Here is a 57538-nt window from a genome sequence, read left to right on the forward strand (position 1 = left end):
ATCGTTTAGCGGGTTTGAAAGTGCCAAGTGCTATGCCTTCGCAAAGAGCTCCAATATCTTTTGGACAGAGGCCTGAAAGCGCACGCAGATCAACCGCGATTGTTGGCACATCGGTATTCAGTCGGCCGAGACGCATACCGCAGTCGCGATAATTGCTTTGGGAACCGGATGTATCAAGTCCCAGCGCAAACGCCCGATGCGCTCGACCATCCAGATTTATGATCCAGGCAGTTTCGACGCCTCCGCTTTCAGGCGCTTTTTCCCATAAATGTGCAGTGGCGGTTCCATATGGAACCGCCTGTGATCTATCGGAAATAACGAGACTATCGTCAGTTGCTTCTAAAATAAGATGCACAGCGAACCTACTTTTTGTGGACGTTTAACAATGTTTCGACTGAAAGATTATTGACGGAACCAACAAGCGGCGACGACACAAAGCCGGTCCAATCGGGGCTGTGGGCTTCAAGTGTCTGCGGATAGACAAGAGCGATGTAAGGGCGCTCGCGATAAGCTAGCTCCTGCATCTGATTGACTATCTCTGCCCGCTTTTCCCGGTCGGCGATCTGTGCTTGTTGCATATAGAGCTTATCATATTCCGGGTTACAATAGCCGCTATCGTTATTGTTGCCACGCTGGGCGCAGGTCAGCACGCTGAGGATGAAATCCGGGTCCAGTGGCGGCACCCAAAGCCACATAGCGATATCGTAATCACGATAATCCCTGTTTTCCCCCATGATCGCATGATTGGCCGCATCGGCATCCAATTTACGCTGGGCGAGGCGAATGCCAATCTGCTCATAGCCTGCCTGAATAATCTTGAAGGTCCTGTCGCCCGCGCCTGCCACTTCTGTTGGGAATATCACTTCATATTCCATACGTGTGCCATCAGCGACGCGAATGCCGTCCGGACCGCGCGCATAACCGGCCTGATCGAGAATGGCATTTGCCTTTCCAATATCGAAACCAACAGATTTGAGATCGGCGTCATGCCAGCCGGTTGCAGGTGCGACAATTGATGTGCCCGGGGTCGCATAGCCAAGCCAGACTTGCTTGATAATGGCATCCCGATCAATCGCCAGTTCAAGCGCCTCACGCACTTTAGGATTCAGAAGCTCGTGATGCGCTTTCTTCTCCGGGTTGGTGTTTATGATCATATTGTGGAAGCCGGTGCTGGGGGCGGACTCGATCACCATCCCTGCGCCCTTCAAGGATTCGATAGCAGTAGGCGATATTGTCTGCCCGACCATATCCAGTTGCCCTGACGTCAGCGCGGATGCCATTGCATCACTATTTGCGAAGAATTGCAGACCAAACCCTTCAATCTTGGGCTTGGTTTCGCCCCACCAATTGGGATTAGCCTTGAATAGCGCCAACTGGTTTTTCTTGTATCCGGAAAGAACGAAAGGTCCGCCTGAAACCCACGGCGCGGCGTTTTCAAAGCTGTCGATTTCTGATCCGTCCTCGCCTGCCACATCCGACCATATGTGGGCAGGTAGAATAGGAACCGCCTGCATCTTTACCGGAACATCTCCGGCTGGCCCGTCATAGCTTAGCACGACCGTATTATCGTCGGTGGCTTCAGCTGACTTCAGATGACTAAGCCAACCCGCGAGTTTACCAGTCGTGCTGTCTTTGTATTTCAGGATCAGGTTATAGGTGAAAGCAGCGTCTTTTGCAGTCAATGGTTTGCCGTCTGACCATTTCGCATCTTTGAGCGTGTGGAAAGTCCAGATCGTGCCATCGTCAGATGAAGACCAGTCGGTTGCAAAATATGGAACAATCTTCAGGTCCGCGTCGTAGACTGTCAGAAAAGGGTATCCATATTGAAACGCGATGCTACTGTAATCAGAACTCGAGACGAAGGGGTTAAGGGAGTCGATGGGTTGACTGACGCCGATACGTAGTACGTCCGCGAGAGCTTGATGTGGTGCAGCCCAACTCGCAGAAATACACAAAGCGAATGCGGCCGCTCTGACAGTTTTTTTCATTGCACCGGTTTTGCGGGCGATTGACGGAAAAGCTCCTGATTTCATTGTTCCCTCATATTGTTAGACTGCGCTAACTTAATATAGTCAGTATAAAGATTAGACGGAAATCAGCAACTAAGCGCGATGCGCCTCCGTCCTCGAACACAGGTGTATCCCTGCTTGACTTGCACTTATTATTCTTATTATGATGAGTTCAAAAGTCAAGGGAACATCCGGAGGGCTGGTTGCTCAACCTCACATATTTTCTACGGCGGCTATTTGCAGCGGCTGTAACTATTCTCGTTGCGGTCACGCTCAATTTCCTGCTGTTTCGCGTTTTGCCGGGCAATGCTGTTACCCATATCGCACGCATTCCCAATGCTTCCGCTGAAATGCGCCGTGCCCTTGAGATAAAGTTCGGGCTCGACAAGCCGATATGGGAGCAGTTTCTCATTTACCTGCGTGAAATGGCGCATGGAAATCTTGGTATTTCCTACGCCAACCGTCAGCCGGTCTTTGACAACTTGCTTGAGGCTTTCTCGAATACCATTCCGATGGTCGCTACAGGTACGGTCCTGGCGTTGATCCTCGGCCTCGTGGTGGGGACTATTGCTGCAACGCGCCGTAATGGACCGACGGATCATATTCTGACCGGCTCGGCCGTGCTGGCTTATGCATTTCCAACGCAGTTTCTCGGCCTGATGATGCTCATCTTTGGTGCTGGCTATCTGCCCGCGGCCGGAATGAGTGATCCGTTTTTGCTCGCCGATAGTTGGTGGGAAGTAATGCGTGATCGTCTTTGGCACATGGTGCTGCCTGTTTCGACGCTGGTCCTAACTCTCTATGCGGAAAATGCGCTTATCACGCGTTCGGCTATGCTCGAAACGCTTGGTGAAGATTACATTCTGACCGCGCGCGCAAAAGGTGTTCCGCGCCGCAGGATCATTCTGCGTCACGCGCTACGCAATGCGCTGTTGCCGATTGTGACCATGTCCGCGCTTTCGCTCGGTTCTATCGTGTCGGGTGCAATCCTCGTTGAAGTGATTTTCTCGTGGCCCGGTATCGGACGCACTCTTTATGAAGCGGTGCTCAATCGCGATTACCCCATGCTGCAAGGCGGATTTCTCGCCATTACGGTGGTTGTAACGGTGCTCAATCTTGCGGCTGACCTGCTGCATTTCGTGCTCGATCCACGCGTCAGAACATAGTTGGGGTTAGTGAACATGACTAAAGAGAGCCTTGGCCGCTTAACGCACGGCTTGTTGGAAAAACCCGGTCTGCTGATCGGCATACTAATACTGGCAAGCTTTGCAATAATTACCCTGGGAGCGCCGTGGATCATTCCCTATTCGATTACTGAACCCAGTTGCGGTGTCTTTGAATCGCCATCATTTTCACACTGGTTTGGCTGCGACGACGGCGGGATAGATGTGTTGAGCCTTACGATCTATGGCGGTCGCATCTCCATTATGGTCGGAGTTACGGCCAGTCTGATCGCCATTTTTGTTGGTGCGCTGGTCGGTGTTTTAGCTGGGTATTTCGGTGGTCCGGTCGATACCGCACTCATGGGCATCACCGACTATCTACTGGTTATTCCGCAGATCGTTTTGATGATTGTGGTCGCTTCGGTGTGGAGCCCTTCCATTGACCATGTGGTGCTTGTGATCGGCCTGTTGATGTGGACTTCGGTGGCCAGATTGATCCGCTCTCAGGTGAAATCAATGCGGCAGCGCGTTTTTGTGCGCCGGGCCGAAGCGAATGGTGCGGGGCATCTGCATATCATTTTACGTCATATCCTGCCGCAGATTGGGCCGCTGCTGGCGGCTAACTGGGTGCTGGCGATCACTGTTGCCATCTTCAACGAAACCGCGCTCGCCTTTCTTGGATTATCCGATTCAAACGCGGTCACATGGGGCACCATCATGGAACATGCATTCAATCGGTCGGCAGTAAGTGCCGGTGCATGGTGGGCGATTGTGCCGGCAGGCATGGCCGTCGCACTGCTTGTCATTGGTTGTTATCTCGTTGGACGCTCCATCGAAGACCGGCTCAATCCAAGGCTTGCGGTTTCATATCTGTCGACACGCAACTGGCGGATGCGGCCTGCAAAGGAACTCGAACATGACTAAAGAGCAGCCTTCGGCTTTGAGAACGCAACCTTTGCTTAGCGTCGAGAAGCTCAATGTCTGGTATGGTGCGGGCGGAAGGTCAAACCGCGTTCGCATCCAGGTTCTGCATGACGTTTCTTTTGATTTGATGCCGGGCGAGCGTCTCGGACTCATCGGCGAATCCGGCTCTGGAAAGACGACGATTGCATTGGCAACAATGGGGCTTCTCCAGCCGTCGGCGGAGGTTGCGGGGAGAATTCTTCTAAACGGTCGCGACATTCTCGCATCAGGTGAAGCATCTGTTGCGCCCCATCGGTGGAAAGACATTGCCATGGTATTTCAGGGGGCGATGAACGCCTTCAATCCCGTGCGCAGTATCGGCTGGCAGATCGCTGAAGCCATGGAAGTTCAGGACATGGCAAAGGGGCGTTTGGGCATCCAGCGCGTGGGTGAATTGCTGGAATTGGTGGGGATACCTGCTACGCAGGCAAGTGGCTTTGCGCATGAGTTTTCCGGTGGCATGCGACAGCGCGCAATGATTGCAATGGCGCTTGCCTGTTCTCCGAAAGTGCTGTTGGCCGACGAACCGACCACGGCGCTTGATGTGATGGTGCAGCGGCAGGTGTTGGAACTGCTGGTCGATCTGAGCCGGGAACTGGATTTGGGCGTTATTCTAGTGACCCACGATCTCGGTGTTGTGGCGGAGGCATGTACGCGAGCTGTGGTTATGCTCAATGGTCGGAATGTTGAAACCGGGCCGACAGCGGATCTCTTTCATCGACCGGCGCATCCTTATACACGGCAGCTTTTAAAAGCTTCTCCTGCGACTATTCGGGATGATGCAGAGGTTTCTAAAAAACCGTTGGCTGAAGAGGTCTCTGGTTCACAATTGCTGGGGATAGAGGGGCTGACTGTATGCTATTCTCAGCGTCCAAGTCTAAAGCAGATTTTGACGTCCAATCGCCCCGAGCCCAAGCAGGTTGTGAAAGCGCTGGACCTCAACGTAAAGGCCGGCGAGATTGTTGCCCTCGTTGGCAGATCGGGTTGCGGCAAGACATCCACTTTGCAGGCGGTCATGCGTATGCAGCCCGTTAGCGGAGGGCGAATTGTCTTCGATGGGCAGGATATTACTGCGCTTGAAGGGCGGGCATTGCGCCGTGTGCGTCGCGATATTCAGATGATCTATCAGGATCCCTACGAGTCTCTGGATAGCCGTTTCCGTGTTGAACATACGATTATGGAGCCTTTGGAAATACACGGTATTGGGCACAATCGTGCAGAACGCCTTCGCCTCGTGCGTGAAGCCCTCGAGCGCGTAGGCTTGACGCCGGTTGACGATTTCCTGCGGCGTTTCCCACATGAACTTTCTGGCGGTCAGCGCCAGCGTGTCGCTATTGCTGCCGGAATTGTTCTCAAGCCTAAACTAATCCTCGCCGATGAGCCGACATCCATGCTCGACGTATCAATCCGCAGCGGCATTCTCGATCTTCTTGTTGGATTGTGCCGAGAAGGTGGAATGTCAGTGCTGATGATAACCCATGATCTCTCCACGGCAGCAAGCTATGCCGATCGCATCGCTGTCATGTATGAGGGGCGCATTATTGAAGCGGGGCCTGCAATGCAGGTGGCAAGAGAGCCGCACGCTCAGCATACACGGGATCTGATCGCAGCCATTCCGCACATTATTCCCCGAGCGGCCAATCTGATCTGACAAAAAGCATGCAAAGTCGCAGAGCTGGTTGACGAGCGAGCAGACTCATTATACAAAGTATAACAAGAGAGAAAGGGCGCGCTGTTCCGTAGTTGGCGACAGGTGTCCGGGAATTAATCAAAGGAGGAAATGATGTCGGTCGCCGCTTATTCCAGCAAACGTTACGAGAAAAGCCGTGAGCTATTTGCGCGGGCCTGTGAAGTTATTCCCGGTGGTGTGAACTCGACTGCCCGTGCAACCTGGTCTGGCTGGGAGCCACATCCGCTTTTCGTTGACCGTGGCGAGGGCGCTCGCGTCTGGGATGTTGATGGGAATGAATATATCGATTACCTCATAGGTTTAGGGCCAATGCTGCTCGGACATCGCCCAGAGGCGGTGACTGAAGCGGTGGTGCGTGCCATTCGCGAAGTGGGGACCGTTTTCGCCATGCCGAGCGCGCCGGAAACGGTTCTGGCGCACAAGTTGATCGCAGCAGTGCCATCGCTGGAACAGGTTCGTCTTTGCAATACGGGCACGGAAGCGGTGCTTTATAGCGTCCGCCTTGCTCGCGCCTTCACGGGGCGCAAGAAGATCATCCGATTTGAAGGCATGTATCACGGTTTCTCCGACGGGGTTTACTGGAGCAAGCATCCCGATCCGGCTACGTCCGGTCCGGATAATGCGCCGCGCGCAATTCCTCAAGGCCCTGGTATGCCGGATGGCATTTCTGACGGGCTGATCATCTTGCCGTGGAACGATATTGCTGCCTTACGTGCAGTCATTGAGCGGGAAGGCGACAATATTGCGGCTGTGCTCACCGAGCCAGTCATGTGCAATACCGGCTGTATATTGCCAAAGCCTGGCTATCTTGAAGCCATGCGCGAGCTAACGGCGAAACACGGAATCCTGCTGATTTTTGATGAAGTGATTACTGGTTTCCGTCTGGCACTTGGCGGCGCGCAGGCGCGTCTTGGTATAACGCCCGATTTATCTACTTTCGCTAAAGGTATCGGTGGTGGATTCCCTGTGGCCGCGATGGGTGGTCGCAAGGATATTATGTCGATGGTTGCGGATGGTCGTGTGTCTGTCGCAGGGACTTATGCGGGTAATACGATTGCGGTTTCGTCTGCAAACGCCACACTCGATATCCTTTCCCAGCCGGGCTTTTACGGCTCTCTCGACTCAGTTTCGGACAGATTGCGTTTTGGCCTGATCGACGTGTTCAACAGTGCAGGGATTCCGACGCGCGTTGTGGGTATGGGGGCAGTTTATCAGGTCTGGTTCACCGAGCACGACATCCATAATTATCGCGATGCAGCGCGCTATGCCAACCATGATATCTTCCGCATTTGGTGGGAAGGCATGCTTGAACGTGGCATTTTGTTTCATCCGGGCGCATTTGAAAATCTCTTCATTACTTTTGCGCATACAAATGATGATGTAGACCGCACATTGGATGCGGCACGTGAAGTCGCGCGTCTGATCAGAGCGCGCTAAAGCGGGTTGGCGCATATGAGGGATGAGAGAGGAAAGCGATATGACGGATTGGCGGTTGGGAATTGACCTTGGCACTTCTGCCGTCAAGCTTGTCGTACTGGACAGTTCTGGGGAAGTCCGGGCCGAAAGCGGAGCCTCTCATCCCACATTTTCAACGCGTCCCGGTCAGGCTGAACAGAATCCGTCTGACTGGGTCGCAGCTCTGATAAAAGCGTTGGGCGATCTGCCTGACGGAACAATTGATAAAATTGGCGCAATCTCTGTCGCGGGACAAATGCCAACACTTGTCTGTATTGGCAAAGGCGGCGAATGTGTTGGCCCCTCGATTACCTGGCAGGATAGCCGTGCCGACAATATGGCGCGGGAAAAGCTGCATGGTGAAGCCCATTCCCGTGTTTATGCTCAGACTGGCATGCCCGTGGATGGTCGGTATCTTGCTCCGCAATTTCTTCAACATTTTCGCCAGCGTGGGGATGAGGTTTGCCGCATCCTTTCGGCAAAAGATTACATCGTTTATGTCCTCACAGGTCGCATGGTAACCGACCCATCGACAGCCGCAGGATATGGGGTCTACGCCCTCGAAACTGAAAGCTGGGACTCGGAGCTTTGTCAAATCTGGAACTTGCCGATGTCCTTATTACCTGAACTGGCATCAACATCTGTGGTTGTTGGTACGGTGAACGCTGCGGCAGCAATTCTACTGGGCCTGTCGGAAGGTATTGCCGTATATAACGGCGCGGCGGATTCCGCTGCTGGTGCCTTCGCGATGACAGGTCTCAACGCCAATAGCGCCAGCGTCGCCATGGGGTCCAGTGCGATTATTTTTGGTGCAACACCCGCCCGACACCTTGATCCCCAAGCGCGCTATCTGCTGACACCACATGTTGCGTCTGGCTGGTACGGGCGGGAAATGGATTTGCTTTCAACAGGCATTGGCTTTGCGTGGCTCGGTCGAATTCTGGGCTTGTCACCGGAGGAGCTTGAGGCGGAGGCGCTCGCCAGTGTTCCGGGAGCAAACGGCACCACATGCGCGCCTTATATGACAGGCGGCGGCGAGCAGGGGGCTCTCTGGGATACGTCTTTAACGGGTGTTTTTCACGGGTTGAATGTCGCGACAACCCGTGCCGATCTGGCGCGTGCCTATCTCGAAGGTGTCATCCTCGAAATACGCCGCTGCATTGATGTGCTTTCGGAAACTTGGCCAGTCCGACATCTTGTATTGTCTGGTCGTCTGGCACGTAATGCTGCATTGGTGCAGATGTTTGCCGACATGACTGGTCGGTCTATTCAGGTCTTTGACTTTGGTTCTTCCGCTGCAATTGGCGCTGCCGCCCTTGCCGGTGAGTCTCTGACAATCCAACTCATCAACACCCCGGTAATCGTTCCCACCGACACTGCGCGCGATTATGAGCCCGTCCATGCGCGCTTCATGGCGCTTTATCCACATATCGCACGCAGCGGCGATCGCAAGTAATAGAAGAGATTGCAATGAAAATCCTGGATTTCTCTACACGCGCCGAGATGGATGACGCTGCAGCCAGTTATATTAGCACATTGGTAAAAAATAAGCCGGATGCGGTGATCGCTTTGCCCACAGGCGAAACGCCGCTTGGTCTTTACCGTAATCTGGCTGCGCGTCAGCGTGAAGGCGCAATCAATTGCCAATCAGCCCGCTTTTTCAATCTCGATGAATTTGAGGGCAAAGGACTGGCCGACGAAGGCAGTTATGCCGGCTTCCTCATGCGCCATGCTTTCGAGCCGCTGCATATTGCGCCAGACCATTTGCGCTTGTTGCAGGGCGATGCCTTGGATGTGGAGGCTGAATGTCGTGCCTATGATGCTGCGATTGATATTGCCGGCGGCCTAGATTTGGCAGTGCTTGGGTTGGGGCGCAACGGTCACGTGGCATTCAACGAGCCCGGGGATGACTGGAGGCTTGGGACACATCGCGTTGCCCTCACTCAGACGACCCGCGAAGCGCAGAGTGGAATATACCAAGCCTCAGCCGATGTGCCGAATTATGGTTTGACGATGGGTGTGGCGACGGTTCTAGCGGCGCGTAAATTGCTGTTGCTGGTCACCGGGCAGGGGAAGGAAGATGCATTGAATGCACTTATCTCCGGTCGTCCCGACCCTGATCGTTCTGTTACTGCGCTGGTCGACCACCCAGATTTGACCGTCTTGCGCGACTTATCTTCGTTTGGAAGCTGATTTAACGGCGGATAGAGTGTTGTGATAAGGTTGTTTATACGTGCAGACTTGTGATTCAGTATGATAAAGAGACTAAGACCCCGAAAGGGATGACTGATACCAACGAGAGGCTGGCATAGCTTTGACTGAGAAGAATGCTGAAACAGCACGATTGGACACGGCCGAACCCGGAAAGTTGCGCTATCAGGTCGCTTACGACACAATTGTCGCGTTGATACGGGATAATGGTCTTGAGCCCGGCGATAAGCTGCCCAGCATTTCAGAGTTGGGCGACCTCTCAGGAGTTAGCACGATCTCGATCCGGCATGCACTCGAAAAGCTGGAACGGGAGGGCCGCATCACACGTCATCAGGGTCTTGGCACCTTTGTAGCCGAGCGCCGCATCGTTATGGAGCCGAGCCGGTCCGGCGAGTTGCTGCAAACCCTTGCCGCCGCACAGCCGACAGAAATGGCAACGCGGCTTATTCAGCTTGCAGTCGGCCTGCCAAGCCCGGGTGCAGCAGATGCGCTTTCCATCCCTCAAGGACAGCCGGTTTGGGAAATTGTCAGACTGCGAAGCCTGCGCGATAAGCCGGCTATTTTAGAGCGTGCCATTCTGCCGCTCAATCTCGTCCCGAGCCTTCAGCAGGATGAACTTGCGGGCGGCGGCTCGCTCTATCGTTTTTTGGCAGAACACCACGGGCTGAACGACGCTCATATCGAACAGTTCTTCGAAGTTGTTCAGCCAAACAAAGTTGAACAAACGAACTTGCAAATCGGAAGTGACGAGCTGGTGGTACGCATTCGCGGTGTAAGCTTCACCGCTGACGATATTGCATTCGACTGTTGGCAGCAGACCTACCGCGCGTCCGATTTCATTTTCAGTATATCGGGTGTAGCTGAAAGAAAGATCCTAAATTCGTCTAAAATAGCGCCTTGGGGCATTAATTCCTTCCCCCAAGTTTCTAATGATTCTTAGTTCTGTTCTCAACTGAGTACTTCATTATCGCAATAATTATATTCTGTTTGGGATCAAACTTCTGCTAAATGAATAAACATCGTTAAAGGCATTAAATGCCAACTCCATTCCATTCCGGTCGGTGTCGCCATGTCCAGCGTTGCACTATACGTAATGGAGATCAGTGTCAGACCCGACGTTAATACAGTTGGCAAAGCAACGCATCAACCGGTGCTGTCACAGTGATCTCTCGTCAACCAAGAGCGGTGGTTTGTTCTGGATGCCCCAGACATCCCGGACATAAAATCGGTCTCTTCGCGCGGCCAGTAAACTAGTTGCTGCGTTCCGTAAGCTTGTTAGTTGAGCGCATCATACGGACCTGAAAACAGCTATTCCTTGCTGATCGCACGTCTACAAAATCTATATCACCGCGTTCAAGTAGCTCGTTTGCGTAGCTGGCAATATCCTTTGTCGCCACAATTTTTCCAGTGCCATAGCAAATACGCTGATCCGTCGTGTAGCCCCTCAATAGATATTCGACGCTGGCCAATATCGGGGGCACTCCACTCCCTGACCAAGCGGTGCAATCGTCCGCACATAGGAAGATGGGACCAGTCTCCGCGTATGGCTGAAGACGATCAAATGGACGGTAAGCGAGAATTAGCATGCCTGCATTTTTTGGAATGAAGTTAAGGCAGTGCCGGCATGGATTTCCAAGGCCGTCAGAAACCGCGCGCTCTGCTACGCAACCATACGCATCGCGCCCGCCGCGACGCAAAAATGCTATTTTATCGCTTGGAAGCGGGAGAAATTTAATATTTGGCATTAGGCCTCCTGAAATCAGGCCAAATGTCCCAAAAACCCAAGCTATTTCTATCCGTTTCTTGCTTTTAAATGAAACCAGTGTGGCGCTTCGGATCAGGATTGGGTGCCAAACTGTCATTATTCATTTGAAATTGAATGATCGCTACTAAAGTCGGAAGCTGCCGGACGTCATTGCGCGTAGGTTCGACATTCACATTACTATCGGCCACACCCAAGAGCAAACAGTCTGCCTGCGTCTCCGTAAATGTTTGAAATGAAATGTGGAGCGCTCAGTCGAATTGCGGATAACACGTCGGTACGTAAGACTGAGAACGTCCGAGCAGTTCGCTATATATCGAACGAATTTGACGATCATGACAGGGAGAAAAAACCCATCAATGTTAGGGTCAAACACCTAATCTTGCGGAGAACGGAGTAGGCAGAACGCTTCGCCCCTGAAGCGAAGTGCAACATAGCTACATTGGTTCATATGATCGATCAAACAGGCTTGCTCAGGAGTTGACATTTCTTGCATTGTGCAGCGCTCTTCAGCGCATATCTGACTATAAATTTGACCGGTGGGAACATGCGCGACGAAAAGCGAGGTCTTCGATCCCTTCGGATTGAGGTCTTCATAGGCGGCTGTCAGCCTCTCGAACGCAGCAGGATCCTGCCCTACAGGGTCAAGGTCGATCCCCATCTCGCCAACCTCGCCAACCATCGTCATATAGCGCAAATGTTCTTCTTCGGAACAAATAAGTCGATCAGCCATCGCGGGGATCGATGACGTCAAGACAATCGCACTGAGGATAACCGCTATTTTCCGCATCATTTCTCTTTCTGTCCGTACCTGAGGACCATGTAACTTTTGGCTTTGCCATCAATTCTCGACTCTCTTGCCGCGTCAATCAACGAAATCTACGGGTACTCAATCCATCGTAGCGTCAGCTTCAAGGAAAACCATTCATAACGACAAACGACTGCCATGACATCGGGAGCCGCCGAACTGCAACGAGCGCAAAGCCGGTTACCGACTGACCAAATCGCTTTTCCGAAAAGTGTCCAAGCCTTTTAGTTCATAACGGATGTCGCGATGCGTGGAAACCCGGTTCACGACTAACGGAGTTGCTTGGCAATAGACAGTTTCTGTGACTGCACCGCTCTAGCTACTTTCCAAGACAAGAAACAAGCTTCCGCTTTGTCGTCTCTTGGATATGCAAATTAGAAAACCTGTTGAGCTTGGGGGCGACATGGTCTAAAGCAGAGTAAATACTCTGGTTTAGAAACTATGCGAAAACCCAATCCAGCAAGTCATGCCATTCAACGAGCTCATCTTATTCAGGCCGCACGGCGCTCCTTTTCCCGCGCCGGCTTTGACGGTGCAAGTACCGAGTCCGTCCGTGTCGAGGCCAACACCAGCACCGGCAAGCTGTTTCATTATTTTCCAAACAAGCAGTCATTGATCCTGGCGGTGGTGGAGGACCACATCCGTAGTAGCCAGTTGTGGTTGAATGAATTGGAAGACCATGATGATGCAGACAAGGCGCTTCGGCTACTGCTGAAAGTGATCATCGAAGCCGCCGCTGATCCGGAAGAAAGGCGTCTTATCCTCGAAATCTCTGCTGCCACTTCGCGTGACAAAGAGATTGCAGGGCTGAGCGCCCAGGCTGACAAAGCCTTAAGCCAGACGATCACGGCGCTCATTGCGGGCAACAAGAGAACTTTTCTCCTACCCAATGATCAGATGACCGTACTCCTGTCTACCTGGATCGACGGCGTGTTTAGTCGTGCGGAGACGGATGCTGCCTTCGACCCGCAGCAGATGCTCGCGACGATGAACAACCTGCTCGAAATTCTCCAGCGTCAACAATAAGGCCGCGAATATGTCTGAACGTATCGAGACCATCGACGCAGTTCGAGGATTTGCTCTTGCAGGCATTCTTGTTGTCAACAGCCTGGTCTTTGCTTCAACCTGGTATGGCACGGGTCTGTCTACACCGGACGCAAGCTGGCTCGATATATTTCTCGAGAGCGTTGTCTCGGCGGTATTTGAGCTAAAGTTTTATCTGTTGTTCTCTTTTCTCTTCGGCTATTCGATCACTTTGCAAATACAGTCAGCCGAGCGCTCCGGAAGCAACTTCATACCCCGTATGCTGCGCCGGCAAGCTGGCCTTTTCGTTATTGGAGCAATACACGCCGTTGTTCTTTTCCACGGTGATATTCTGACCACCTACGCAGTTTTGGGGCTGGTATTGCTGGCCCTGCGCAACCGCACAGACCGGTTTCTCACTGTGCTCGCGGTGATGCTCATCGTTGTGACGGGATTTTTATGGGTTGCAATTGCTGTTTGGCAAGCCGGTCTGCCGACGCATGACGAGACCGATATAGCGCGAACTATCATCCTGGCTGCGGCAGAAAACTGGCAGGGCACGCCAAGGCAGATCATCACCGGGCACCTCACCGCGATAAAGGACTTTCTACCATTGCTGGTGCTGCTGCAAGCACCCACCGCCCTTGCAATGTTTCTCCTGGGGTATGTGGCGGGCCGCCATGAGCTATTTAAGAATATAAAGGCAGTGCGGCAAAACTGGTCCGGCCGCATCTATGTGCTGGGGTTGCTTGTTGGTACGCCTGGTGCTTTAGCATACTCCTTAAGCACGACGTTCGTTCCCGGCACCTACATTGAAACGTTAGGTTTGGCAGTGTCTATCGTGACCGCGCCACTGCTCTCTGCGACCATGGTGCTTGGAATGATCAAACTAATGTCGTCTCCTGCTGCAAAAAATGTGCAAAGTCTCTTGGCTGCGGCAGGACGAGTGGCGCTGACAAATTATCTGTTACAATCGTTGCTGCTTGCCATAGTTTTCCACGGTTATGGCCTTGGTTTGATGAATCGGCTATCGATTGCCCAGGTTTTGTTGATCGATGGAATAATTTTCTTCATTCAATTGCTGATAAGCAGGTTTTGGCTGTCCATCTTTCGTTATGGCCCTTTAGAATGGATGCTCAGAGCATTAACACGGCTTTCTTTCGACTTGCCAAAGCTTAACGGCCAGTGATTACTCTATTGCGAACAAATGTTTGCTTTTACAGGACGGAAATAATCTGCGATTTCAACTCCTCAATGGCGCGCGATACTTCTTTTGGTCGAAGATGAAGATCATCTTTCCGCTCACCGAGGTACGCATCCCGAGCAGTCGAAAGAATACAGGCCGCCTGATCTGACAAATTGGGACCGACCCAGTCCGCAGCTTCATCCTTGGAAACGAACTGGTTGGTCGCGAGAGTTCTCCACATTCGCGCTAATGTCAGGAGAACATTGCGCTCGTCACCCTCGGCAGAGGAAATCAGCTCTGGAAGAAGATCGCCGATTGCGCGGCGTATAGTTTGAAAAGGAATATCTTCAACAAATTTTGTCAGTTCCGGCCCCAATAGTGGCACGGCTTCCCGTCTTGCCTGCGCAAGAACCAGTGTAAACTCTGGGCTGAATTCTGCTTGCGAAACTTCACCATTTGTATAAGCATCGCGTAACCATTCCCCATAGACGAACTCGGTGCGCGCAGGATAAGAAAGCCGCTCAAGATCTACCGCCTGGAAAATCATAATCTCCAGCGGACGTCGCCCCAGATGATCAGACGGGTACAATCCTGACGTTGCCTTCAGATCGGTTAGTAGATGCGACCGAATGGAATCTGGGAGCTCCCCTTCCACCACAGCGAGCAGATCAACATCGCTGTGCTTGCGCAAACCACGTCCAACGGCGGAGCCGTGCAAATAAACTGCCTTTAGAAGCGGCCCAAGCCGATCTGCCAAAATTGATAGTGCATCGGCAGCTTCCGTCGGTTGGATTAATTTGTAGGTCGGTGCTTGCATGCGGTAAGGTTTCTGTGTGAACGTCGGGTGCAGGAAATTTTCTGCAACGGTGCAGTTGCGCTCCAACATCGCTCTTGGGGTAGTCAACGGTCAACGATGTCAGTCCGAGTTCCATAGTGGCAGATTTCATCTTCTACCACCACAATCGGAACGAAAGCTATCGCCTGATTGTTGCCGTTTACGCGCAACCCATGTTGTCAGGTCATACACTAAATCAGAAATCCACCAAATAATTTGTGCCGATGGCGGCTCTAACAGAAGGTTTGCTAAACGGTTCTTGTTGAGTGGATGATCCCTTCCCAGGACATTAGAGATGCTAAGGAAAGAGATCGTCCACTGAATCACAATCTTTAGGCTGGTAAGTATATTTCCCGTACGCGAGTATCACCTGCAAGTTTTTCAGCGGGGCCAGATACGTGAATCTGGCCATGCTCGAAAGCATAAACATAGTCGGCAATTTCAAGCGAAAGATCGACGTTTTGTTCGACAAGAACAATCGATACGCCCGCCTCAGCCAGCTTGATGATGATCTCAAAAATCTGATGAATGATGATGGGTGCCAAGCCCAGTGAAGGTTCGTCCAAAAGCAATAGTTCTGGGTTCCCCATCAATGATCTTGCAATAGCTACCATCTGCTGTTGCCCACCTGACAAGCGCCCTGCCTGACTTTTTCTACGCTCGGCAAGCACAGGAAACAGCGTGTAGACATGGTCGAACAATTCGGCTTCTGTCTTTCCGCGTCCTTCCAGATAGCCGGCTATCAGGTTTTCCTCAATAGTAAGGTGTTGGAAAACTGCGCGCCCTTCGGGACAATGGCCAAGTCCGCGTTTAGCGATCTGATAAGGTTTCAGACGGTCGATACGTTCGCCTTTGAAGCTGATTTGCCCAGAGGAGATAGGGCAAACTCCGCTTATCGAACGCAGAAGCGTGCTCTTTCCCGCTCCATTCGGGCCGATCAGCGATACGATTTCGCCAGCATGCAGCTCAAGGCTGATGCCATGCAAGACCTTCACCCGACCGTATCCGGACTCGATTTGCTCGACTGCGAGCAGCGGCTTCGATGTCACTGATTGCACCTGGCTGGCCAAGATAAGCCTCCTGAACTTGCTGATTATTGCGGATGTTGGCAGGTGACCCATGCGCCAGAACACTACCGCGGTTCATTACATAAATTTCGTCCGAGATGGACATGATGAGTTTCATGTCATGCTCGATGAGCACTACGGCGATCTTGCCCGATTTGAGGTCAACAATGTGATGCTTTAGTTCTTCCGTTTCGCCGTGATTGAGACCTGCAGCGGGTTCGTCTAGAAGAATGGCGTGTGGATCATTAACCATTGCACGGGCAAGCTCGACTAGCTTTTGCTGACCATAGGCAAGCGATCCGGCAAGCCTTTGCGCATGATGCGCGATGCCAAGCTTTTGTAGAATAGCGTAGCATTTATCACGTCGATATCTTTCAGCACTTCTGCCTGGGAGAGCGTCTGCAATGAGAGCTGAGATGGTGCGGGGAACAAGCGCAACTTCGAGATTTTGCATAACTGTCATACCGTCGAACAAGCGAATATTCTGGTATGTGCGTCCCAGCCCCGCATGCGCTACGGCGTGTTTTGGAAGCTTTTGCAGTTCAACACCGTCAAGAACGATCCGTCCTGACGTCACCTGATAAGAACCTGCTGCCATATTGACGAGAGTCGATTTACCCGCGCCATTGGGGCCGATGATCGAGGTAATTTTACCCGGCTTCATCATAAGAGAAGCGTCATCAACTGCCTTGTGTGCGCCAAAGGTTTTGGTGACATGTTCAAAAGTTAGCATCAGCGTCTCCCCAGTTTTGCGGCGAGCCATGAAGGACCAAATTGACGGCTGATAATGCCCATTGGCCTTAGCAGGATAACCGAGACGAGTGCGATGCCGAATACGAGCTGACGATAATCAGCATAGTCACGCATCAGCTCCGGAATAAGCACAAGGATGGCTGCACCGAGCATTGCACCGAAGGGGTTTCCGAGACCGCCGACAACCAACACCAGAACAATGGTGAGCGACTCCCAGAAAGTGAAGCTTTCTGGGCTTACGAAGCGTTGCATAGATGCAAAGACAACGCCGCAGATCCCACCTATCACCGCACTGGTAGCAAAGGCTACGAGCTTGACCTTTGTTGTATTGATCCCGCAACCGCGGGCAGCATCCTGATCCTCGCGTACTGCTGACAAAGCAATGCCCAGTGCGCTCTGCTGTAGCTTCCAAACAAAAAGGAACGTGATGATCAGTAAGCCTAAAAGAAGATAGAGGAAATCAAGTGGTGACGAGATTGTCCAGCCAAGAAGCTTCGGTTCGTCGATGCGTGCAATGCCTTGTGGACCATTGGTCAACCAGTTCAGATTGTTCATCAGAACACGGATGATTTCACCAAAACCAAGTGTGACTATCGCCAGATAATCACCGCGCAATCGAAGAACTGGAATACCAAGCAGAATGCCAGCAATGCCTGCCAGAACTGCACCAATGATGAGGATCACTGGAAATGGTAAGTGCAGTCCCAGTTGGTCGGACGCTAAAAGCGCATATGTGTAGGCACCGATTGCGTAAAATGCGACATACCCCAGATCGAGCAATCCTGCATAACCTACGACGATATTCAGGCCCATTGCCAGTACGGCATAAAGCAGGATCGTGTCGAGTACGCGCAACGGATAGGTTGGCAGGAATTGTCCAAGGATGATGAGTGCAAGGGGAAATATTGCAAGCAGCAACATGGTACGCCCCAAGCCGCCACTTGTTGGTGCGGGTGCGCTGTCTGCGCTCGGGAGAGGAGCTTTAGAAATCACTTTTGTACACCATCGTTTCTTCACTGACCTTTGCGCCCAGCAGGCCGGACGGACGGAACAGAAGGATGAGAACAAGAACGGAGAAGGCAAAGATATCGCGATACTCCGTGCCGATGACGCCACCGGTCAGACCCGGCAGAAGCGCTGTTGCGAAGGTTTCAATGAAGCCCAGCAAGATGCCCCCCAGCATCGCACCGGGGATAGAGCCGATGCCGCCGAGAATAGCTGCGGTGAAGGCCTTCATGCCGATCACAAAGCCCATTGTGAAGGTCGCAACGCCATAATAAGAGGCGTAAAGAAGACCAGCGACTGCACCGAGGCCCGGTCCAATAAAGAAGATTACCGAGATCGGAATATTCGGATTGATGCCGATGAGCGAAGAGGTATTAGCATTTTCGGCCACCGCACGAATACGAATTCCCATACGACTTCGATTGACAAACAGTTCGAGCATGACCATCAGAACAAGCGCGATCGCGAGGATCGTAATTTGCTTCCATGTTATGATGATACCGCCAATTTCGATCACACCACTTGGGAGCATTGACGGATAAATAATCGGACGACGTCCTGCGACAAGCATGACGACATTCTGGATGATGATGGCCATACCAAGCGCAGAGAGCATTGGGGCGAGGCGGGATTTATTGCGCAAAGGCCTGTATGCGGCAACTTCAATCGACATACCAAGAACGCCAATAATGACGAAGGAAAGAATACCGACAATGACGGCAGCGCCCGGAAAGCCTGCAATTCCCAGCGAGCCGCTAAGAAAGACGGCGACGAACGCCCCTGACATGAACATTTCGCTATGTGCGAAATTGATCAGCCGCAGAACCCCGTAAACCATTGTATAGCCAAGCGCTATAAGGGCGTAAATTGAGCCGACTGTCAGCGCATTGACAGTTTGCTGAAGGAGGAAGGAAGACATTTGCGAAGCCTCGATTGCCGAGGCGCGCTCAGGAGGAGCAAGGCAAAACCGTGCTCGGAGGGATCCAAGCGCACCATTTTCAAGTTTGGGAAGTGAGCCTCTGGCAATAAGCCAGAGACCCGTCTGAACCCGAACAGAGTTACTTCACGAGGGCGAACTTTCCGCCATCAACCTTGTACAGGAAGATGAAAGGGTTGGTGAGCTCACCATCCGGCTTGAACGATACTGTGCCAACCATGGACTTAAGGTCGGTCTTCGCAATTTCTTCCGCTATAGCCTTGCGTGTGAGCGGAGCTGGCAGTTTTTTCATGGCCTCAAGGATAACCGAAGCTTCAACAAAGCCATAGGCCGAGTAAGGGCCAGCATCTTCTCCGAAAGCATCCTTATAGGATTTGGCGAAAGCTTCTAGTTCCGGCGAGGAGTCGTAAGGAGGAGCCTGGAAAGAGACGATTGCACCTTCAGCATTTTCGGCGCCAGCGCCATTGATGAAGTCGGACGAGAATGCTGAGTCCGCCCCAAAAATCGTGGACTTAATGCCAAACTCGCGTGCTTGTTTCACGAAGAGGCCAACGGCTGGCATAACGCCACCAAAATAGATGACATCTGGATTTTCAGAGCGAATACTGGTGAGCAGAGCCGAGAAATCTACGTCGGTCTGTGTAACACCTGAGAATGAGGTTACGTTGCCGCCGTCTTTTGTGAACGTGTCGCGGAAGACTTCAGCGACGCCCTGGCCAAATGCCTGCTTGTCATGGATGATTGCAGCTGATTTAGCCTTCAGCGTGTTGACTGCGTAGTCGGCCGGAGCTGAGCCTTGTGAAAGGTCGTTGGCAATTGGACGGAAGAGATTCTTATAACCCGACTGAGTGACCTTGGGATTTGATGCATTTGTGACTTGTGGCAGGTCGCAACGATTGTAAATATCGGAAGACGGGATCGTCACGCCACTGTTGAAATTTGCAACTACTCCAAGCATTGCAGCATTATCGCAATGTTTTTGCGCAATCAGCGTACCTTGCTTCGGATCGCCATTATCGTCATCTCGCTGAAGAACGACCTTCTCACCGTTGATGCCGCCCGCCTCGTTAACTTGGCGGACGGCGAGTTCCATGCCGTTCATCCATGTCACACCGAAGATCGACTCTGCATTGGTCAGTGGGCCGGCTGCGCCAATGACGATATCTGCATGGGCAGCACCCGACAGGCCGGCGACTGCGATAGTCGCCGCTAGAAACTTCTTATAAGCTTTCATCGTAACCCTCTTTTGGTTTTTCTGGCCTTCATGGGCCGGTATTATTTTTATTGTTGTGGATTGCTCGCCATCCACCGGCGTCTTTTGCTATAAGGCTACTGCCTTAAGCTCTCTCCTGCTCCCGCTGATCCGTTCTGCTATCGATCAAGGATTTCATGAGATTGTTTGCAACGCGCTGGATGTGCTTGCGCAATGTTTCGACAGCGCGTTCGGTATCTTTGAGTCTCGCATAAGCGAGAATGGCGCGATGGTCGGAAAGCTCGAGCTCTACGTCCTGAGCGACCGCGATCTGAAGATTTATGTAACGGTTGGCGTTATCATGCACGCTCTTGAGCAACTTCAACGCAACTGTGCGTCCGCTCGGCGCGTAAAGAGTCTCATGAAACTGCCAGTTCAGATCGCCCCAGTTTTCGACGTTACCCTCAGTAAGGGTTTCATCAGTCAACTGCTCCGCACGGAGTAGATCTGCGTCAGACAGGCGCGGTATCGCCATCTCAAAAAGCCATGTTTCGAGATGAATGCGGATGTCGAAAAGCTCCTGAATTTCAGCCAGTGACAGCGCTTTGACGATAGTGCCCTTATGCAATTCAGACTGGACGAAGCCTTCTGCCTCCAACTGACGAATGGCTTCGCGAATAGGAATACGGGAAACACCAAGCTCGGTTGCCAATGCTTCCTGCCGTAGCGGGGTGCCTTCAGCGAGCTCGCCAGCAATAATTCTGCGGCGTAGTTCCACCACGATCTGGTCAGTAAGGGATTGTCTCCCGATCTTTTTTGTCATCAGGCTCTCCATTTCTAAATTGGATACAATATACAAAAAATAGAGTCAACAATGAAATATGATGCCCTATATGATCGAAAATAGAAAAATAATTTCATTTATAGCGTTGACGACGGCATTATTTCCGTTCAAGTTGGATATTGTATCCAATATTGACGGGCAAAAGCTCGCATCGGGGAATTGAAATGACCAATAAAGACACGCGGACAGTCGCAGGGGAGGGTCCTTGCGGAGATGTACTTATCGTCCAGCCGGGTTCTGCTGAAAGCTACTGGCAACCTGTGCCCGCCAATGGTTCTATCGATGTAATTTTCGCCCCTCATCGAGTTCCAATGGAGCATCCAATCGGTTTCGGGACGCAGACAGTTCCTCCGGGTGGCTATGTACGTGAGCATGCTCACGATCAGAACGAAGAAGTCATCTTTGTCGTGTCAGGCAAAGGGCGTGCGGTGGTCGATGGCGAGAGTCATGAAATGATTCCGGGGTCAGCCTTTTTTATCGGCAAAAATCGTCGCCACATGTTTATCAACGAAGGTGACACCGACATAGTTTGGACTTGGCTGATTGTGCCAAATGGATTGGAAGATTTCTTCCGCTTGATCGGGCGCGATCGGGTAGATGGTGAGCCAGTACCCGAGCCGTTCCCTCGACCTGAGAATGTGCTGCAGATCGAGCGCGACACTGTTTTTGCGGCGCCGCCGCCGGATCCTTACAAAGTTTAAAATACGCCCCTGCCAGCAAGCGTTGCTGGCTTCTCCCAGAAGCTTGAAACGACCCCAAGATTTGTGGGCCGGCAGGCTAATTATATTCGAGGAAAAAATGCGTCTGAAAGACAAAGTCGCCATTATTACCGGCGCTGGTGCAGGCATCGGCAAGGCTGCCGCTCATATTTTCGTTCGCGAAGGGGCTAAAGTCATTGTAGCCGATCGTGATGGGGAAAAGGCTGCGGCTGTTGCTGCGGAACTTGGCGATGCAGCTGTTGCATTCACCGTCGATGTTTCGCGCTCCGATGAAGTGAAGGCGATGATCAATAAGGCGGTCAGTACTTTCGGACGCCTCGATATTCTGGCCAATAATGCGGGTTACGGTATTCCGGGCACTGTCGTAAATACGGAAGAGGACGATTGGGATGCGCTGATGGCAGTTAATCTCAAGGGCGTTTATCTTTGCTGTAAGCACGCTATCCCGGTGATGGCGGCTCAAGGTGGTGGCACTATCGTTAATACTGCTTCCAATGTTGCGACTGTAGGTATCTTTGATCGTGCAGCCTATGTTGCATCAAAGGGTGGTGTAGCGGCTCTTACCAAGGCTATGGCACTGGATCACGCGAAGGAAAAAATTCGCGTTAATTGTGTGGCGCCAGGTGTCACATGGTCGAGCTATTTCGAGAAAATGGTTGAAACAACGCCCGACCCTGATGGCTTCAAGAATGCATTGAAAGCACGTTCGCCAATCAATCGCTGGGCAGAGCCGCAGGAAATCGCAAATTGCATTTTGTGGCTCGCATCAGATGAAGCATCCTTTGCGACAGGCGCAATGTTCACCGTCGATGGCGGCATGTCGGCCTGGTAATCGCATGACGATAGATACTCCCGTCCCCCATATTGCACTTCTTGGCTTCGGCGCCATCGGAAGGGATCTGTGCAGTAAGCTTCTGGCCTATAACTGTCAGATCACTGTGCTGCTGCGCGAAGGCGTAGAGGCACCGGATCAGCCACCCCGCAGGATCCGGTTTGTCAATGATGTGAATGCGTTGTTGGCTTCAGCACCTTCTGTTGTTGTCGAGGCCGCCGGACAGGATGCCTTGAAGGCATTCTGTCCGGTTTTTTTAAAGGCTGGCATTGATGTAATTGCTGCTTCGGTGGGGGGCATTGCTGATGCCGCTTTCAAATTAAGAGCAGCAGAACTAAGCGAGCAGAGTGGTGCTCAACTGATATTTTCGACAGGTGCGGTGGGTGGTCTGGATTATCTTGATGTTGTGACTCAAGCTGACGATCTCAGCGTAACTTACACGTCACGCAAGCCGGTCTCCGCTTGGCTCACTGAACTCAAAGAACTTGGGGTTGATCCCGAAAATATGCGCGAAGCGTTTGTACTTTATGAGGGCAATGCCATTCGTGCAGCAGAGCTTTATCCGCGTAATCTGAATGCGGGTCTGACGATTGCGCTGGCCGCCGGTGTGGCGCGCACGGTTGTTAGGGTCGTGGCCGATCCGGCGGTTTCATTCAATACGCATGAGATCGAGGCGCGAAGTTCATTTGGTGAAGCCTTTATGCGGTTCGCCAATCTGCCTTCGCCGGATAATCCCAAGACCTCGGCCATAACAGCTGCCAGCCTTTTAACCGAAGTCACACGTTATTTTGCCGGGCGATTAATTCCGGCGCAGTGAATGGATGGAATGCCGAATGAGCAATGTTCTCATTGCAGGTGCGGGAATAATAGGACTGAGCGCAGCGCGTGCTTTGTTGGCTGAGGGCCATAGTGTCACGATTGTTGATCGCGACCCGGCAGGTGACAAGGCATCCTTTGGTAATGCCGGCGGACTTGGTGTTACCGAGATTGTGCCAGCAAGCGTACCGGGACTTGTCTGGAAAGTACCAGGTTGGTTGTGTGATCCGCTCGGTCCACTGTCAGTGCGTCCTGCACATTTCCCGAAGCTTGTCCCATGGCTTGCGCGCTTTATGCATAGCAGCTCACAATCGGAAATGTTGCGTATTACCAAGGCTCTCGCAGCACTAACTGCGCCGGTTTATGATGATTATATGCCGTTGTTGGAGGAGCTGAAACTAACCCATGAGCTGCACCAGGTTGGCGCATTGTGGGTCTATGAGACAGAAGCAGCCTTCAAAGCAGACGCGTTTGATCGCGACCTCAGGCGCAGTTACGGCATTGTCTTCGATGAGCTGGATGGTTATGAGGCACGCAGGCTTGAGCCAGCTCTTGGAAAAGCTGTCGTTCGTGCTGCAATGACGCCGCAGTGGTCTCATTTTGATGATCCTAAACGTGTCGTGGATCGTCTGCGTGAATTTGTTGTTGCTCAGGGCGTAAAGCTTGTAAGCGGCGAAGCTGTAGCCATTGAAAGCAAGCAATTGCGTTTGGCAACTGGTAAGGCAGTCGACTTTGATCAGTTGATTATTGCGACAGGCGCGTGGTCAGCACGTCTTGCAAAGTCGATAGGTGATCGCGTGCTGCTTGAAAGCGAACGCGGCTATAACATCACGATACCTAATTCTGGCGTATCGCTTACGCGTGAAGTGATTTTCGCCGAACGCAAATTCGTGGCCACACCGATGGATATGGGATTGCGCATCGGAGGCGCTGCCGAGTTTGCAGGGCTTGAAACTGCGCCCAATTATGCACGCAGCAATGCTCTCGCAAAGCTTGCGCGTATTTATCTTCCCGATCTAAAATCGGAGGAGGGAACGCGCTGGATGGGACATCGTCCGACAACGCCGGATAGCCTGCCCGTGATCGGACGCTCGCCACATCGCGACGACGTTATCCATGCCTATGGTCATAGCCACGGAGGTCTGACACTCGGACCAACCACAGCTCGCCTGATTGCAGACCTCGTTGCTCGTAGACAATCTGCCATTGATCTCTCACCTTTTTCCGTCAGCCGCTTTTCCTGACCTGGAGCGTATTATGAATCCGCATACTTTTATCTGTGTCGATGCTCATACTTGCGGCAACCCCGTTCGGGTTGTTTCTGGTGGGGCACCGATTTTGCCGAATGTCAGCATGGCGGAAAAGCGTCAGCTTTTTTTGCGTGATCATGATTGGGTGCGTCAGGCACTGATGTTTGAACCCCGTGGTCATGATGTGATGTCTGGATCGGTTCTCTATCCGCCATCCCGCGACGATTGCGACCTCGGGGTACTGTTTATCGAAGTATCCGGTTGTCTGCCAATGTGCGGACACGGCACGATCGGCACTGTCACAGTTGCACTTGAACAGGGTTTTGTCGTTCCAAAGACCGAAGGAAAACTCGCACTCGAAGTTCCGGCTGGTCGCGTGGAGGTCGAGTACAAGCGCAACGGCCGGTTCGTTGACGAAGTCCGCATATACAATTTGCCCGCCTATCTCCATGCCAGCGAAGCGAAGATCGACGTTCCGGGCATCGGCGAACTTGTGGTCGATGTTTCCTATGGAGGAAATTTTTATGCCATCATTGAACCGCAGAAAAACTGGGCCGGCCTTGATAATATGAGTGCTGACGATATTCTCAAAATCAGTCCGCTGATCCGCAAGCTGGTACAGGAAGCGGTGGCGCCGATCCACCCTGAAGATGACCGAATTGCTGGCGTCAGCCATGTTATGTGGGCTGACAAGGGCAAGCATCCTGAAGCTGATGCCCGAAATGCTGTCTTTTATGGCGACAAGGCTATTGATCGTTCGCCTTGTGGAACGGGTACATCGGCCCGCATGGCGCAGCGCGTCGCTAAAGGATTGCTGCACGTTGGCGAAACGTTCGTACATGAATCGATCATTGGTACACTGTTCCATGGTCGGGTGGAGAGTGCCACGGAAGTTGGCGGTCGGCCTGCCATTCGGCCGAGCATTGGTGGTTGGGCGCGTGTCACAGGCTATAATACGATCCTTGTGGACGAGCGCGATCCGCTTGCCTTTGGCTTCCAGGTAAAGTGAGGCGATCATGATCCTCGAAGAACGCGACTATCATATCGTTCCGGGTCGCATGGCGGAATTCATTGCGACATATGAAAAGCTTGGCCTTGAAATCCAGACAGAAATCCTCGGCGGCTTCGTAGGACATTTCGTCTGCGATATTGGCGAACTGAACCATGTTGTAGCGCTGTGGCGCTATGAAAACATTGCCGAACGCGAGGAAAAGCGCGCGCGCATGCTCGTTCATCCAGGATGGCAAGCCTATCTCGAAGCGATCAAGGGCATGATTGAACGTCAGACTATCCGCATTCTTAAGCCAACTGCAATTTCACCAATGGTGTAGCCATGAAATCCGTTCTGCCTGCCCTTGCTGATCTTGTTCCTGAGCGCATGAAGCCGGGAACTGATCTTATAGCTGAAGGTAGACAGCTTTCTCGCGACTGGCGGGTTGGTAGAAATGCCTTTCTCGACGCGAATAATGTTACCTGCGAGGCGGAATATAAACGACGCAAGGCCTCCGAAGGCCGCATGATGCAACATGCGCATATAGGCTTTCGTAGCGTTGAGCGGACTGTTGAAGCGATTGGCGAAGTGCACGGCACCTGTGCCAGTCGCAGCGTGACGGTCGATCGTTTCGGTATTACGCTTGACTGGTCAATGGGTTACCCGGTTGCACTGCGCAAAGATCGACCCAAGGGAACAGGCATTGTTCTAAACGGGCCTGAGGACTTTGCACGCATCACCAATGCCGCACCGGCGGCTGCGCATTTTGGCGACTTCATGCTCGGATTACCCGGTGCTATCGAGAACACCAAGGGTGCGCTTGCCGCAGGGGCTACTGCCATTGGTAATCTGGGGCAATATTTCACCTTCCGCTTGCCCTATTGGGATGATGATGTTGCAACGACTGAAGCTGCTGTCACAGCGCTTGGTTTGATCGCGGCTCAAGATGAGGAGGTGCTCGTTCACTCGAATCTGGACGACGGTTTTGCAGGGCTATTTGCAGATATGAGTTCGGCGCTTGGCATGGTGCTGATCGAGCGGCATATCGTTGAAAACCTGATCGGCGGGCGCATGTCGCATTGCTTCGGTCACCATTACACAGCACCACTCGTGCGAATGGCATTCCATAAGGCTTTGGCGACATTCAGCGATGCACCGGGCACTATGCTATTCGGCAATACGGTGAGTTATAAATCAACCTCGGCAGGTAATTTTGCCAGTCTTGCAAGCTATTTGCAGGCTGATATCTGGGCCTTGGCGCGCATTCATACAGGACATGCAATCAACCCTGTACCTGTGACCGAAAATCAGCGCATACCCGATGTTGATGAAATCATTGATGCACAGACTTTTGCCACCCGCATGGCAGAACACGCGATCCCAACAGCCAGTCTGATCGACCTAGCACAGGTGGATAAAGCTGCTGATGGTCTGATCGAAGCCGGGCAGCGTTTTAGTCAGAATGTTCTGTCCGGTCTTGAAGAAGCGGGCGTCAATATCAATGACGCGGCAGCGCTTATGCTTGCCTTGCGTCGTATCGGGCCGAAACGGTTGGAAAGCCTCTATGGCGCGGGCCGCGAAGATGCAACTGCCTGGGGTGGTCGTCGCTCGGTCATGTTGGCTGAGTGGGTCGAGGAGCTTGAAGAAAGTGCACATGGATGGGTTGAACGCATTCCGGAGCCTGCACGTATAGACATTGCTGAAAGTGGTTTGCGAGGATGCGTCGCCTCATCGGACGTGCATGAGCATGGCAAGAACCTGATCGAGCGCATTCTTGGCATGAGTTCCGTCGGCATCATTGACGGAGGCACCTCTGCGGACCCGGAAGCGGTCGTTGCCACAGCCCTTGCCGAAAAAGCCGATTTCATCGCTATATCGACGTATAACGGCATCGCATTGCGCTATGCTCGTGATGTGCTGGCAGCTCTCAAAGAGGCTGGTTCCAATATGCCCGTTCTAATTGGTGGAAAGCTCAATGAGATCCCTGAAGACTCAAATTCGGGGCTTCCGGTAGACGTTAAAGCCGATATTGAGGCGATTGGTGCTTTGCCTTGCGAAACGCCCGAAACGATGACGAAGTTTATCGAGAATTTCATTAAAAACACAAATAAGGGAACAAAAGCATGACACGTTGGACAGGTGTATTTCCGGCCGTTACCACAAAGCTCAAGCAAGACGGTGCGCTTGATCTCGATGCCACTGCTGCTTCGATAGAGCGGTTGATCACCAATGGCGTTTCCGGCGTCATTGTACTGCCAATGCTTGGTGAAAATGCCTCGCTGAGGGCCGAAGAACGTGATCAGGTTATTCTGGCAGCAAAAGAAGTTGTCGCTGATCGCGTGCCGCTGCTCTCTGGCCTCGCTCAGATCTCGACGGCCGATGCGGGAGCTGCTGCTCGTCACTATGAAAAGCTTGGCGCTCAGGGTCTGATGGCGTTCCCATCGCTTGCCTATAAGACCGACCCGCGAGAGACCGTGGCCTGGTACAAATCGCTTGCTGCAAGCAGCGGTTTGCCGATCATGATCTACAATAATCCCATTGCTTACGGTGTGGATGTGACACCAGAAATACTCAAACAATTGGAGGAGACCCCCTCGATTGTTTGCATCAAGGAAGAGTGTGGCGACATTCGTCGTGTGACCGATCTTTACAATGCATGTGGCGAGCGTTTCTCGGTGTTCTGTGGCGTGGATGACCTGATTGTTGAAAGTCTGGCATTGGGCGTCACTGGCTGGGTTTCGGGTATGACCAATGTCTGGCCTGCCGAATGTGTAAAACTGTTCAACCTTGCTTGGTCTGGGGACTTCGAAGAAGCACGCAAGCTATATCGTTTGCTGACGCCGTCTTTCCATCTCGATACGCATGTGAAGCTGGTTCAGTATATTAAACTTGCTGAAAAGCTGGTCTATGGCGCACCCGAATGGGTGCGTGAGCCGCGTCTTCCTTTGGTGGGAGACGAGCGCGTGCATGTTGAAACTGTCGTGAATGACGCCATCGCCAAGCTCGCCTCCTTGAAGGATTAAGCCATGCGCTTTACGAAGATGGTCAATGTCGTCGGCGTTCATGCTGCCGGCGAATTAAATGAGGTAATCACTGGCGGCGTTCTCGACGTGCCGGGCTCTTCGATGTTTGAGAAAATGCAGTATCTTGAAAGCCAAGCTGATGATCTGCGCAATTTTCTGCTAAACGAACCGCGTGGTCGGGTAACGCAATGCGTTAATCTTGTTCTGCCAGCGACAAAACCCGAAGCGGATGCTGGTTTTGTCATTATGGAGTCGGATTTTTATGTGCCGATGTCCGGCACCAATACAATCTGCACCGTAACGGCTCTGCTGGAAACGGGCATGATCGCGATGAAGGAGCCAGAAACAAAACTGGTTCTGGAAGCTCCGGCAGGGCTCGTGCCGGTGACGGCGCAGTGTGAAAACGGCAAATGCGTAAGCGTTACATTTGAGAACGTTCCATCTTTTGTTTTCGCGCTCGATGCAAAGGTTGACGTGCCGGGGCTTGGGACCATTACTGTTGATGTAGCCTATGGCGGGATGATTTATGTTCTGGTCGATGCAGCATCAATCGGCTTTAACGTCGACAAAGCCGAAGCAGCCAGGCTCGTCGAAGTTGGTGAGAGGATCAAGAAAGCCGCCGCTGAACAGCTTCCGGCTATTCATCCGGAAAACCCGGAAATCCATACGATTAATCAGACGCTGTTTGCGGGGCCCCTGGAGGAGCGCGATGGTGTCAAGCGTTCCCGCAATGCTGTGATTGTATCGCCGGGTCGCATCGATCGCTCACCGTGTGGAACTGGTACAAGTGCACGATTGGCGGTGATGCATGCGCGCAGGCAGGTCGCGGTTGGTGAAACATTCATTCATGAATCGATCATTGGTACCGAATTTATCGGTCGCGTGCTTAAAGAAACCACATGTGGCGGTCAGGCGGCCATTCGCCCGGCGATAACCGGACAGGCATGGATCACTGCTTTCCATAATTATGTACTCGACCCGACAGATCCGTTCCCGACGGGATTTCGCCTTGGCGACACCTGGCCGGGCAATTAATTGAGAAAGAGCGCCAAATGTCGATAGCTCTCGCTGATGACGGTTGCCGTCTGTACTATGAGGTGACGGGCGAGGGCGAACCCGTCGTGCTTATCCCCGGTCTGGGGGGCGATGGCCGCTTCTGGCGGGGTGTCGAGAAGGCTCTCAACGGGCTTAAGATCATCACGATTGATCATCGAGGGGCGGGGAGAAGCGACCGCCCCGACAAAGGCTATTCTATCCAGCAAATTGCAAGCGATGTTGTGACTGTTTTAGATGCAGAAAGGATCGATGCCGCCCATCTGGTTGGCCATTCAACCGGCGGTACGGTGGTACAAACCATTGCGCTTGATGCGGCTGAGCGTGCCAGGTCATTGGTCATAAGCGGAAGCTGGGCACGTTCGGATGCACGCTTTCGTGCGCTGTTCTTGTCGCGTTTGGAGATGATGCGGAAGGGTGAGGTGACGGCGTATCAAAACCTCACGCATGTGTTCGGCTATACGCCGGAATGGATAGCCGCACATGAAGCCGAACTTCTTACGGCGGTTACCAGCGCGGCCGAAAATCTTATCCCATACTCGGTGACCGCACAGCGCATCGCTATGTTGCTAGACTTTGATCGGTCGCAAGAGCTGACAGCGATCAATCAGCCGACGCTTTTACTCGGCGCGCGTGACGATATCATGATCCCATATTATCATGTCGAAGAACTGCATCATCTCATTGCACATTCACTTATCCAGGAAATGCAAGGGGGCCATTTTTATCCGCGCGTTGCTCCTCAAGAATTTGCAGACGTTGTGGCCAATTTCTTAGGTGTTTGATCTGCTCAGTTACAAGAAAAAGGCCTGTCAGCATGGAGTGCGCTTTCGTATCGACGCAGTTATGCTGTAGGCACAGGGACGTCGATGAACCCGAAAATCTTCCGCAATACGTGAACCACGCAGTTTTCTGGCGCCTGTTGGGCATGCTGAAGACCCGAAACATCCCGACGGTACCGCCATTGAAGACTTTTGCGATCTCCGCAAGGAATTGGTCGACAGGTCGCGGCTCTATCTTGACCGAGCCACAGGCCATTTCTTCGGCAATAACCAAGATGGCGCAAAAATCTCGCAGGCGCGATCCAGACCCGGCTTGGCCGCGTTGTATGCTTGCCACCAATCCTGAGGTTGTGAACTCAGATATACTGGCATTCATCCGGAGCTGACTGTTACTTCTGTGGCCAGGGCCGCTGCACGCGCCCCTGGCTATCCGAAGCGCAGATTTACAGCGTCCAGCCTCCGTCTATCGTCAGGCTCGACCCAGTCATAAACGAGGTGTCTGGACCTACGAGGTAGGACACCATTCCCGCAATTTCCTCTGGGTTGGCAACGCGCTTCAACGGGCTTCGGTCTGACAACATCTCAATAGCGCCAGCATTCATATCCGTATCAGTTGGGCCAGGCTGAATGTTGTTGACGGTGATGCGCCGAGGAGCGAGATCAAGAGCCAAGCCCTTCACCATTGCTGCGACCGCAGCCTTGGAGAACTGGTAGACGCTCGTTCCCGCCATACCAGTGCGTTCTGCCGTGTTCGATCCGATCGTGATGACGCGGCCGCCATCCTTCATGTGTGGCACCGCGGATTGGATGGAAAGGAATACGCCTCGAATATTAATGTTAATCATAAGATCGAGCTCTTCGAGACTAACCGCATCCACCGTGTTAAGCCGCAAAATTCCAGCGTTGACAACGATAGCGTCGATTGGCCCGAAGATATCGATCGTCTTAGCCACTGCGCCCCGGATGGCTTCAGCGTCTGCGCTGTCGGCCTGAATTGCAATGGCGCGGCGCCCACTCTTCTTGACCTCGTTCACGAGAGCCTCAGCACTGTCCGGCCGCGATACGTATGTGAAGGCAACGTCGTAGCCCTCTTTTGCCAGTCTTTCTACCGCAGCGGCGCCGATGCCACGGGCTCCTCCAAATACGAGTGCAGTCTTTCGTTCGTCGATCGTCATGGGGTCTCCTTTTCTTGACAGATCAGTCCATAATTATTTAAATGAAAAGGCCTCAGTATTGTCTGAGGACGCATTAAGCCTTCAAGCGCTCCGTTGCAAAGCGTGCCATCGCCTTCAGATCGGCGGCTTTTGCGCCGCCGCGCGCGGCGATCTGCAGTCCCGTCATGGTCATCTGGATGAACGCTGCAGCCTCATTAGGATTTAGCGCAGCGTTGATCTCCCCCAATTTCTGGCCCTCTGACACCCTCTCAGCGATGCGTCGACCCAGTGCCATGCTGGCGGCGCTGCGGCGCGCATTAAGGTCCGGGTCGGTCGCACCGAATTCGCTGACGGATCCAACCCCCATGCACCCCAGCGCTCGCTCGGAATCGTCATCCACCACGATGCCAGCAAGCAAATTCTCGATTCCCTTCAAAGGCGATATCGGGCCGCATAGCCTGCTGACATGGCCAGTGTTTGACATCTGCTGATAAGTATCGAGTGCTTCCAGATACAGAGTGCGTTTGTCGCCGAAGGCACCATAAAGGCTCTGCCTGCCGATCCCCATAGCCTCACGCAAGTCATCGGTGGAAGTCGCGGCGAATCCTTTTGCCCAGAACACTCCAAGTGCTTTCTTCAACGCCGCGTCGCGGTCGAATTCTCGTGGTCTCGCCATGCACGCAAACTATTCATTATGGACCGATCTGTCAATAACTAAATTCTCACAGTCTAATGTAGGAGTTGCGCGATCATGTGCTTTGCATAACGACACGTGCAAACAAGCTTGCTATTCCGGCACATTGACTGTTAGGCCATGCTTCTGTTTAGCACTTCGTATGCTAGAGATCGCGTTTCAAATAGCTCTGCCAACTCATTTTTAGGACGCCCAGTCCCTTCCGTGTGCCTTGATAGACTCAACCGGTTCTGTCGCGTCGATGGCGTAGTTATTTTCCGTCCTATGCTTCAATGCGATGGGAAAGAATATCGAAGCGCACTCCATCGTCGCTCAATGAATCCGGCGGGTCATCAAAATAGCGACTGACTTCTGCAAGAGCCCGTGCGAGATCGTCATCGTTGTGATTGCCAGTCAATTTAACCAGCACGCGCTTGTATGGGTAGGCAACATGAACAATAAGGCGATATCTAACGCCCTCATACCAGAAATTGAGGTGTGAACCCGGACTTTCACGGGGCATTTTTTCGCGCGAATGCAATAAAGGACTAAGGTTCAGGTTTCACATGGAGCCGCCACCATGACAGAGGCAGTCCTTCAAGCAATACAAAATAGTGAGACGAGCCCGATGGCGCTCTCCCGATGGTAGGGGAGAAAAGAATACTATTGCTAAATGGAAGAACAGAACTTCCTGGCTGATCAAGATCGAACGTTAGTCAGCACAAAATGAATTTCCTGGCGCGCAGCGCACTGTTAGACCCACTAAGTTGTGGGATGTTAATTGCGGTAGCACTAAACGGATAGAATGCTATGTTTTCAACGCTTGCAAGCATATGTTTCCCAGACTTGGCCGGATGCGCATTGCTCCCCCCGCAATCAGTGTATCCGGCTATTTTTCCAAAGCACGGCGTGGTGCAGTGAATTCAAAAACCGGGCCACTGGTCCGCGGAATCGTGTCGAATCCGCCAGTAGCTTGCTTAAAAACTCGTGCCTAAATCGTTGAATGGGAAAATTTTTAAAACTGCTCGCGCCTCTCGGGCAGCCACTACCTGTGTGGCCGCCCGACACGCAAGGTATAAAAAGTTGAGCAAATGATCGTCAATACGAATAAAACAATAGGCTTTAGTTTAGAGAAGAAAGTAAGTTTCGGTCATGAAAGACTAAATAAACTGGCGGCGATGAAGCCGGTCATTGACCGGTGGCATCTCTTCAGACGCCGACTTCATCACCGGCCCCCGCATCTCTTTAATAACCTGGGGGAGGAGTTGCGCTCAAGACGCAAATGTCCCAAATTAATTCTCGTTTTGCCTCATAGAAAATTGCAGCCCTTAGTCCCAGCCTTCGGAGACTGATCAAGGTCATTCATGCAAGCATCGGGTGGCTTTGTGCGGTAAATGAACTTTACGAATGCTGCGTCAGCGCAATGTAGAAAATTTATATGGCTTCCGGCTTCGTTCTATCATCGTGGTTGATCGAAAAATATCGGGGTCGGTTTTTCCGCTCAGTTGAATGGAAATAAATAAAGAAAATATTTTTAGTATTTTGACTTTACAAACAATCAATACAAGCTAGCGAAAGCTGACATATGTTAAATATAGTCTGATTTAGTTGACCGTAAAAAAATATTTCTACTAAACAATCGAAAAATACCGACCGATTTGTACATATCTGTTTCAGACCATCCGTCTTACTGTAGTGAGACGTTTGATGCCATTTTCCAGCGGACGCTGGCCATCGCAATAGTCCTGCCATGCACTCGATGTCTTCAACAAGGCTGGAACAGTGCGAATAGTATATCGATTTGGATTAAGATCAGATTTCACCTGCGTCCAATTGAGTGGCATAGAGACGTTAGCGCCCGGTCGTGCGCGCGGCGACAACGGCGCTACGGCCGTCGCCATGCGATCATTGCGCAAATAGTCGAGAAAGATGCGACCGCTGCGCAAACTCTTGGACATTTTGATCAGATAAAGATCGGGATTGTCGCGAGCCATATGCTCGCAGACATCGTGCGCAAATCCCTTTGCCTCTTTCCATGATAAAGGCTTTCTTTTGTTCACGGCAAGTGGCGTCACGACATGCAGTCCCTTCCCACCAGTCGTTTTACAGAAACTGATTAAGCCCAATTCATCCAAACGATCACGCATCTCGCGCGCCGCCGTGACCACCGCTGAAAAGGCGACATCGGGGCCCGGATCGAGGTCGAATACGAGGCGGCCTGGTACTTCCGGTGTACCAGGCTCACAATTCCATGGGTGGAGCTCAATACCGCCAATTTGTGCGATGGCTACCAAGCCTTCAACCCGATCGACTTGTAGATAGGGTTTCTTGTCGCCGAAAACTTTTACCAGCTCGAGGAGATTGGAACTGCCAGGCATTGCGTGACGTTGGAAAAACTGCTCGCCACCTATGCCGTCCGGCGCTCGTATAATGGAGCATGGTCGCCCTCTGACATGTTCGATCAACCAATCCCCAACGGCCTCGTGATAATGCGCAAGGTCTTCCTTTGTCACAGGCTTGTTATCATCGGCGTCAGGCCATAGCGGTTTATCAGGATTGGAAATCATCACTCCCATCACCTCTGCCTTACCGCCCTTGCGAGGGAAACGCTTCTCCGGCGTGGCAACAGGTTCAAGTGTTTCGTGTTTTGCCGGCGATGCCGGCTTCTCTGTTGTCACCTCGTCAACTGGTTTGTCCTCGCGCAATCCCTTGAACGCGGCCTGACGGACGAGACCGTCACCGGTCCATCCCGCAAATTCGATTTCGGCGACAAGTTCAGGCTTTAACCAGACAATCTCTTTTCCGCTTTTTGGCGCCCCGATTCCGGTGAAAGGTGACGTTTTTGTTTCAGCGGCGCGCAACTTCGGAAGAAGAGTTTCGAGCTTTTTTGCACCATAGCCGGTGCCTATCCGTCCGACATAGACGAGATGATCGTCTTGGTAAACACCTGCCAAAAGCGAACGAAACTTTCCATTGGTCTTAGAATATCCGCCGATCACCACCTCATGTCCCGCACGGCATTTTGACTTTGCCCAGGTGTTGCTTCTGCCCGATACGTACGGTGCGTCCGATACTTTGGAGACGATGCCTTCCAGCGACAGCCTGCATGCTGAGCGTAGGATTGCGTCTCCGCCCGTTTCGAAATGCTCCACGAAGCGCAACCGAGGATCCTTCATCTTGTCCTCAGAAAAGAGGGCTTGCACCCGGGCCTTTCGCTCAACCAAAGCCATTTCTCGCATATCCTCACCATCAGCAAACAAAAGATCAAAGGCAAAGAAGACCAGATCCGCTGTGGCACGTTCCGATAGGGCCGCCTGAAGTGCCGCAAAATCGGGTGCTCCGTGGTCGTCGAGCGCGCAAATCTCGCCATCGACGATGCAATCGGGAAGCCCGGTGGCGGCTTTGGCAATTTCGGGGAATTTTGTTGTCCAGTCGAGACCCTTGCGCGTCTTCAGCGTCACCTTTCCGGCCAAGACGCGTAACTGAATACGATAGCCATCAAATTTAATCTCATGAACCCAGTTGGCACCTGATGGCGGCCGAGCACGCGTTTCGCAAAGCTGCGGCGCAATAAATTCCGGCAGATCAGTAGCGGCAACGCTTCGTCGCTTCATGTTAGTTTTTCGACGATCTGCCGCAAGACCTTGCTTGCTGTCCCAAACGGCGTTGGCCTGAACACTGCTATCATCCATCATGAATGGCTTAGGCTTCCTGCCCTTGCCACTGGCGATTTGGTCCATCGTACGGCCGGACGCGACCGATGTCATGTGCTCATCGAGCACCGCCGCGCCATTCTTCTCCAAGGCATGTTCGTCTTGATGTTTGATGAGGAGCCAGTTGGTGCGTCTCCCGCCGTCCCGATCATTGCGCATGCGCACCAGCACGAAGCTGCCATGCAGGCGCTTCCCCTGCAGAATAAATTTTAAATCACCCTTTTTTAAGGCTTCTTCCGGTGATGCTTTTCCTTCTGGCTTCCAATAGCCGCGATCCCAAAGCATGACAGTGCCGCCGCCGTACTGACCGCTCGGAATCGTTCCCTCGAAGTCACCATAATCAAGCGGATGATCCTCTACTTCAACCGCCAGTCGCTTATCGTGTGGATCAAGCGAGGGGCCCCTGGTGACTGCCCAGCTCTTAAACACGCCGTCAAGTTCAAGTCGGAGATCATAATGAAGCCTGGTTGCGTCGTGTTTTTGGATAATGAAACGAAGGCGATCGGATCGACCAATGACAGCGTCGCCACTAGGCTCACCGGTCTTCTTGAAATCCCGCTTTGAGCGATACTTTGACAGTTTTTCTTTTGCCATTGCACAATCTCAACTTTAGACACGTAGGAACACAACAGGGCAGAAGTGTTGGAAACCCACTGGCGTCCTTATAGTTCCCTTATAATTGCTGAGCCGTTGCTAGAGGCTTTGCTCGACTGCGTTGTAAACCTTCGGAACGTTTGCTCCTTTTTGCTCACGAGATGATGAGCGACCCAGCAATTTGTGCGTGAAGCCAATACCTTGATGAAATCCGCGAATAGCGTTGTAGGCTTTTGATTGCAAAGATGGCATCTAATCAGAAGGCGGTCATTTCCGCCGTCCGGAAAGGAACGCGGTTACTGCAAGGAGCTGGATTGCCGCGGCGAGTGCAAAAATGGTGAGCGGAGACATCGCTCTTGCAATTCCGAAAAGTGCGGGCGCGAGAGCATAAATTGCTTGGCTAATCGCAACAATTAGAGGCACGACCCTAGCGACATCGGCTTTATTGAATTCGACTTGGGCGATCAACGGCGGCAGCGATGTCGCGTTGCCGATGCCAAGCCCGAACAGCAAAACTCCGACGATCATCAAAGCTTCATTATCGCCACCCGTCGCCAAGAGGATTAGCGAGCCTATGATCTGAACTCCATAGCTTGCCGAAGCGATGAGACGTCGATCGGCCCAACTAGGCATAAACCAGCCGATGCTGGTGCGCCCAACGATCGCTGAAACGGTAGCGCCCCCCATGAGTAAACCTGCGTTTCGGGATCCAAAAACTGGAACCATAACTGAAAACAGATGCGCCAGCAGTCCAATCTGCGCGAACAATCCGGCCGCCATACCTATAGCGAGCGTGACGAACCGTCGGTCGCGCCATAATGAGCTGCCTGACATTGTTATAGGGGACTGCGAAGCCGTCAGTGGTGCTGCTTGACTCGACTGTCCTCCGTCGGGAGATTGCCCCAAGGCCTCGGGAGATTTGGAAAACACCACAATAGCCAGAACAATCACGGTCGTAACCATAAAAGTTCCGACAATAATTGTAGCCATTTCGAACCCGATCAAAGCAATCAGCATCACCCACAAAGGAGAGAAAATGACGCCACCTACGCTCGCTCCATTATAGGCCATGGAAAGTGCTGCGGGACGGCTCTTGATAAACCAGGGAGTAACAATGGCATTCACCGCAGCTGCACCCATCGTAACCCAGCCTGTTCCGGTCAAAACAGCGGCGAAAAACAGATGCCAAGGCTGATCGGCTATAGACCAACCTACGACGCCAGAGGCAAGAAGGACAGCTCCTGCGACTGTTAGAGCAGGAACTCCCGCCAGCCGATAGAGCCGAGGAAGATTTGCAACGACCACCGCACCGACCAAGAAATGCAGCGTTGTGGCAGTTGAAACGAGCGCCACAGACCATCCGGTTCGCTGCACCACCATCTGCAAGTAGATAGGCGGTCCATAAAAACCAATCCCCCAGCCAAATATTGCCAGGACGAAGGTCCCGGCCACGACATGCCAACCGAAAAATGGCGCCGCTTTGGCAGTTCGCATAAAGGTCATGAAGATTGCTCCAATGGTCATTGGCCATTGTTACAGCCTTCTACGAAGGAATGCTTCGGTCTTGATCGAAGTGTTTGCGTATTGACTTTGCTGCGGTGAATTTCAATGTCACCACGGATGCGTCCGGCGTGACCACGAGCATAGTGCAATCCTGCGGCCATAACACTGGTTTTGGGTGGAGATTAGCGGGTGAGTTAGAACCTATGGGGTCACGCGATCGCATGGCAAACCAAGCTGAAGTGTCGAGCCTTCATCAAGCCTTCTAGTTAACGGGAATAAAATCGGCGGGAGTTGTGGTGAACGGTGCAAAAAATGCTTGGCGGCGAGAGCCTGCCTTCTAGTCGTTGTCGACTGGTGTACGGCAAGTATCGTAGATACGGGTAAAACACTCCTGATCGACGCCTGCGGAAGTGCGGCAAACACTCTCCGCAAAGGTTTTGCATTCCGTCTCACTGCTCCCGAACCCTTCTCCCTCATCCGCATGAGCGGAAGTTGCGGCAGCTAGAATAATCAACGTGATACAATATTTTAACATTGTTTTTGTCACCTATTTAAATTCGCATTCGAAATAATACATATTTTTCAGTTATTTATAACCACCGATAATTGGAGGTTGATTCTTGGGTGAAGTCTGGGTGAAGCCACCTAGGTCTTATAGTGGTAAGTGTTACGTTCAGGCGATCTCGGGTGTCAGTCCCTGGGACATTCCGTCATGACGCAATTGCTCGATATCTGTTTCGGTGAGCGAAAGATCGACACTTGAAACAGGGTGAAGGGGACGCTTACGCCTTCACCTTACCTAAACGCGGTGTGTCTGGCGGAGGGTAAGTTCCAACCGCTCTCGTTCTCGATGCGGTTGTGCGAAGTGTCCAACATCGATAGCACCGAAAGGCTATTCTTTTCTGCCCTCTGTTGGACAACGGTGCATGCGAGCCGAATGTTGATAATTCCTCAGAAATCAAAATCAGGAATTAGCCAGAGAAAGGGGCCGGTTGTGGAGGAGGGTCAAAAGGGCTGAGTTGATGTGGAGGCATTCGTGCCCCGCTTTAATAGTCGGAAACAGCCAATATTGTTGAGTTTATTCAGATTGATAGAGGCTGCGTTCCTAACCCTTCAGCTTGATTGAAATGCGCGGGAACGCGTTGAAGTTGCATCCCATCAATTGGGGTACTGTGAGAGGTTGTAATAGCGTGGTGCATTGGGATGAGGTGTGCAGCCTTCATGAACCTTCGGGAGAATTCTATTCTCCGTTGTTAACATCTCACAGCGCATTTCTACCTCGTCGCGATAACGCGCCCTGATATATAGTCTAACCTCATAGCGGGACTCTTGAACAATGCAGCCAGAATATATCGCCGAAGTAAAACCCTTCCTCCCGAGGTTCTGCTTGGGTGAAAATGTAGTCGGCTCAACTTTCACGGGATTTCGACCCACCAGGATGCTGTCTTGATTGGACCTTTCAAACCGGAACAGAGCCGCAGGATTTAGAAAGCTCATCTGCGTGCTTTGGACCTCGCGGTTCCCGTCGCCAATTGCGGAGTGACGATCCTGGAAAAACCAAGCCGTCTATTCTCACACGACATCTAAGGAGAGAAATTATGGAGCAGGCAACATTTGGAGCCGGCTGCTTCTGGGGAGCGGAGGCATTCTTCCGTGAAATCGACGGGGTAATCGATACACGTGTTGGCCATTCAAGTGGTACAGACGGATCAACCACTGCCGCTCGCATCGAAGTGGTACAGATCGATTTCGACCCGCAGGTTCTTTCTTACGATGCGCTGATCCGCTTCTTTTGGGACAGTCATGACCCGACCTCCTTGGACAGGCAGGGTGAGGAAACCGGTGAAGGTGTTCGCTCCGCAATTTTTGTGCATTCGAGCGCTCAGGCGAACGAGGCAGGCCGACTACGCGACGTTTTCAACGCCACTTCCCTCAAGCCTGCGACCACCCAGATCATCCCCTTTAAAGGTCTAGAGATCGCAGATGAAAAACAACAGCGTTACTTAGAGAAGAACAGCGCCGCGACGTGTTCAGTCAATATTTGACGGACTGCCTTCGTTAAACCCAGTCCCTTATGGGACGCCTTTTCTTTGACAGATGGAATATTCATGAAACCCCTTCTTTTTGCGGCCGCCACCTTTTGCGCGCTGAGTTCCCTTGCACCTGCGGTACAGGCCAAGACGCTGGTTTATTGTTCAGAAGCAAGTCCGGAAGGCTTCGATCCAGCACGCTATACTGCAGGATCGACTTTCGATGCATCGTCGAAAACCATCTACAATCGGCTTATCGAATATAAACGCGGCTCCACGGAAATCGTGCCAGCTCTTGCGGAACGTTGGGAAATCTCAGAAGACGGCAAGACCTATACTTTTCATTTACGTGAAGGCGTAAAATTCCAGAGCAATGACATTTTCACTCCGTCGCGTCCTCTCAATGCAGATGATGTTGTCTTCAGCTTTGTAAGGCAGTCGGGTGATGCGGCTTATACGGCTTCTGCAGAAGATGCCGTGTGGTCGTACTACAATGATGTGGGCATTCCTCAGCTTGTAGAAAAGCTGGAGAAGGTCGATGATCTTACGGTGCGGTTTGTCCTCAAAGAGCCAACCGCTCCCTTCCTCGGTCTGCTTGGCCTTGATTTTGCATTCATCCTTTCAAAAGAATACGCCGATCAGCTCGCAGCCTCAGGACGTCTTAGCGATCTTAACCAAAAGCCAATCGGCACCGGACCGTTTCGTTTCATCGCCTATCAGACCGACGCTGTAATTCGCTACGAAGCTTTCAGCGAATACTGGGGCGGCAGGCAGCCTCTCGACACGCTTATTTTTGCCATCACAACTGATCCGGCGATCCGTATCCAGAAACTTAAAGCCGGAGAATGCCAGGTCGCCGTTTATCCCGCGCCGGCAGATATTCCGGTTCTCAAAGACGACAAAAGCCTCAAAGTTATTCAACGACCAGGGCTGAATGTGGGGTATCTGGCGTTCAACACCACCGAAAAGCCATTTGACCGACCAGAGGTCAGAAACGCAGTTACGCAGGCAGTCAATAAAAAGGCAATTCTGGACGCTGTCTATCAGGGTAGTGGAATTATTGCAGACAGTGTCCTTCCACCGGATATGTTCGGATTCAACAAGAATCTGAGAACTATCAGTTATGACCCGGATGCTGCACGTCAGAAGATCAAGGAGCTCGGACTGGAGGGGCAGAAGATAACACTGTGGGCTATGCCTGTCTCGCGCCCGTATAATCCCAATGGGAAGCGCGCCGCCGAACTACTGCAGGCGGATCTAGCGGCAGCCGGTCTGAAGCCGGAAATCATCACCTATGAATGGGGCGAGTATCTAAAGCGTTCCAACGACCCCTCGCATCAGGGTGCGGTTCTGGCGGGCTGGACTGCAGACAATGGCGATCCCGACAGCTTTTTGACGCCGTTGCTGAGCTGTAAATCGGTAGGGGGTAACAATAAAGCTGTATGGTGTAACCAGGCCTTTGATGCAGTGATTAGCGAAGCACGCAATACCACTGTTGAAGGGAGGAGGGCCGAACTCTATCAGCAAGCTCAGCAGATTGCAGCGGATGACGCACCTTGGATACCGCTGGCCAATGGTCTCATTACGGTCGTTACGGCTTCAAACGTTGAGGGCTATCTCATTGAGCCTTCTGACGCACACCGTTTCGACGGTGTTGATCTCGACAAATAATCTGCTCGTCAATCAGGCCCTGGCATTCTCTACAACGAGGTGTCAGGCGCCGTCGTGCTAGTTGAGAACTTTTACAATAGTTCTTCAGGGTGCTGCTCACAGCGTCGGGGCGATGAATATGAATGCGTATCTGGTAATCCTTGTTAGCCGGGTTGCCTCGCTTGTCTCAAATGACATGCCCTCGCGCATTGAAGCGTAATAGGCATCAGCGCTTCGCTGTCGGCAGAAGTTCCATTTCACGGATCTGCCAGACTGTTTAAAGTCTGTTTTCCATCGCAGTTCTCCGATCGGGTTGTGGTTTCGTCATGCGGGTAATTCGTTGCTCATATCGATTTCAACGATACGCGCTTTTCGAGTTTGGCTGCTTCTTCCTTGCGCTCGCTATAACGGTCTGTGAGATGATCCGAGATGCCACGCGTCAGAAGTGTGAACTTCATCAGCTCTTCCATCACATCGACTACGCGATCATAGAAGGATGATGATTTCATCCGTCCAGCGTCGTCAAATTCCTGCCATGCCTTGGCGACGGATGACTGGTTTGGAATGGTGATCATTCGCATCCAGCGCCCCAGAACACGCATCTGATTGACGGCGTTGAAGCTCTGCGACCCGCCTGAAACCTGCATCAATGCCAGAGTTCGGCCCTGGGTCGGACGAATTGCTCCACCGGGCAAAGGTATCCAGTCGATCTGCGATTTCATGACGGCGCTCATGGCTCCGTGACGTTCTGGACTAGTCCAGACTTGTCCTTCTGACCACAGCATTGCCTCACGCAATTCCTGAACCTTTGGATGCTCTGCGGAACCGTCGTCTGGCAAAGGAAGACCATTGGCATGAAAGATACGCGTTTCAGCACCCATCGCATCGAGAAGTCCCTGCGCTTCCAGCGTCAAAAACCGACTGTAAGAGCGATCACGAAGTGAGCCATAGAGCAAGAGGATACGAGGCTTATGCTTTGGAAAGTCGGCGCGTAGTGCATCCAGGTTGGGCAATGCGAAGGAATTCTGATCGAGGTTCGGCAGGTCCATGTCAGCGGGACTTTCTTTCATGGGTGATGACTTCTCCGTCCTCTTTGGTGAATGACGACACCGGATTTTCCAGAATGTCGAGAACCAGTTCTGACGGACGGCACAGTCTGGTGCCAAGAGGCGTTTCCACGATTGGACGATTGATCAGGATAGGATGCGCCATCATGAAGTCGAACAGTTCATCATCGGTCCATTTGGGATCAGACAATCCCAGTTCAGCATAGGGTGTGCCTTTCTCGCGAAGGAGTTGGCGAGGTGTCATCTGCATTGCAGTGAGCAGTTCGACCAGACGTTCTCGCGAAGGCGGATTTTTCACATATTCAATGACGACAGGCTGTTCGCCGCTGGCACGGATCAAGGACAATGTGTTGCGAGATGTCCCACAGTTCGGATTGTGATAGATCGTAACTGACATCAGAGCTTTCCGGCTTCATTGACTGGCTTTTGATTTGCGCCGCGTTCGTACCAGTCCTTTGAGCGGTTCACGATCCAGACGACCGAGAGCATGACAGGCACTTCAACAAGAACGCCAACCACCGTTGCAAGTGCTGCTCCAGATGAGAAGCCAAACAGGCTGATTGCGGCTGCTACCGCCAGTTCAAAGAAGTTTGAGGCGCCAATCAATGCCGAGGGACCAGCAATGCAATGTCGCTCGCCTGAAATGCGATTCAACAGATAAGCGAGACCAGAGTTGAAATAGACCTGAATGAGGATCGGAACGGCCAGCACCGCAATGATCATGGGTTGTGCGATGATCTGCTCTCCTTGAAACCCGAATAGCAAAACGAGTGTCGCCAAAAGCGCTACCAGGGACAGGGGCTGTAGTGTCTTGAGCATTGCATCGAACGCTCGTTCTCCTCCACTGGCGAGAATGCTTTTGCGCAGGATTTGCGCGACAATTACCGGAATGACGATATAGAGGACAACCGACAGAACGAGCGTGTCCCACGGGACAGTAATTGCCGACAGTCCGAGCAGTAGCCCGACGATAGGGGCAAATGCCACAACCATGATCGCATCGTTCAGTGCGACCTGTGACAGTGTGAAATGCGGCTCGCCCTTGGTCAGGTTGGACCAGACGAATACCATTGCCGTGCAAGGGGCAGCCGCCAAAATAATCAGCCCTGCAATGTAGGAATCTATCTGGTCTGCAGGCAGATAAGGGCGAAACAGCCAGCCAATGAACAACCAGCCAAGAAGCGCCATAGAGAATGGTTTGACGGCCCAATTGATAAAGAGTGTGACGCCGATGCCACGCCAGTGCTCAGCGACCTGTCTCAATGCGCTGAAATCGATCTTCAGCAACATGGGGATGATCATGAGCCAGATAAGAATGGCGACCGGAATGTTGACTCTGGCGACTTCAGCAGCTCCGATTGCATGGAATACTGTTGGAAAGAAGTGGCCCAAAGCTACCCCTGCGACGATGCACAGAGCCACCCAGACAGTCAAATATCGTTCGAATGTGGACATCAATCCTTCTCCAAGTTCCAGATTACCAAGAACAAAATTGAACATGCGTAGTCGTCCGTGCCCTAAATGAGCACGTTGTAGACCCGACCTGTCATTTCATTTGTCTATCTGGTGGAAGGCCGAATTCATCGACCCTGCGTTATTCAGTGGTCGTTTTCGGTTCGCAACAAGGTATCAGGCTCTGTATGAGAGGCCCGCAGAGTTCCGCATTGCCTCCGCAACAATCCTTGATCATGAAAAGGGCCAGTTCTCGAAACCGGTCGAGATCGGCGCGATAAATGATCAAACGGCTCTGACGCTCCCCTTTTACAAGTCCTGCGCGCGATAATGTTGCCAGATGTGCAGACATCGTATTCTGCGGAACATCAAGCATGCGCGCCAGCTCACCGGCAGGAACACCCGTAGGTTCGTGTTTCACCAATAGGCGAAATGTGTCCAATCTTGTTGGTTGGGCTAGGGCAGCAAATGCTATGATCGCAATTTCGTTTTCCATATATCCAGAATAATGGATATAACAAAACTGTCAATGGGCTAAACGGTCTTGTTTCGATAAGTGAGTTTTAAAATCGCATGACTGGCTTGGGCGGCAAGTTTGTCGCTGTGTGAGTTGCCGCTCAACCGCATGGAAATTCGTTCATGACATATTTTGCGTATATTTGGGAAAAGGCAACAGAGCGTAAGGAGTAGGCCTGCTAAGATGAATCGCGCGAATTGGCAGGTCAGCTAGCGTGTCCGACACGCTTCGATAGACGCGATCTTCAGCTTCCCAAGTTAGGTCTTCACCGTCGTAGTAAAAAACGTCGTAATCTTTGATTTCCCATTTGGGTCGCGGCCTGATGGAACGTTCCATACAATTTGGAAGAGGCAACCGGCCGTCAGATAGCATTGTCCAAGCTTCATGCTGGCGAGCCGCTGAAGCAATTCCCTGTTAATAGGGTTGTTTAGCACGGTGTTATAAAAATGTTTCGTCCATTAGTTACAAAGGGCACAAATGCGCGGTTTTCGTCAACTGCGCTTTGTGGCAAATGCCGCCGGGATCGGAAATGAGCTGACGCATGCGCAATTTGCTGGGAAGCATTCAATTGCAACTGACCAGCCGCTTGCAAAAGAGCTTTCAGTAGCGCCGATCGTCGGCAAAAAAGTTCGTAGTGTGCAGAGGGGCGAAGGAGAGCAATGCCCCTTATGCAATATTAGAATTTATGAACAGATGCTCGATCAGTTCAGATCACACAGTGGTAATCGGTGTCGCTAATCTATTGAGACTAATAGGCTAAGTCGGCCTTATGCCTGGCGATAAAATCAACCCATCGGGTCGGCTGACGGCCCGTAATGGCGAGGAAATTATCGAAAGTATCGTCAGCGCCAGGTATGGTACCCGCCGCATAGCGCTTATAGTGGTCGTAAACGCAGCCCATATAAGCCATTTCCGCGCCTGAACTAATCATATCCTGCAAAAAAAGTTCAGGCGGACGGGCTTCATAACGGAATGGCTGGCCGATAATACTCGTCATAAGGGGGGCGAGTTCCTCGTAGGTTAGGGCGTCATAACCAAGGCGATAAGTCTGCCCAGCATGAAGATCAGGGCGCGAGAGTGTTTCTATCGCTACCTCGGCAATATCGCCTATATCAACCCAGCTTATTCGCGCGGGGCCAACGAAAGCCTGAACAACCCCATCCTCTACGGATTTTTTGCCACCATAGCCCAAAAGATTTTGCATAAAGGCTTCTGGGCGCAAGTGGGTGAAGGAAAAGCCGCACCACTCAATATAGCGCTCCACTAACTGATGCCATGCCCAATGCGCGACCGTGGTATCATCACGGCCACAGGCACCGAGATGGACGATATGCTTTACACCCCCTTTCTTTGCATTATCCAGTAGAGCCTTGCTTTGTCGTAGCATGTCGACTGTGTAGCCGGTCACCAGGAAAATTCGATCGATACCTTCTAGTGCCGCCCGATGCGTACTTTCGTCATCAAGGTCGAGCATCACTGTTGCAATGCCCTTTTCATTCAAGGCGGCTGCTTTTACGGGTGACCGCGTGGCAGCCACCCAATCAATCTCAGGGTTGGAGAGGCTGAGGTGGAGCACTCTGCTGCCGACTTGGCCGGTAGCGCCTGTGATTAGAATTTTAGGGCGATCAAAGGACACCATTGCTTTACTCGTTCATAAGCCAGAAAGATGCGTGTAACCTATTGTAGAAAATGATACTTGTCTCTGACGAAGAATTCCTATTACTATGGAATTTTATTCCATAATGAAAGAAGAGCAATGACATCGCCGGAGAGGCTTAAAGGCATCGACGCCTTTGTCACCGCTGCCGACTGCGGTAGTTTTACAGCTGCTGCTGCTCGGTTGAAAATTACCAATTCAGCGGTAGGCAAAGCGATCGCTCGGCTTGAACTGCGCCTTGGCGTTCGTCTGTTCACCCGCACCACGCGCACTTTGTCTCTTACGGACGCTGGTGCCGCTTACTACCGCACTTGCTCAAGAATTCTCGCGGACCTCGAATCTGCAGAAGTAACAATAGCAGCTGAAGGGTCAGAACCTGTTGGGCGCTTAAGAGTTGACGTTCCAGCTTCCTACGGCCGTTTACATGTTATGCCGATATTGCTCGAGTTTGCCGCTGCGTACCCAGGTCTGCGTCCACATGTTTCGTTCTCGGATCACTTCGTCGATCTCATCGAGGATGAAGTCGATATTGTCGTCCGGATCGGCGGTCCCGATGTCTGGCCTCCCACGATCGGCCATTATCATCTCGGTTCCGAAACGGCAATTTTCTGTGCTTCGCCCAGTTATTTATCCCGAGCAGGATCTGTAAATACGGTGGCTGAACTCGAAGCTCATGACAAGGTGATTTACAAAAAAAACGATGGTACTCCATCATTTTGGTTGTTTCAGGATACTCCATGTGCGCCAAGTGTGCGACGGGTGGTAGATGGAAGGATTGCACTTGGTGACGCGGCAAGCAAAGTAGCCGCTGTCGTTGCGGGATGCGGGATCGCTCAGTTGCCGACTTGGCTCGTGCAGAATGAACTTCTGAGCGGCAGTCTGGTTCACGTTCTTCCCGAACACACTGCAACCGGCTTGCCGTTCCGTCTGATTTGGCAGAAAAACAAAGAAAGTTTGCCGAAAGTGATGTTGCTGACCGAGGCGTTAAAGAAGCTTAGTCCAACTTGTTTGCCGCGGTTGTTAGATTAAATAGAGTTTCCCTACCCAATCTGAAATCAGACCAATGAAAACCAATTTATTTTTCGGTTAGCATAATGACGATCGTTTATGCTGCAGCAATATACTGCACTGCGGGATTTGAAATCCTAATCCATACAAAAATCGTCATAAGACCGTTGTGTAACGGGCGGCGATAAGTACCGTGAGCCGGCACTAATCTTGGGGCCGCAGGTATGCCTAACAGAAGTGCAGGAGTTTGGTCATGGTATCGATTAAGTCGACTAACGGATTGCAAATGGCTTTCCCTCGCACCTATTGCGAAGCAAAGGCTCTGGAGAGCGCTCACATCTTCCTTCTTGCTGGCTGACACAATCAGACGTGAACGCCCGCCGCGCTCAGCGCGCGAGGGAACGTTTGAAGCGGGTTTCAAGTTTGGCTTGACCATATTCGAGAACAATGGACAGGGCCCAATATATCATCGAGGCGGTGATCAGCATTTCGATATGTCGGAATTCAGTTTGTCCCTGGGTACGAGCGAGATACATAAGTTCCCATACACCAATGACTGAGACGAGTGATGAGTCCTTGAGCATCGCGATAAATTGGTTGCCGGTCGGCGGAATTATGATGCGCATCGCCTGCGGGAGAATGACCAGCCACATGGTCTGCGAAGAGCCAAGGCCAAGCGCGAATGCACCTTCCTGTTGTCCACGTGGAATGCTTTCGATGCCTGCCCGGAAGATCTCAGTCATATAAGCGCCGTAGCATAATGACAACGCCAGAATACCTGCGGGAATTGGTCCGATGACGTACCCCACCTGCGGGAGCCCGAGGTAAATGATATAGATCTGCATTAACAATGGCAGGCCACGGAAGAGCGAAGTGTAGAACGTTGCCAGCCCGTAGACGAGGCCGTTCTTAGAAAGTTTGGCCACAGCACCAACCAATGCAATGATGGTCGCGAAAAAAATGGATGCCGCAGAAATATAGAGCGTTGTGACGACGCCCTGACTGATCAAAAATCCGATTTTCCGGGCAATGAATTCAAAGGACAGATTGAACGAGTAGAAGAAGATCATCAACAGAAGGAATAGTTCCAGCCATATTCCACAGATCTGCGCCCAACGCGGGAAAAGCTTAAGAAACCTCCAATTGGCAAAGATAATAACGCTTAGCAATACCGAGGAGATGAGGGTCGACTTGGTGAAGCCTGCCTTCGCGACCTTCGGGTCTATACCAAGCCAGTTTGTTATCCCTGAGAACCGAATGTTCATGAAACAAAAGAGTGCTGTCAGGATAACAAAAAAAGCTATCTGAACAGTACGCTTGGCGGCTTCTGGCCGCGTCAGAAAAAACCTCCCGAGCATGTTCTCTCCTCTGCTAGCTCGCCTTTCGCTCAGCAAGCCAATCCTGCATCTGCAATTTCCAATAGGTAATCTGTGCGGCTGCAAGGCCGGCGTGTCCTCCAGCCCAGACAAGTCCGAATTTTTCGAAGAGTTTGTAGCGGTCGCTCTGTCCGCAGATGGCTTCTGCCACCACCTTGCCGCCAATTGCAGTCGTGTTGAGCCCATGACCGCCGAAAGCCGTGCAGTACCACGTGTTGCGGTCAAGTTGGCCGATCTGTGGCATCTTATGCCTCGCGTAGGACATTAAACCAGACCAAGCCAGCTCAGTCTTGAGAGAAGCAAGTTGGGGATAGGTGCCGACCATTTCGCGGCGCAACTCGCGGACCACGCCGGGAGTGTCGGCCGCTCTTGTAGTGATACGTCCACCCCACAAAAGCCTCTGACCCCCGTCTATCACGCGGTAATAGTCTCCGGCCCGACGGTTATCACCAATCGCAGCCATAGTGTGGATTGCCGATGATATCAGTTCGGGGGCCTTTTCACTCACCATCACATAGGTCGAAATTGGCAGATAAGCTCGCCGGATCTGTCCCACCAGACCGTCAGTGTAACCACCCGTGGTGATCAGAACTGAGGCCGCCTTGATGTGTCCACGGTTCGTTTTGACAAGCTTGCCATCCTTTTCGTCGAGCAGCTGCATCACACGGCTATGCTCAAATATCCGTCCTCCAAGTCGTTCAATCTCGCGCCCGAGGGCTCGGAGGTAATTCAATGGATGGATATGGAACGCGTTAGGGTCGTAAACCGATTGGAAATAGCGCCGCGAATTCAGAATCCTACGTGTTTCCATGGTTGAATAAAAGTCAATCTCGTAGCCATAATCGCGCTGAAGCGCGTCGGCGTAATGTCTTAGATTGTCACCGTCGTCATATCGGCGCACGTGCAAAATACCGGGAACGGACTGTGCTTCTACGATCTTCATCGTGTCGATATTTTGTCGAACAAATTCGACGCCCTCAATCGACAACCGGTGAAGGGATTCAGCAACAGATTTGCCCACTTTGGTGCCAATTTCATCGCCGCCTGACGAAAAGCCTGGGCTCACGAACCCGCCATTGCGCCCCGAGGCCCCAAATCCGATGCTTTCGGCTTCCAGGACAACAACTTGCTTGCCTGCACGTGACATCTGCAGAGCGGCCGACAGACCGGCCAACCCTCCGCCGATCACGGCCACATCTGCCGTGATCTCCTGTTCAAGTGTCGGCCGCGCCACCGCGTCCGCCGCTGTTTGACTGTAATATGTGGTCGGGTAAGTCATCGCAACACCGGAATAACATAACGGTTGAGCCACCGTGGCGATGGCTCATTCCGAAAATGATTTAAGGGTAATGTCAGTCGGCGCTGTAATCTTTGCCGTACCACTTTGCAGTGAGCGTCGCCAAAGTGCCGTCAGATTTCATCTGCTTGATGATTTCCCCAATCTTGGCTGTCCATTCCGGATCGTTCTTCTCTGCAATGACCACGAGAGGCTCGCGGAATGCATATTCGCCCTCGAGGATCTTCACCGGGTAACCATTCTTGATCGCGTTCTGCGCCGTTTGTTCCGGCGCGATGATCGCATCAATGCGAACGCCGTCACCTAGTCTAAGATCATCGAATGGCAGCATGGAATCCGCGAAGGTACGAATTTCGCCTGGCTCAAGCTTATATTCGATAGGGGGAAGCCCCGGAGCGTCAATTTCCAACTGGCGGCGAGCAAAATCTTCCGAGGTGGTTGCGGTTTCTACGCCAATGACTTTGCCCTTAAGATCAGCAACGGATTTCGCCTCGCTGTCCTTGTGTACAACATAGACATAGGGGCTGTAATAATAGACACCGGCAAAATCGATGACATTGGCGCGTGCCTTGGTCGGTGTGACTGAACCAACGCCCACGTCATAGCGACCCTGCCAGCGCCCGCCAGTTAGTGTTGCCCAATCGGGTGTTTCGAAAGTGACGCTGACACCAAGGCGTTTGCCGATCTCATTGGCTACGTCTACGTCGAAGCCCACAAGCTTGTTGGAGTCATCAAGAAAGCTCTGTGGCGGCCAACCCGCATTGGTTGCAACAACCATAGCCTTCTTTTCCATGACGCGGTCCAGCGTCTCTCCTGCGTAAGCAGAAAATCCAGTAGCTAGAATAGCGCCTGCGATACCCATTATTGTTATGATTTTTTTCATTTTATCGAACCCCTCCACTGGTTTGATATCTCAGCATTGCATAAACGTCGAAGCAACGGCTAGCTTGGCCTAATAGCCAGGTCATGAAATAAACGCATCATCATATGCAGTTATTGCAGGATGTCAGCGTAAAATGGCTCGTGTGAAGCCGAACTTGTCAAATGTCGACGCAGCAATCAAAACTCGTTATGTCAGACCTTTCAATGGAATTGAAAAAGCCTTGCCAGCATTGCAGAATTTACTGTTGCTGTTCTGACAGTCATCCAAATGCTCCCGCGATCCTTCTCGGGTCGACCTTTGCCATCGGTACGGCGTATTCGATACAGATTTGCGCTGCAGTACTGGGGTCGATACGCGCCTTATACGCCGCAAACACATCTTGAAGCAAACCCGAATGAAGCTGGCCAGTATTCTGGCGGTACCTCGTATTGCTGCAGTGCCTCTTGAAATACCGACCAGAGAGGCTGAAGGTAATCAATTGGTGATGATCTGGTTTGCTTAAAGCTGGAAGCTGCGGCACGCCGAAGTCTTCAGAACCGATGGTCTGAGCTACGGGGCGCATCGCCTGATAGACGATATCAAGTGATATGTTGGCCCCATCGCTTTGAGCTGCACCTAGCGCAAGACTTAGGAGGGAAAGACGGCTTTCGATCAAATAACGATTGGGGAGATCGCCAAAGTAATAAAGATTGCCATCGTTGGTCTCTACAATGGTTAAGGCATCCGCAGCGCCAGAGGCAGCAGTTTCAACCTGTGCAGCCATAAGACAGGAAAAGCCGCCATTCGATGCGAGAGCTGCAAAGAGGTTCTCAGGTTTTATGATCTCATTTGAAACCGCGCTTTTGCAAGCAAGATCATGCAGAACTCGGCCTGCAAATCTGGGGCGAACCATCGGATCATCAGTCTCAGCCTTTCGTAACTGTTCCAACATCGCAAGATGACCTGGAAGAAGGGCATTGCTATCGTTGGTTTGTTCCCGCGACCTGTTTTGCCGCGATGAGTTTCGCCAAAAATTGAACAATTTCACGAATAATGCCTTTCAGTCGTAGCCACCCACCAAGCAAGGGTAATGAATAGAAAGAAGAGAGATGTTGTACGTTAAAGGTTTCGGGCAAAATTGTTCTACCTGCCCGGTTAGTCGAGCTAGACCAACCAGATCTTGACCCCAGCCTTTGCGAGCTCCAAAGCGCCGACATCTTGAAAAGATCCGCAACTCCTTCCGACTTGCGCTGAACGAATAGGCGCAATCGAAGGTTTCTACGCCGGCAGAATCCATGCAAGTTATCTCGATATGAGTGGTATAATGCATCTCAACGCGCAATAACGTGCGTTCGATCGTTGAAGATCGGATATCACCATGAAAAATGCACAATGGATACGTTCCGCTGTTGGCGGAGCGATAGTTGGCGCAATTGCAACAATTGTTGTTGGCTTTACCTTCGGCGGCTGGGTCACGGGAGGGACGTCAGAGCGTCTAATCGCGTCCAGTATGTCCGAAGGTGTAGCAGTCGCGCTCACACCATACTGCCTGGAAAGATCGAAAAATGATCCGGAGGCCGTAAAGGTGATGGCCGAGTACAAAGCTGCACCGGCTTACTCGCGCCGAATGCTCATCGAAAAATCAGGCTGGGCGACACCGTTGGGAGCGGAGCAACCGAATGCTGCGCTCGCCGCAGCATGTGGCAATGAGCTCGCTAAAGCGCTGTAAAGCAGTTGTACGGGCGCATAACAGGAGGCTGACATGCAAAAAGAGCTTCTACCACCAATTCCGCAACGAAATCACTCTTTACGTCCGCGCCATGAGGAAGATCGGACAGCTAGCAAGGGTGACCTCACAACCGTTCTTTGGCAAATGAGAGCAGCCTCCTGGGATTGGAACAATATGGCAAATATTTTGCGACGTGTGTGCGGTGGGTTTTCCCGCAAACGCACGACACGCCATGGATCGACAGGGAGTGAATCCAATGAAGAATGATGCAACCGCGCTTGAACGGAAGGTCCTGGCTCATGAACAGATACTTCAAGTCCTTATCGGCCATCTCGCTGAGACAGAACCCAAGTTTCTGGATCGTCTGAAGGCAGTGTTTACCCGCCATCACAATCTTGGAGTAAACGAGCAGGACTACGTTGATACTGCTCAATTTGCGGAGCAATTCATTCGCGAAATTGAGAAAATGCAGGAATACAAAGCAACAAGGTAATCTTCTTTGGCTCTTGAGAAATCCGAAAATCTTTTGAGCCAACTATTATTGCCGTTGGTCGCGACTGGTATGGTTTTCTTGCTATTGCTCAGCTAAAGGCGCATAATTTAGGTACTGGAAAAAAATTAATTGGGCATTGCGATCCCAAGGATCCGCAATTCGACCCTAACGAGGAGGACATGCTATGTCTTCCATCACTCGCCAAAGATATTCGGGTCCCGAAGATTTCCCTTTGTTGCGCGCTTTTTTGCTTCGTTCAGGCTACTCGCTTGACGGTGGCGATGATCGACTGGTGCAAACACAGTCCGCAGACCAACTTTTCACAATAATCCGAGAAGGACGCCATGATCCCGGTCAGATGCTAGATGCCCTTATCGCAATACGCACGATACGGCTATGCGGGAATAACCAACCGGATCTGGATAGATGGGAAAATGAAGGGGGCTCATCGACATTGTAGTCGAGAGGCTCTTGAAAAAGCACCGTAATCTTTGCAAAACCATCCCATTTCCGCTCTAGTAATGATGGTCTATATGAAAGACACCTATACATCCGCCGAGCGTTAGGGTCGCTAATTTTCTGCAAGAATCTGTTTTGAACCGGGGTGTTTCTGCCGCATCTACCGGCCGAACAAAACCTAATGATCACCGATGCAACGTGGCTGCAACGACGCTCCACCGAATGAAAGACAAGCTTCATGTCCATACACGAAGCTTGCTATTCAAAATCAATCTCGTGATCGGATGGTATCACGCGAACCTAGAGCCATGTTAGCTGCGTCGCGTGCTAGTGCCTCGTCGATCTCTGTGGACGATACCTGAAGCACCTGGTGGCAGGTGATCGCCACCGAGATCGCCGGAAGCTCAAGATAAGTCGCGACTTTCCGATAGGCCGTGAAGCTCACGCCTTCTATCAACTCCTCGTCAACGACTAGACGATATGTGCCTGCTTCCAATGGCTCTGAATAAGATTTCAGGCGAAACGGATGCAGGAATGTGATTTCGGTTGTCGTCGTTCTCTCGGTCATATCGAGCACCACCTTCCTCGCCACACCTGCTTTGGCCTATCGAAACCACTGCTCGCCCAGAATGTACACAATCATGGCAAGGCTGGCTGCGGATAGGACGTAACCGACGATGGTCTCGTACTCGGGCTTTCTGGGATAATGAAATAGGGAAGACATGGTGTCCTCCTCGTTTGGGGCCAGGGTAATCAACCCTCAAACAGCAGCGCCCGTAAAATGGCTGCTGGAATGAGTACTGTGAACCTATTTCACGACTTTAGCAACAAATCGTTTTGGCGAGTGTGAGATGCAGCTCGCTGTCACTGCTTTAATCTGAGGGTTCGAACTGAGAGTAACGGGCTTGTTTGCACGATTGCATGACGCGCCCATCAACCTGTCATCAGTGGAATATCGAAGGTTGGCGTGAAGGGTATATTCAAGTCCATCCGGAGCGCCGAAGTTCAAAAAGCCGACGCTACGACGCATAGGGGTTGTCTGAGGCACTCAGCCTCGCCATCCAGATGAATGCAGGTGCTGCGTCCCACCCGCGCGCCAAAGGTCTTCGACGCTGCCAAGCTGGTTTGATACGCTGTCACCGCACAAATTTCTAAACTTTAAAGCTTAGGGGCGATACCCGCCGCAGCTGTGTTACATTTATTTTCAAGATAGACTTTTTCTTAGCCTCGGCGCGGCAAAATCGAGGAATGTCCTGAGCTTGAGGGGCATCAAACCCTGAATAAGGTGAACGAGGTGGACGGGGGAGGTTTCAAGTTCGAAATCCTCAAGGACCGGCTGGAGTAAACCCTCATCAACCGCCCGTTTTGCCTGGTAGGCCATGATGCGGGTCACGCCGATTCCAGACACGGCGGCATCCACAGCAGCCTCGGCAGTGTTGACGGAAAGGCGAGGGTTGATGGGTACCGTAATATCCTGCTTTGCATCCCGAAACATCCAGAAACGGTGAGAGAACATCCCCTCGAACGCAATGCAATGGTGATCGGAGAGGTCGTTTGGATGTTGAAGCTGCGGGTTGCGTTTCAGGTAGTCCGGATTGGCATAGACAGTCGTGCGCATGTTGCCGAGACGTGTCGCGATGAGATTACTCTCTGGAAGCCTGCCGATGCGCAATGCGACATCGATTTGTTCGTCTGCGAGGCTGACTGTGCGGTCGCCCAAGGTGAGCCGGATATTAATGTCCGGAAAAGCCTTGAGGAAATCGGTTACGACGGGCAGCACATGCAGGCGGCCGAACACGATCGGCGCTGTCACCATTAGGTCGCCTCTCGGAGCGAGATACTCACCAGATGCGCGCTTTTCTGCCTCGTCCACACGCCCGAGGATTTCACGGGCCGCTGCGACATAGCTTTCACCGGCTTCTGTGAGCAAGACTTTGCGGCTGGTCCGCGTGATTAGGCGAACTCCAAGATGGGACTCGAGATCGGAAACCTTACGGCTCACTGTTGGCAGCGGCGAATGGAGTGCACGCGAGGCTGCTGAGAGGCTGCCGGTTTCCACCACCGCCAACAGAACGGCCATTGCTTCAAGACGATCCATTGAACACTTCCAAAAAACGAGAGGATACCTCTATCAAAGGTAATCTACTACAGAAAATTGGATGCTGTTAGTTTCAAAGTATCGAGGAAGCCGCCTCCTCAATCTCAAGGGACCCTCACATGAAACTCCACTATTTTCCACTCTCAGGCCATGCACATCGGGCTGCGCTTTTCTTGTCGTTGTTGGGCATAAAGACAGAAATCATCGAGGTCGATCTCGGGAATGGCGCCCATAAGAAGCCGGATTTCTTCAAACTCAATCCGTTCGGTCAAGTGCCGGTGCTCGAGGATGGTGAGATCGTTGTCAGCGATTCCAATGCCATTCTGGTGTACCTCGCTACCAAACTCGGTCGCAAGGACTGGCTTCCGGATGATCCGCAATCAGCTGCGAAGGTGCAGAAATGGCTCTCGGTGGCTGCCGGCGAGATCGCCTATGGTCCCGCGGCAGCGCGCCTCATCACCGTGTTTGGGGCTGATTTCCGCGCCGAAGAAGTGATTGCCCGCGCGGATCACATTCTGGCTTTGATCAATGCCGAGCTCGAACAGCATCGGTTCATAACAGGCGACCGCCCCACGATCGCTGATATCGCACTCTACAGTTATATCGCCAGTGCGCCAGAAGGGAACGTGGAACTCGCGCCGCATCGAAAAGTCAGTCAGTGGCTTGCCCGTATCGAGGCACTGCCAGGTTTCCTAGCGTTCCCCAAGACCCCGATCGGTCTTGCTTCTTGATACCGTCGCGACGTCCGGCTGACTCCGGCCGCGTTTTTCCCAGATAGAGGCGACGATATGCCCGATCAAGCAACGATACCAGCTTCGCCATGGCACGACGGCGAGCTCCAAATGCAACGCCAAGCTGGCGTTGCAGACCAAATGGATGCGCTCGGTCGCAAATTCATACGGGAGTTTCTGGTTGATCAACATCGGGAATTCTACTCCTCGCTGCCATTCATCGTAATTGGAGCCGTCGATAGGCACGGTACGCCATGGGCGAGCATTCGTAGTGGTCGGCCAGGGTTCCTGTATTCACCGGATCCGCTGACATTGGAGATTAATGCCATCGACGATCCGAGCGACCCTGCGCAAGATGGTATGCGCGGCGGCGACCCGATCGGCCTGCTTGGCATCGACCTGCTCTCTCGGCGTCGCAATCGCCTGAATGGTAATATCGGCCGCGGGCAAAGTAATCGTTTCTGTGTAGCCGTTGATCATAGCTTCGGAAATTGTCCGCGCTACATTCAGAGCCGACATTTTGCTTTTGTCCGCGATCCAGCTGAGCCATTAAATTCACCGGCAATAATTTTAGACCGGCTAGACGACCACGCCCGTCGGATCATTGAGAAGGCGGATACATTTTTTGTTGCTTCTTATGTTGATCGTCAGAACGAGGGTCGACAGGTCGATGTCTCCCATCGCGGTGGCCGGGCAGGTTTTGTGCGTATTGATGCCGACGGTGGCCTGACAGTGCCGGATTTCAATGGCAATTTATTCTTCAACACGCTCGGCAACTTCCTCGTCAATCCGCGGGCTGGCCTTTTGTTCGTTGATCATGAGGCAGGCGACGTTTTGCAGCTCGCGGGCAGGGTGGAAGTCATCCTTGAGGCGCCCGAAATCGCTGCTTTTGAAGGGGCCGAGCGGTTCTGGCGGGTCATTCCGACGACGTTGGTCATGCGTAAAAATGTGCTGCCATTACGGTGGACATTGGCTGAAAATGGCATGTCGCCTAGCAGCATAAAGACGGGCATTTGGAATGAAGCCGAAGCACGTCTTGACGCATTGGCGAAGGTGAAGACCTGAAGACGATTTCGTATTGAATTGTTCTGCCGCAGCTACACGTC

54 protein-coding genes (1 of these 54 only partly in view) are annotated in these 57538 nt (G+C 52.1%); 27 read left to right on the forward strand and 27 right to left on the reverse strand.

The features are described 5' to 3' along the window. Positions 1-355, reverse strand: the beginning of a protein-coding gene (locus tag QSJ70_RS13130; RefSeq protein ID WP_285536942.1) for a leucyl aminopeptidase family protein. The gene continues 1034 nt to the left of window position 1, outside the view; 355 of the gene's 1389 nt are visible here — the first part of the coding sequence; its start codon is at positions 353-355; its stop codon lies beyond the left edge, outside the window. Between the two features lie 7 nt (positions 356-362). Then, positions 363-2033, reverse strand: a complete 1671-nt coding sequence (locus QSJ70_RS13135; RefSeq protein WP_285536944.1) for an ABC transporter substrate-binding protein — start codon at positions 2031-2033, stop codon at positions 363-365. Positions 2034-2212: 179 nt separating this feature from the next. Between QSJ70_RS13135 and QSJ70_RS13140 the strand changes: the two genes are divergently transcribed. The 7 genes from QSJ70_RS13140 to QSJ70_RS13170 all read left to right on the forward strand — a co-directional run bounded on the left by QSJ70_RS13140 (position 2213) and on the right by QSJ70_RS13170 (position 10431). Beyond that, entirely contained in the window at positions 2213-3175 is a 963-nt protein-coding gene (locus QSJ70_RS13140; protein ID WP_215780185.1) for an ABC transporter permease, read from the forward strand. A 15-nt stretch (positions 3176-3190) separates the two neighbouring features. Continuing rightward, entirely contained in the window at positions 3191-4096 is a 906-nt protein-coding gene (locus QSJ70_RS13145; RefSeq protein ID WP_215780187.1) for an ABC transporter permease, read from the forward strand. Continuing rightward, positions 4089-5786 carry a dipeptide ABC transporter ATP-binding protein gene (locus QSJ70_RS13150; protein WP_285536947.1) on the forward strand — a complete coding sequence of 566 codons (1698 nt, stop codon included), beginning with the start codon at positions 4089-4091 and terminating at the stop codon, positions 5784-5786. The genes QSJ70_RS13145 and QSJ70_RS13150 overlap by 8 nt, the downstream gene beginning before the upstream one ends. A gap of 132 nt (positions 5787-5918) precedes the next feature. Continuing rightward, on the forward strand, positions 5919-7262 hold the full coding sequence (locus QSJ70_RS13155; protein WP_285536949.1) for an aspartate aminotransferase family protein: 1344 nt from the start codon (positions 5919-5921) through the stop codon (positions 7260-7262). Positions 7263-7302: 40 nt separating this feature from the next. Beyond that, on the forward strand, positions 7303-8736 hold the full coding sequence (locus tag QSJ70_RS13160) for a xylulokinase (protein ID WP_215780192.1): 1434 nt from the start codon (positions 7303-7305) through the stop codon (positions 8734-8736). A 14-nt stretch (positions 8737-8750) separates the two neighbouring features. After that, positions 8751-9473 carry a glucosamine-6-phosphate deaminase gene (locus QSJ70_RS13165; RefSeq protein WP_285536951.1) on the forward strand — a complete coding sequence of 241 codons (723 nt, stop codon included), beginning with the start codon at positions 8751-8753 and terminating at the stop codon, positions 9471-9473. A 121-nt stretch (positions 9474-9594) separates the two neighbouring features. After that, entirely contained in the window at positions 9595-10431 is an 837-nt protein-coding gene (locus QSJ70_RS13170) for a GntR family transcriptional regulator (RefSeq protein WP_215780195.1), read from the forward strand. A gap of 310 nt (positions 10432-10741) precedes the next feature. Here QSJ70_RS13170 and QSJ70_RS13175 read toward each other — a convergent pair whose 3' ends face one another. Both QSJ70_RS13175 and QSJ70_RS13180 read right to left on the reverse strand, forming a co-directional pair. Continuing rightward, positions 10742-11236, reverse strand: a complete 495-nt coding sequence (locus tag QSJ70_RS13175) for a DUF1203 domain-containing protein (RefSeq protein WP_285536953.1) — start codon at positions 11234-11236, stop codon at positions 10742-10744. Positions 11237-11629: 393 nt separating this feature from the next. After that, positions 11630-12046: a hypothetical protein gene (locus QSJ70_RS13180; RefSeq protein WP_285536955.1), complete on the reverse strand. Its 417-nt coding sequence runs from the start codon at positions 12044-12046 to the stop codon at positions 11630-11632. A gap of 456 nt (positions 12047-12502) precedes the next feature. Between QSJ70_RS13180 and QSJ70_RS13185 the strand changes: the two genes are divergently transcribed. Further along, positions 12503-13087, forward strand: coding sequence for a TetR/AcrR family transcriptional regulator (locus QSJ70_RS13185; RefSeq protein ID WP_285536957.1), 585 nt, complete (start codon positions 12503-12505; stop codon positions 13085-13087). Between the two features lie 10 nt (positions 13088-13097). After that, positions 13098-14273, forward strand: a complete 1176-nt coding sequence (locus QSJ70_RS13190; protein ID WP_285536959.1) for a DUF418 domain-containing protein — start codon at positions 13098-13100, stop codon at positions 14271-14273. A gap of 28 nt (positions 14274-14301) precedes the next feature. Here QSJ70_RS13190 and QSJ70_RS13195 read toward each other — a convergent pair whose 3' ends face one another. The 7 genes from QSJ70_RS13195 to QSJ70_RS13225 all read right to left on the reverse strand — a co-directional run bounded on the left by QSJ70_RS13195 (position 14302) and on the right by QSJ70_RS13225 (position 20882). Beyond that, positions 14302-15087, reverse strand: a complete 786-nt coding sequence (locus QSJ70_RS13195) for an aminoglycoside adenylyltransferase domain-containing protein (protein WP_285536961.1) — start codon at positions 15085-15087, stop codon at positions 14302-14304. A 350-nt stretch (positions 15088-15437) separates the two neighbouring features. Continuing rightward, a complete protein-coding gene (locus QSJ70_RS13200; RefSeq protein ID WP_215780527.1) occupies positions 15438-16139 on the reverse strand; it encodes an ABC transporter ATP-binding protein in 702 nt (233 codons plus the stop codon). Next, entirely contained in the window at positions 16072-16905 is an 834-nt protein-coding gene (locus QSJ70_RS13205) for an ABC transporter ATP-binding protein (RefSeq protein ID WP_215780206.1), read from the reverse strand. Before QSJ70_RS13205 ends, QSJ70_RS13200 begins: the two co-directional genes overlap by 68 nt. Beyond that, on the reverse strand, positions 16905-17846 hold the full coding sequence (locus tag QSJ70_RS13210) for a branched-chain amino acid ABC transporter permease (RefSeq protein ID WP_285536963.1): 942 nt from the start codon (positions 17844-17846) through the stop codon (positions 16905-16907). The genes QSJ70_RS13205 and QSJ70_RS13210 overlap by 1 nt, the downstream gene beginning before the upstream one ends. Before the next feature lie 61 nt (positions 17847-17907). Beyond that, complete coding sequence (locus tag QSJ70_RS13215; RefSeq protein WP_285536965.1) at positions 17908-18849, reverse strand: branched-chain amino acid ABC transporter permease; 942 nt, start codon at positions 18847-18849, stop codon at positions 17908-17910. Positions 18850-18988: 139 nt separating this feature from the next. After that, the gene (locus QSJ70_RS13220; protein ID WP_215780210.1) at positions 18989-20101 is read right to left on the reverse strand and encodes a branched-chain amino acid ABC transporter substrate-binding protein; all 1113 of its coding nucleotides are present in this window, start codon (positions 20099-20101) and stop codon (positions 18989-18991) included. Positions 20102-20204: 103 nt separating this feature from the next. Beyond that, complete coding sequence (locus tag QSJ70_RS13225) at positions 20205-20882, reverse strand: GntR family transcriptional regulator (protein WP_285536968.1); 678 nt, start codon at positions 20880-20882, stop codon at positions 20205-20207. A gap of 185 nt (positions 20883-21067) precedes the next feature. Between QSJ70_RS13225 and QSJ70_RS13230 the strand changes: the two genes are divergently transcribed. From QSJ70_RS13230 to QSJ70_RS13275, 10 genes are all read left to right on the forward strand, one after another. Continuing rightward, entirely contained in the window at positions 21068-21604 is a 537-nt protein-coding gene (locus QSJ70_RS13230) for a cupin domain-containing protein (protein ID WP_215780213.1), read from the forward strand. 97 nt (positions 21605-21701) lie between these two features. Then, a complete protein-coding gene (locus QSJ70_RS13235; RefSeq protein WP_215780215.1) occupies positions 21702-22454 on the forward strand; it encodes an SDR family oxidoreductase in 753 nt (250 codons plus the stop codon). A 4-nt stretch (positions 22455-22458) separates the two neighbouring features. Further along, complete coding sequence (locus tag QSJ70_RS13240; protein ID WP_285536971.1) at positions 22459-23271, forward strand: aspartate dehydrogenase; 813 nt, start codon at positions 22459-22461, stop codon at positions 23269-23271. Positions 23272-23287: 16 nt separating this feature from the next. After that, entirely contained in the window at positions 23288-24514 is a 1227-nt protein-coding gene (locus QSJ70_RS13245) for an NAD(P)/FAD-dependent oxidoreductase (protein ID WP_215780219.1), read from the forward strand. Between the two features lie 13 nt (positions 24515-24527). Beyond that, on the forward strand, positions 24528-25529 hold the full coding sequence (locus QSJ70_RS13250; RefSeq protein WP_285536974.1) for a 4-hydroxyproline epimerase: 1002 nt from the start codon (positions 24528-24530) through the stop codon (positions 25527-25529). Positions 25530-25536: 7 nt separating this feature from the next. Further along, complete coding sequence (locus QSJ70_RS13255) at positions 25537-25851, forward strand: NIPSNAP family protein (RefSeq protein WP_215780222.1); 315 nt, start codon at positions 25537-25539, stop codon at positions 25849-25851. A gap of 2 nt (positions 25852-25853) precedes the next feature. Then, positions 25854-27638: a cobalamin B12-binding domain-containing protein gene (locus QSJ70_RS13260; RefSeq protein ID WP_285536976.1), complete on the forward strand. Its 1785-nt coding sequence runs from the start codon at positions 25854-25856 to the stop codon at positions 27636-27638. Beyond that, positions 27635-28534 carry a dihydrodipicolinate synthase family protein gene (locus QSJ70_RS13265; RefSeq protein ID WP_215780226.1) on the forward strand — a complete coding sequence of 300 codons (900 nt, stop codon included), beginning with the start codon at positions 27635-27637 and terminating at the stop codon, positions 28532-28534. Before QSJ70_RS13260 ends, QSJ70_RS13265 begins: the two co-directional genes overlap by 4 nt. Before the next feature lie 3 nt (positions 28535-28537). After that, positions 28538-29569 (forward strand): proline racemase family protein, encoded by a 1032-nt coding sequence (locus tag QSJ70_RS13270; RefSeq protein ID WP_285536979.1) that lies wholly within the window; start codon positions 28538-28540, stop codon positions 29567-29569. A gap of 17 nt (positions 29570-29586) precedes the next feature. Next, positions 29587-30372, forward strand: a complete 786-nt coding sequence (locus tag QSJ70_RS13275; protein WP_215780230.1) for an alpha/beta fold hydrolase — start codon at positions 29587-29589, stop codon at positions 30370-30372. A 440-nt stretch (positions 30373-30812) separates the two neighbouring features. Here QSJ70_RS13275 and QSJ70_RS13280 read toward each other — a convergent pair whose 3' ends face one another. The 5 genes from QSJ70_RS13280 to QSJ70_RS13300 all read right to left on the reverse strand — a co-directional run bounded on the left by QSJ70_RS13280 (position 30813) and on the right by QSJ70_RS13300 (position 38006). Further along, positions 30813-31544 (reverse strand): SDR family NAD(P)-dependent oxidoreductase, encoded by a 732-nt coding sequence (locus QSJ70_RS13280; RefSeq protein WP_285536982.1) that lies wholly within the window; start codon positions 31542-31544, stop codon positions 30813-30815. A gap of 73 nt (positions 31545-31617) precedes the next feature. Next, positions 31618-32199: a TetR/AcrR family transcriptional regulator gene (locus QSJ70_RS13285; protein WP_285536983.1), complete on the reverse strand. Its 582-nt coding sequence runs from the start codon at positions 32197-32199 to the stop codon at positions 31618-31620. Positions 32200-32479: 280 nt separating this feature from the next. Further along, positions 32480-32719, reverse strand: coding sequence for a type II toxin-antitoxin system HigB family toxin (locus tag QSJ70_RS13290; protein WP_285536985.1), 240 nt, complete (start codon positions 32717-32719; stop codon positions 32480-32482). Positions 32720-33869: 1150 nt separating this feature from the next. Then, a complete protein-coding gene (gene ligD, locus QSJ70_RS13295) occupies positions 33870-36503 on the reverse strand; it encodes a DNA ligase D (protein WP_285536987.1) in 2634 nt (877 codons plus the stop codon). Between the two features lie 267 nt (positions 36504-36770). Then, positions 36771-38006 (reverse strand): MFS transporter, encoded by a 1236-nt coding sequence (locus tag QSJ70_RS13300; RefSeq protein WP_285536989.1) that lies wholly within the window; start codon positions 38004-38006, stop codon positions 36771-36773. 1598 nt (positions 38007-39604) lie between these two features. On the opposite strand from QSJ70_RS13300, the gene msrA reads away from it, so the two are divergent. Both msrA and QSJ70_RS13310 read left to right on the forward strand, forming a co-directional pair. After that, a complete protein-coding gene (gene msrA / locus QSJ70_RS13305; RefSeq protein WP_285536997.1) occupies positions 39605-40051 on the forward strand; it encodes a peptide-methionine (S)-S-oxide reductase MsrA in 447 nt (148 codons plus the stop codon). A gap of 63 nt (positions 40052-40114) precedes the next feature. Next, entirely contained in the window at positions 40115-41707 is a 1593-nt protein-coding gene (locus QSJ70_RS13310) for an ABC transporter substrate-binding protein (protein ID WP_285537006.1), read from the forward strand. Positions 41708-42030: 323 nt separating this feature from the next. Here the strand turns inward: QSJ70_RS13310 and arsH are convergent, their stop codons facing one another. From arsH to QSJ70_RS13330, 4 genes are all read right to left on the reverse strand, one after another. Next, positions 42031-42756 (reverse strand): arsenical resistance protein ArsH, encoded by a 726-nt coding sequence (gene arsH, locus QSJ70_RS13315; protein WP_285537008.1) that lies wholly within the window; start codon positions 42754-42756, stop codon positions 42031-42033. Then, positions 42737-43150 carry an arsenate reductase (glutaredoxin) gene (gene arsC / locus QSJ70_RS13320; RefSeq protein WP_285537011.1) on the reverse strand — a complete coding sequence of 138 codons (414 nt, stop codon included), beginning with the start codon at positions 43148-43150 and terminating at the stop codon, positions 42737-42739. Before arsC ends, arsH begins: the two co-directional genes overlap by 20 nt. Continuing rightward, positions 43150-44208, reverse strand: coding sequence for an ACR3 family arsenite efflux transporter (gene arsB, locus QSJ70_RS13325; protein ID WP_285537013.1), 1059 nt, complete (start codon positions 44206-44208; stop codon positions 43150-43152). Before arsB ends, arsC begins: the two co-directional genes overlap by 1 nt. 139 nt (positions 44209-44347) lie before the next feature. Then, the gene (locus QSJ70_RS13330; RefSeq protein ID WP_285537015.1) at positions 44348-44701 is read right to left on the reverse strand and encodes an ArsR/SmtB family transcription factor; all 354 of its coding nucleotides are present in this window, start codon (positions 44699-44701) and stop codon (positions 44348-44350) included. A 498-nt stretch (positions 44702-45199) separates the two neighbouring features. On the opposite strand from QSJ70_RS13330, the gene QSJ70_RS13335 reads away from it, so the two are divergent. After that, positions 45200-45460, forward strand: coding sequence for a hypothetical protein (locus QSJ70_RS13335; protein ID WP_285537017.1), 261 nt, complete (start codon positions 45200-45202; stop codon positions 45458-45460). Positions 45461-45470: 10 nt separating this feature from the next. Here the strand turns inward: QSJ70_RS13335 and QSJ70_RS13340 are convergent, their stop codons facing one another. Continuing rightward, on the reverse strand, positions 45471-46361 hold the full coding sequence (locus QSJ70_RS13340) for an SDR family oxidoreductase (protein WP_285537019.1): 891 nt from the start codon (positions 46359-46361) through the stop codon (positions 45471-45473). A gap of 57 nt (positions 46362-46418) precedes the next feature. Here QSJ70_RS13340 and QSJ70_RS13345 point away from each other — a divergent pair, with 57 nt between their 5' ends. Next, the gene (locus QSJ70_RS13345) at positions 46419-47408 is read left to right on the forward strand and encodes a LysR family transcriptional regulator (RefSeq protein WP_215780254.1); all 990 of its coding nucleotides are present in this window, start codon (positions 46419-46421) and stop codon (positions 47406-47408) included. Between the two features lie 365 nt (positions 47409-47773). Here QSJ70_RS13345 and QSJ70_RS13350 read toward each other — a convergent pair whose 3' ends face one another. From QSJ70_RS13350 to QSJ70_RS13365, 4 genes are all read right to left on the reverse strand, one after another. After that, positions 47774-48745, reverse strand: a complete 972-nt coding sequence (locus QSJ70_RS13350) for an amino acid ABC transporter permease (RefSeq protein ID WP_285537021.1) — start codon at positions 48743-48745, stop codon at positions 47774-47776. Positions 48746-48758: 13 nt separating this feature from the next. Continuing rightward, positions 48759-50042: an NAD(P)/FAD-dependent oxidoreductase gene (locus QSJ70_RS13355; RefSeq protein WP_285537024.1), complete on the reverse strand. Its 1284-nt coding sequence runs from the start codon at positions 50040-50042 to the stop codon at positions 48759-48761. 73 nt (positions 50043-50115) lie between these two features. Further along, positions 50116-50943, reverse strand: a complete 828-nt coding sequence (locus QSJ70_RS13360) for a transporter substrate-binding domain-containing protein (protein ID WP_445558169.1) — start codon at positions 50941-50943, stop codon at positions 50116-50118. Between the two features lie 259 nt (positions 50944-51202). Next, complete coding sequence (locus tag QSJ70_RS13365; RefSeq protein WP_285537026.1) at positions 51203-51706, reverse strand: hypothetical protein; 504 nt, start codon at positions 51704-51706, stop codon at positions 51203-51205. A 594-nt stretch (positions 51707-52300) separates the two neighbouring features. On the opposite strand from QSJ70_RS13365, the gene QSJ70_RS13370 reads away from it, so the two are divergent. Together QSJ70_RS13370 and QSJ70_RS13375 are read left to right on the forward strand one after the other, a co-directional pair. Continuing rightward, the gene (locus tag QSJ70_RS13370) at positions 52301-52651 is read left to right on the forward strand and encodes a hypothetical protein (protein ID WP_215780258.1); all 351 of its coding nucleotides are present in this window, start codon (positions 52301-52303) and stop codon (positions 52649-52651) included. 256 nt (positions 52652-52907) lie between these two features. After that, positions 52908-53144: a hypothetical protein gene (locus tag QSJ70_RS13375; protein ID WP_285537030.1), complete on the forward strand. Its 237-nt coding sequence runs from the start codon at positions 52908-52910 to the stop codon at positions 53142-53144. Positions 53145-53871: 727 nt separating this feature from the next. On the opposite strand, the gene QSJ70_RS13380 is transcribed toward QSJ70_RS13375, so the two are convergent. Further along, positions 53872-54171: a hypothetical protein gene (locus tag QSJ70_RS13380; protein WP_215780260.1), complete on the reverse strand. Its 300-nt coding sequence runs from the start codon at positions 54169-54171 to the stop codon at positions 53872-53874. Positions 54172-54807: 636 nt separating this feature from the next. Continuing rightward, entirely contained in the window at positions 54808-55701 is an 894-nt protein-coding gene (locus QSJ70_RS13385; protein WP_215780266.1) for a LysR family transcriptional regulator, read from the reverse strand. A 119-nt stretch (positions 55702-55820) separates the two neighbouring features. Between QSJ70_RS13385 and QSJ70_RS13390 the strand changes: the two genes are divergently transcribed. Both QSJ70_RS13390 and QSJ70_RS13395 read left to right on the forward strand, forming a co-directional pair. Then, on the forward strand, positions 55821-56432 hold the full coding sequence (locus tag QSJ70_RS13390) for a glutathione S-transferase family protein (protein WP_285537032.1): 612 nt from the start codon (positions 55821-55823) through the stop codon (positions 56430-56432). 57 nt (positions 56433-56489) lie between these two features. Further along, complete coding sequence (locus tag QSJ70_RS13395; protein ID WP_285537034.1) at positions 56490-57497, forward strand: pyridoxamine 5'-phosphate oxidase family protein; 1008 nt, start codon at positions 56490-56492, stop codon at positions 57495-57497. Positions 57498-57538: the final 41 nt, after the last annotated feature.

This window comes from Brucella sp. NBRC 12950 (assembly GCF_030268145.1).
GTDB lineage: Bacteria > Pseudomonadota > Alphaproteobacteria > Rhizobiales > Rhizobiaceae > Brucella.

Excerpts from the sequence above, each read along its gene's own strand:
- QSJ70_RS13135 (WP_285536944.1), bottom strand. The coding sequence starts at position 2,033 with ATGAAATCAGGAGCTTTTCCGTCAATCGCCCGCAAAACCGGTGCAATG.
- QSJ70_RS13145 (WP_215780187.1), top strand. The coding sequence starts at position 3,191 with ATGACTAAAGAGAGCCTTGGCCGCTTAACGCACGGCTTGTTGGAAAAA.
- QSJ70_RS13150 (WP_285536947.1), top strand. The coding sequence starts at position 4,089 with ATGACTAAAGAGCAGCCTTCGGCTTTGAGAACGCAACCTTTGCTTAGC.
- QSJ70_RS13155 (WP_285536949.1), top strand. The coding sequence starts at position 5,919 with ATGTCGGTCGCCGCTTATTCCAGCAAACGTTACGAGAAAAGCCGTGAG.
- QSJ70_RS13160 (WP_215780192.1), top strand. The coding sequence starts at position 7,303 with ATGACGGATTGGCGGTTGGGAATTGACCTTGGCACTTCTGCCGTCAAG.
- QSJ70_RS13165 (WP_285536951.1), top strand. The coding sequence starts at position 8,751 with ATGAAAATCCTGGATTTCTCTACACGCGCCGAGATGGATGACGCTGCA.
- QSJ70_RS13175 (WP_285536953.1), bottom strand. The coding sequence starts at position 11,236 with ATGCCAAATATTAAATTTCTCCCGCTTCCAAGCGATAAAATAGCATTT.
- QSJ70_RS13180 (WP_285536955.1), bottom strand. The coding sequence starts at position 12,046 with ATGATGCGGAAAATAGCGGTTATCCTCAGTGCGATTGTCTTGACGTCA.
- QSJ70_RS13185 (WP_285536957.1), top strand. The coding sequence starts at position 12,503 with ATGCGAAAACCCAATCCAGCAAGTCATGCCATTCAACGAGCTCATCTT.
- QSJ70_RS13190 (WP_285536959.1), top strand. The coding sequence starts at position 13,098 with ATGTCTGAACGTATCGAGACCATCGACGCAGTTCGAGGATTTGCTCTT.
- QSJ70_RS13195 (WP_285536961.1), bottom strand. The coding sequence starts at position 15,087 with ATGCAAGCACCGACCTACAAATTAATCCAACCGACGGAAGCTGCCGAT.
- QSJ70_RS13205 (WP_215780206.1), bottom strand. The coding sequence starts at position 16,905 with ATGCTAACTTTTGAACATGTCACCAAAACCTTTGGCGCACACAAGGCA.
- QSJ70_RS13210 (WP_285536963.1), bottom strand. The coding sequence starts at position 17,846 with ATGTTGCTGCTTGCAATATTTCCCCTTGCACTCATCATCCTTGGACAA.
- QSJ70_RS13215 (WP_285536965.1), bottom strand. The coding sequence starts at position 18,849 with ATGTCTTCCTTCCTCCTTCAGCAAACTGTCAATGCGCTGACAGTCGGC.
- QSJ70_RS13220 (WP_215780210.1), bottom strand. The coding sequence starts at position 20,101 with ATGAAAGCTTATAAGAAGTTTCTAGCGGCGACTATCGCAGTCGCCGGC.
- QSJ70_RS13225 (WP_285536968.1), bottom strand. The coding sequence starts at position 20,882 with ATGACAAAAAAGATCGGGAGACAATCCCTTACTGACCAGATCGTGGTG.
- QSJ70_RS13230 (WP_215780213.1), top strand. The coding sequence starts at position 21,068 with ATGACCAATAAAGACACGCGGACAGTCGCAGGGGAGGGTCCTTGCGGA.
- QSJ70_RS13235 (WP_215780215.1), top strand. The coding sequence starts at position 21,702 with ATGCGTCTGAAAGACAAAGTCGCCATTATTACCGGCGCTGGTGCAGGC.
- QSJ70_RS13240 (WP_285536971.1), top strand. The coding sequence starts at position 22,459 with ATGACGATAGATACTCCCGTCCCCCATATTGCACTTCTTGGCTTCGGC.
- QSJ70_RS13245 (WP_215780219.1), top strand. The coding sequence starts at position 23,288 with ATGAGCAATGTTCTCATTGCAGGTGCGGGAATAATAGGACTGAGCGCA.
- QSJ70_RS13250 (WP_285536974.1), top strand. The coding sequence starts at position 24,528 with ATGAATCCGCATACTTTTATCTGTGTCGATGCTCATACTTGCGGCAAC.
- QSJ70_RS13255 (WP_215780222.1), top strand. The coding sequence starts at position 25,537 with ATGATCCTCGAAGAACGCGACTATCATATCGTTCCGGGTCGCATGGCG.
- QSJ70_RS13260 (WP_285536976.1), top strand. The coding sequence starts at position 25,854 with ATGAAATCCGTTCTGCCTGCCCTTGCTGATCTTGTTCCTGAGCGCATG.
- QSJ70_RS13265 (WP_215780226.1), top strand. The coding sequence starts at position 27,635 with ATGACACGTTGGACAGGTGTATTTCCGGCCGTTACCACAAAGCTCAAG.
- QSJ70_RS13270 (WP_285536979.1), top strand. The coding sequence starts at position 28,538 with ATGCGCTTTACGAAGATGGTCAATGTCGTCGGCGTTCATGCTGCCGGC.
- QSJ70_RS13275 (WP_215780230.1), top strand. The coding sequence starts at position 29,587 with ATGTCGATAGCTCTCGCTGATGACGGTTGCCGTCTGTACTATGAGGTG.
- QSJ70_RS13280 (WP_285536982.1), bottom strand. The coding sequence starts at position 31,544 with ATGACGATCGACGAACGAAAGACTGCACTCGTATTTGGAGGAGCCCGT.
- QSJ70_RS13285 (WP_285536983.1), bottom strand. The coding sequence starts at position 32,199 with ATGGCGAGACCACGAGAATTCGACCGCGACGCGGCGTTGAAGAAAGCA.
- QSJ70_RS13290 (WP_285536985.1), bottom strand. The coding sequence starts at position 32,719 with ATGCCCCGTGAAAGTCCGGGTTCACACCTCAATTTCTGGTATGAGGGC.
- ligD (WP_285536987.1), bottom strand. The coding sequence starts at position 36,503 with ATGGCAAAAGAAAAACTGTCAAAGTATCGCTCAAAGCGGGATTTCAAG.
- QSJ70_RS13300 (WP_285536989.1), bottom strand. The coding sequence starts at position 38,006 with ATGACCTTTATGCGAACTGCCAAAGCGGCGCCATTTTTCGGTTGGCAT.
- msrA (WP_285536997.1), top strand. The coding sequence starts at position 39,605 with ATGGAGCAGGCAACATTTGGAGCCGGCTGCTTCTGGGGAGCGGAGGCA.
- QSJ70_RS13310 (WP_285537006.1), top strand. The coding sequence starts at position 40,115 with ATGAAACCCCTTCTTTTTGCGGCCGCCACCTTTTGCGCGCTGAGTTCC.
- arsH (WP_285537008.1), bottom strand. The coding sequence starts at position 42,756 with ATGAAAGAAAGTCCCGCTGACATGGACCTGCCGAACCTCGATCAGAAT.
- arsC (WP_285537011.1), bottom strand. The coding sequence starts at position 43,150 with ATGTCAGTTACGATCTATCACAATCCGAACTGTGGGACATCTCGCAAC.
- arsB (WP_285537013.1), bottom strand. The coding sequence starts at position 44,208 with ATGTCCACATTCGAACGATATTTGACTGTCTGGGTGGCTCTGTGCATC.
- QSJ70_RS13330 (WP_285537015.1), bottom strand. The coding sequence starts at position 44,701 with ATGGAAAACGAAATTGCGATCATAGCATTTGCTGCCCTAGCCCAACCA.
- QSJ70_RS13335 (WP_285537017.1), top strand. The coding sequence starts at position 45,200 with ATGCGCGGTTTTCGTCAACTGCGCTTTGTGGCAAATGCCGCCGGGATC.
- QSJ70_RS13340 (WP_285537019.1), bottom strand. The coding sequence starts at position 46,361 with ATGGTGTCCTTTGATCGCCCTAAAATTCTAATCACAGGCGCTACCGGC.
- QSJ70_RS13350 (WP_285537021.1), bottom strand. The coding sequence starts at position 48,745 with ATGCTCGGGAGGTTTTTTCTGACGCGGCCAGAAGCCGCCAAGCGTACT.
- QSJ70_RS13355 (WP_285537024.1), bottom strand. The coding sequence starts at position 50,042 with ATGACTTACCCGACCACATATTACAGTCAAACAGCGGCGGACGCGGTG.
- QSJ70_RS13360 (WP_445558169.1), bottom strand. The coding sequence starts at position 50,943 with ATGAAAAAAATCATAACAATAATGGGTATCGCAGGCGCTATTCTAGCT.
- QSJ70_RS13365 (WP_285537026.1), bottom strand. The coding sequence starts at position 51,706 with ATGGCTGCACAGGTTGAAACTGCTGCCTCTGGCGCTGCGGATGCCTTA.
- QSJ70_RS13370 (WP_215780258.1), top strand. The coding sequence starts at position 52,301 with ATGAAAAATGCACAATGGATACGTTCCGCTGTTGGCGGAGCGATAGTT.
- QSJ70_RS13375 (WP_285537030.1), top strand. The coding sequence starts at position 52,908 with ATGAAGAATGATGCAACCGCGCTTGAACGGAAGGTCCTGGCTCATGAA.
- QSJ70_RS13380 (WP_215780260.1), bottom strand. The coding sequence starts at position 54,171 with ATGACCGAGAGAACGACGACAACCGAAATCACATTCCTGCATCCGTTT.
- QSJ70_RS13385 (WP_215780266.1), bottom strand. The coding sequence starts at position 55,701 with ATGGATCGTCTTGAAGCAATGGCCGTTCTGTTGGCGGTGGTGGAAACC.
- QSJ70_RS13390 (WP_285537032.1), top strand. The coding sequence starts at position 55,821 with ATGAAACTCCACTATTTTCCACTCTCAGGCCATGCACATCGGGCTGCG.
- QSJ70_RS13395 (WP_285537034.1), top strand. The coding sequence starts at position 56,490 with ATGCCCGATCAAGCAACGATACCAGCTTCGCCATGGCACGACGGCGAG.